The following is a 57,671-nucleotide window of genomic DNA, read 5'->3' on the forward strand; positions in this document are numbered from 1 at the left end:
CGATCGGCTGGGCGCTTCGCGAATATTCGAAGACGGACGAGGACGCCGTGCGCCGCTTCGTGGAGCGGACGCCGCTCTCGCCGCTCAGCGCCAAAGAAGCGCTTAAGCACGTATCCCGCTAACGCCGCAGAAGCGCGCCGATCGACTGTCCAATTCGCTAATCCGCCTAACCGCCGCTCCTGACGAACGCGACCTTGAGTCCGTTTGCCAGGGGCGATTTTTTTTGCGCGAGCGACGGAGCAATCGGACCGAATGAGGATAAACGGATTTTTTCTATTGCACTAAGTGTATTAAGTGATATAATACACTCATAACATTTTCGGAGGAGGAAGTCGCTTGGAGGAAGTGCGGGTCGGCGGAATGCGTTTCGCGCTGGATCTCAGCCAGCCTCTATACGAACAGGTGCTGGACCAGGTCCGCAGCTCCATTGCGAAAGGCGAGATCGCCTTGGGCGACAAAATCCCTTCCGTCAGGGAGCTGGCGCAGGCTTTGAAGATCAATCCCAATACGGTGATGAGGGCGTACCAGGAGCTGGAGCGGGATCGGCTTACGGAAACCCGGCGCGGACAAGGCACGTACATCACGGCGGATATGGCCGTTGTCGAAGACATTCGCAGCCGGATCGCCGAGCGGGCGATCGACGAATTTCTGGCGAAAATGAGCAGCCTGGGCTTCGATGACGAAGACATCGATCGACTGCTGCGGAAGAAAAGAGGCATGGACGATGAACATAACGGCTAATCCGGCGATCGAGGCGGATCGTCTGAACAAGAGCTACGGAAAGAAACAAGCGGTTAAGCGGCTGAGCGCGGTTGTTCCGCAGCATTCGATAACGGCCGTTCTCGGCCCGAATGGCGCGGGCAAATCCACCTTCATGCGGATGATTGCCGGGCAGGCGGCGCCTGACGACGGCCGATTGACCGTGCTCGGACGCACGGCCGGCCAGGATGTAAGCCGCAAGGTAGCGTACTTGCCGGACCGCGCGCGCTGGTATGCGCACCATACGGTCGAGCAGGCCGCGCAGTGGTGCGAAAGACTGCAGACGGGCTTCGACCGGGAGCGGGCCCGGGAGCTGTTCGATTCGTTCGGCCTGGACGCCGGGATGAAGGTGTCGGGGATGTCGAAGGGGCAGGAAGCCCGGCTGATGCTCGCCCTCTGCCTTGCGCGCGAGGCGCCGCTGCTCGTGCTGGACGAACCGTTCTCGGGCATCGATATGATCTCCAGGGAAAAGATTGTCGGGGCGTTGATCGACGCGTTCGGGGAACGGATGCAGACGGTTCTGATCAGCACCCACGAGATCGCCGAGACGGAGAGCTTGTTCGACCGCGCGATTTTTATGGACCAGGGAACGGTCGTGCTGGAGGGGGAGGCGGAGCGGCTTCGCGCCGAACGGGGCTCGCTGCAGCAAGTATATCGGCAATTATTCGGTTAGGAGGATGAAGGATGCCTCGAGGAACTTTTTTCTTCCTGGTCAAGCATGAGCTTGCTTCGAAGGGCGGCAAGCTTCGATTGGGCAAGTGGCTATGGATATACGGCGGACTGCTTCTGCTGCTTGCCGGCGCGGCGGTTGCCATCTGGGGGCGGCAGGCCGATTACGATCCGTCTTACTTTATGTTCACGGCGTACATTTTTCCGTTTATGGCCTTCGGGCTTGCGGTGGAATCGCTGAAGCGGGAATGGAGCGGAGGGACGATCGGCTGGTGGCTGTCGCTGCCTCATTCGCGGGCACGGCTGTTGGGCGCCAAGGCGGCGGCCGTCTGGATTCGTTTTGCGGGCTACGTCCTGATTTATTTCGCGGTTGTGCTGCTGTTGGACGCCTACTCGGTGGCCATGTTCGGCGATCGGATCACCTCCATTAAAGGGATGCTGGTGCTGGAGGCTCAGCTATTCGGCATTCTGCTCGGCATTTCTCCGGCAATGCTGGCGCTTGGCCTGCTGCTCGTCTCCGTCAGAAGGTCCGGGCTGAAGCCGCTGCTTCCTCTGCTGTGGCTGTTGATGGGGATCGGAGGCAACCTGCTCGGCTGGATGACGGGGGGAGGCCAACTGACGATGGGCGGAGCGGACGACGATCTGTTCGCGCTCGTCTATCCGTCCTGGATCTGGCTGTCGATGATTCCGATCTGGGCGGTTGCCGCGCTGCTGTTCGCGGGGGCCGTTAAAGTGTGCGACAAGCATCTGGAGCTGTAAAAAAAGACGACAAAGGAGAGGGAGCCGGATGAAAGCCGCAATCGCAGTAAACGAATTGGTGAAGCAGTACGGCAGCAAGACGGCGTTGGACGGAATTACCTTTAACGTATCGGCCGGCGGCTGCTTCGGACTGCTCGGACCGAACGGGGCGGGCAAGTCGACGACGATGAAAATATTGTCCGGCTTGCTGGAGGCCGATCGGGGGGGCGTCGCCATTTTCGGCAGGGACGCCGGCAAGGAACGGGATTCGATCAAGGAGCTGATCGGATACGTTCCCCAATCCATTACCTTGTACGAGAAGCTGTCGGCGAGGGACAATTTGCGGTTTTTCGGCGAGATGTACAAGGTGCCCAAGCGCGAGCTGGCCTCCCGGATCGGAGAGGTGCTCGAGCAAGTCGGCTTGGCCGACAGGGCGAAGGACGCGGTATCGACGTTCTCGGGCGGCATGAAGCGGCGGGTCAACATCGCGGCCGCGCTGCTGCACCGGCCCCGGCTGATCATTATGGACGAGCCGACCGTCGGCATCGATCCGCAGTCTCGCAACCATATTTTCGAAATGATCCGCTCGCTTAAGCAGGGCGGGGTGACGGTGCTGTATTCCACGCATTATATGGAAGAAGTGGAGGCCCTCTGCGACGATCTGGCGATCGTGGATCACGGTCGGATCATCGCCGGCGGCTCTCTGGACGACGTGCTCGAAAGGCACGGCACGCAGGCGGTGTATCTGGAGCTGCAGGACGGCTCGCGGCCGCCGATACCGGGCGGCGTCGGCGTTCCCGCCGCCAAAGGGCGGGGCTGGACGATCGAAACCCCGTCTCCATTGGACGCGCTGGCGAAGTGGGCGCAGGCTTGCCGCGCCGCCTCGCTTGGCGTCAAGCAGCTCGAGATCGTCCGGCCTTCGCTGGAGGCCGTGTTCCTGAACTTGACGGGAACGACGCTCAGAGACAATTAAACCGCGCATGCGTCCGCTGCAGAGACAAAGGGGGATTCGACGATGGTGTGGAAGATCGCAAGAAACGAATGGAAGCTGCTGCTGAAAGCGAAAGGGACTTTTTTCTGGCTGCTCGGCATGCCGGTGTTGTTCATCGTGCTGTTCGGTTCGGTGCTGGGCAGCGTGGGCCAGACGGAAGTCACGATTCCCTACGTGGACAACGACCGGTCCGAGGTTTCAAGGGCGTTCCTGGCTACGCTGGAGGAAAAAAGCGGATACGCGCTGGAGGAGAAGCAGCCTGCCGACATGGAGGAGCAGCTCGATCAAATCCGCGACGGCAAAGGCACCGGCTTGCTGGTCGTGCCTCGCGGCTTTGGCCAAAGCCTGGGCGGCGCGGGGGGCGAGACGTCCGCCGTCGAGCTGTATCGCGAAGCGACGAACGAATCGGTCGTTGCGCCGCTGCGCGCCGTGCTGGAGAATCTGGCCAACGGATACCGGGAGACGAAAATCGATTCCGCGCTTGCGGCAGCAGGCATGTCCGACGCGGAACGCCGCAGCGCGCTCGCCGTGCCGTTCTCGATCGAGGATCGGCTGGAGAACGGCACCGGATATAACGTAATCACCCAGATCGTTCCGGGTTACACGGTGATGTTCGTTTTCTTCGTCATTACTTCGATGCTTAAACGGTTTTTGGGCGACAAGGAGGCCGGCATGACAGCCCGGCTGCGCAGCACCCGGATGAGCCCGTTAAGCTACCTGCTCGGCATGTGGCTGGCTTTTCTGGTCGTGGCGCTCGTCCAATGCTCCGCGCTGCTCGCCTTCGGGCATTTCGTTTACGGCCTCCAGGTCGGCGATCCGCTTGCCGTCGCCGCGCTTGTCGTGCTCCTCTGCGCCTGCGGCACGGGCATCGGTCTCGCGCTCTGCATGATCGCGAAAAGCGAAAACCAAGGCATGGCGTTCACGCAGCTGCTCGCGATGGGAGGCGCCGTCCTCGGCGGCCTGTGGTTCCCGATCGATCTGATGCCCGCAGCCGTCCAGACGATCAGCCGCTTTACTCCCCAATACTGGGCTCAGCAAGGCTTCCAGGATATTATGCTGCGCGGCGCGCACGTGGACGGGATCGGTTATTCGCTGCTTGTGCTCGCCGCGGTGGCCTGCGCGGGATTGGGCGTTGCGATGCTGCGTTACCGGCGGTTTATTCGCACGGCGCTCGGATAACGCATGAAGGTAAGATTCGCTTGAAATGCTAAAGATGGCCCTGCGGCCGTCTTTTCGCATTTTCGCCGCGCGGCGTGAAAGTTGTGTTTCGTTCACATTCAGTTCATAATGTCGTCATATGATTACTTTTACATATTGTTTGTACTTTCATTCTGAGACTCCGGAGTTGATGGCAAGTGTTAAAGCTGTTTCGTTATTTAAAGCCTTTCCGCTGGGCGGTCGCGGGGGTAATGGCGATGGTCCTGCTGCAATCCTTGAGCGAGCTGTATTTGCCGACGCTGATGGCGGACATCGTGAACGACGGCGTCGTAAAAGGAGACATTCCTTATATATGGAAGATCGGGGGCTTCATGCTGGCGGTAACCGCGGTAGGAACGCTCGTATCGGTCGCGGCCAGCTATTTGTCGGCGCGGATCGCCGCGGGCTTCGGCAGGGACGTTCGCAGCCGGACGTTCCGGAAGGTGGAGAGCTTCTCGCTGCTGGAGTTCGATAAAATCGGCACGGCTTCGCTCATTACCCGCACGACCAACGATATTACGCAGGTGCAGTCGGTGCTGATCATGATGATGCGGATGATGGTCATGGCTCCGATGATGTGCATCGGCGGCCTGATTATGGCGATCTCCAAGGACGCCCATCTGTCGCTCGTCTTTGTCGGCGCCCTTCCCGTGCTGGCGCTGACCATTTTTTTGATCGCGAGCAAGGGCATTCCTTATTTTAAAGCGATGCAGAAAAAAATCGACAAGCTGAACCTGGTGCTGCGCGAAGGGCTGACGGGCATTCGCGTCATCCGCTCGTTCAATCGTTCGGAGCACGAGAGCAAGCGGTTCGACGAAGCGAACGGCGACTTGACGCAGACCGCGATCAAAGTCAATCAGATTATGGCGTTTATGATGCCGATGATGATGCTGATTCTGAACTTCTCGTCGCTGGCGATTATTTGGTTCGGCGGACTGAGGGTAAGCGGCGGGCATATGCAGGTCGGGGATTTGATGGCGTTCCTGCAGTACGCGATGCAGATCATGTTTTCCTTGCTGATGGTCTCGATGATGTTCGTCATGGTTCCCCGGGCTTCGGCTTCGGCGGTGCGGATCAACGAGGTATTGGAGCTGCAGACATCGGGAACGGAGCAAAGCGCAAAGGCTTCGGCGCAGCAAGAGAAGCGTCTGGATATGAGGAAGGGTCCCCGCGGCGAAGTGGAGTTCGAGCAGGTGTCGTTCCGCTACCCCGGAGCGGAAAATCCGGCGATATCGGGCATCAGCTTCCGCAGCTCGCCGGGTGAAATTACCGCGATTATCGGCGGCACCGGCTCCGGCAAGTCGACGCTGATCAGCATGATTCCGCGGTTCTACGACGCCGAGGAAGGTTCGGTGCGCATCGACGGAGTCGATGTGAAGAAGATGTCCGTCGAAGAATTGCGGTCGATGATCGGTCTTGTGCCGCAGAAGGCCCAGCTGTTCACCGGGTCGGTGTCCGACAATATCCGGTACGGCAACGATGAGGCGTCCGACGAAGAGGTGCGCCATGCGGCCGCGATCGCCCAAGCCGGCGACTTCATCGAGAATTTGCCGGAAGGGTATTCGGCGCCGGTCGCGCAGGGCGGGTCAAACCTGTCCGGCGGACAGAAACAGCGCTTGTCCATCGCCCGCGCGCTGGTCCGGAAGCCGGCGATTTATGTGTTCGACGACAGCTTCTCCGCGCTCGACTTCAAGACCGACGCCAAGCTCAGAGCCGCTCTGCGAGGCGAGACGACCGAGGCGACGGTCATTATCGTCGCGCAGCGCGTCAGCACGGTCATGGACGCGGATCGGATCGTCGTGCTGGAAGAAGGGCAGATTGCCGGAATCGGCAATCATAAAGAACTGATGGCGGGCTGCGAAGTGTATCGGGAGATCGTCTCGTCGCAGCTTTCGGAGGAGGAGATCGCATGAGCGAATCACGCGGCAAAATGCCGGGCAGAGGGCCCGGCGGACCGGGCATGGGCCCGGGAATGGGCGGCATGGGCATGCCGGTGCAGAAGGCGAAAAATTTCAAGGGCACCTTGCGCCGGCTGATGGGATATTTGCGGCCGCAGCGCGCCAAGCTGCTCGCGGTGCTGTTCACGGCGATTCTGAGCACCGCGTTCGCGATCTACAGTCCGAAGGTGCTCGGCGAAGCGACGACCAAGCTGTTCGCAGGCATGATGGGCAAAATCCAGGGCGATCCGAACGCGACGTTCGACCTGCCGGGCATCTGGCAGATCGTCTTGTTCCTGGCCGCGCTGTACCTGATCAGCGCTCTGTTCAGCTATATACAGCAGTTTCTGATGGCCGGCGTGGCGCAGAAGACGGTATACGGCCTGCGCAACGAAGTGAACGACAAGCTGGCCAAGCTGCCGCTGAAATATTTCGACGGCCGGACGCACGGGGAAATTTTGAGCCGCGCGGTGAACGACGTCGACAACATCAGCAATACGCTGCAGCAGAGCTTGACTCAACTGATCACCTCGTTGATCACGATTATCGGCGTTATCATCATGATGCTGACGATCAGCCCTTGGCTGACCTTGATTTTGCTGCTGACGCTCCCGCTGTCGTTGATCGTCATTCGCGGGGCGGCGAGCCGGTCGCAGAAATATTTTAAGACGCAGCAGATGGAATTGGGCCAATTAAACGGGCACGTGGAAGAGATGTATTCCGGCCACAAGATCGTCAAGGCGTACGGACAAGAGGAAAATTCGGTCGCCAAGTTCGACGGGATCAACGAGCGCTTGTACGAGTCGGGCTGGAAGGCGCAGTTTGTGTCCGGGAATATTATGCCGCTCATGAACATGGTCAGCAACGTCGGTTATGTGTTCATCAGCGTTGTCGGCGGCATCATGGTGGCGCGAGGCTCGATCACGATCGGGAACATCCAGGCGTTCATCCAATACGCCCGGCAGTTCTCGATGCCGCTCGTGCAGACGGCGAACATCGCCAACGTCATTCAATCGACGATCGCATCGGCGGAGCGGGTGTTCGAGCTGCTGGACGAAGCGGAGGAAATTCCCGAAGCGTCGGCGGATCGGGCGGTCTCTCTGACGTCTCCGCGCGGCGACGTGGCCATGCACGGCGTAGATTTCGGCTACAAGGAAGACGCGATGCTGATCGAGAAGATGGATATCGACGTCCGCAGCGGGCAGACGGTCGCGATCGTCGGACCGACCGGCGCTGGGAAGACGACGCTTGTCAACCTGCTCATGCGCTTCTACGAGGTGAACGGCGGCAGCATTACGATCGACGGAACGGACATCACCCGGATGAAGCGCGGGCATCTGCGGAGCCTGTTCGGGATGGTGCTGCAGGATACATGGCTGTTCAACGGGACGATCCGCGACAACATCGCGTACGGCCGTATCGGAGCGACCGAGGAAGAGATCGTGGAGGCGGCGAAGGCCGCGCACGCGGACCATTTTATCCGTACGCTGCCCGACGGCTACGACACGGTGCTTAATGAAGAAGCATCCAACCTGTCGCAGGGGCAAAAGCAGCTGCTGACGATCGCGCGGGCCATTCTCGCCGATCCGGCGATCCTGATCCTCGACGAGGCGACGAGCAGCGTCGACACGCGGACGGAGATTCACATCCAGAAGGCGATGAACGAGCTGATGAAGGGCAGAACGAGCTTTGTCATCGCGCACCGGCTGTCCACGATTCGGGACGCCGATCTTATCCTCGTCATGAACCACGGCAGCATTATCGAGAAGGGCACGCATGCCGAGCTGCTGTCCCAGGACGGTTTCTACGCCGACCTGTATTACAGCCAGTTCACCGGCGGCAGCGTCAAAGCAAGCGTGGGATGAGACGGGGCCCTGGAACAGGATAGGGCGTTCCGAAGAAAGAAACGAGGCTGTCCCATAAGTCGAGGCAACTAAAATGATCACAAAAGAATGGGGATATATCTCCTGTAGAGCGAAGCGCCTGCCTCATACGGTCATGAAATTACCCTGTTACGGGTTAATCAAATCCAAATTTCATGACCGTATCAGCAGCGGAAGGAGATATATCCCCATAGTAATAAACGGATCATTTTATAGGTTGCCCCTCTATAACTTATGGGATAGCCTCGTTTCGTGTGATTACAGCTTTCTGGCGGACGACCGAAACATCAGGAACAGAAAATACGGTGCGCCGATCAACGTAATCAACAGGCCGGACGGGATTTCGATCGGGGCGAGTATCGTTCGGCCGATGGCGTCGGCCAATACGAGAAGCAGTGCCCCGAGCAAGCTGGATAACACGATGGATTGCCGCGTATTGTGTCCGATCAGGCTTCGTATCATATGAGGAACGATCAGGCCGAGGAAGCCTACGGTTCCTACAGCGGCGACTGCGCCGGCGGAGAGCAGGACGCCTACGGCCATGGCGGAGAATCGCGTTTTGCGCACCGGCAGACCCAGTCCCGTCGAGCTGTCGTCGGAGAACGCGAGCAGATCGAACCTGCGGCCGAGCCACCAGGCCAAGGGAAGAAGCACGGCCAGGAATAGGCAGATGATGAGAAATTGATCCCACGTGCGGCCGTAAGTCGATCCGGTCAGCCAGATGTAGCCTGTGCTTCCCCATAAGGGCCCGAGTACGATTAAAGCCTGAATGCCCGCGGAGCCGATCGCGGAAACCGCGATCCCCAGCAGAATCAGCACCGAAGGATTAAGCGACTTACGCCAGGCGAACAGGAAGATGACGGCTGCGGCAAGTACGGCCCCGCCCATGGCGGCGATCGGCAGGAAGACGATCGAGACCTGCGGCCAGGCGATAAGCACAAGCAGCGCGCCGAATCCGGCTCCCGAGGTCACCCCCAGAATGGAGGCATCGGCCAACGGATTGCGGACGGAAGCCTGAATAAGAACGCCGCTTACGCTAAGCGCTATTCCCGCGCCCGCGGCGACCAAGGTGCGAGGCAATCGCAAATTCAAGAGCACGGAATACGATGCCGCTTCGTCGGCCCCCGTTAAACTCGCGAATAACTGACTTAGCGGGATACGCGTGCCGCCCATTGTCATGCTCACGAGGATGAATGAGACAGTCAAGAGCAGCATGATCAGCGCGACAGGCATGAACCTCATCTTGACGCGAATACCGCCAATCGACATGGACGTCGTTGAGAGGGAACCCGAGATCCCCTTCATTTTCCTAAGGATGAGCCAGATAAGCCAGGGCGCCCCGATGATCGCCATCATCGCCCCTACGGGCATCTCGCCCATGCTGCTGCGAACGATTCGGGCAAGAACGTCGGCCGCGGTAAGCAGGACGGCTCCCCACAGGGCGGTGGCGGGAATAAGCCAATGATGCTTGCGCAGACCGCTTAGACGCACCAGATGCGGAGCGACGAGACCGACAAAGCCGATCGGACCGGCTACGCTGACTACGACCGAGGCCGCAAGCACTGCAAGCGCCAAGCCGGCAAAACGGGTGAGGCTGACCTTCTGGCCCAACGACGTGGCGGTGGACTGATCCAGGTTCAATACATCGAATTGCTTGCCCATCATAAAAGCGACGACAATAACGACGCCGACTCCGGGCCAGGCGTACGCCACGCCTTTCCAGTCCAACTGGGCGAGCGAGCCCGAACCCCATAAAAATAACGACTGCGTTTCCGTGGCGTGGAAAATATGCAGAGCGCTTGTGAACGAACCGATCACCATGGCTACGATCATCCCGGCCAGAGCGAGCCGAATCGGACTTGCGGCTCGGCCGCCTCCGAGAACGTAAGCGAACATCGCCGCCAAGCCCCCGCCGACGGCGGCAAAGAGAAACGGCGACTGGTGGAGCAGGCCGGGAAAATAAATCGTTCCCGCAACAACCATAAAATAGGCGCCGGCATTAATGCCAAGCGTGTCCGTGGAAGCCAGCGGGTTTTTGGTAACGGTCTGCAGCAGGCCTCCCGCTACCGCAAGCCCCGCTCCGGAGAGCAAGCCCAGCAGCGCGCGCGGCATGCGCATATCCCAGATTACATTATGTAAAAGAGTGTCCTCGCGATGAAATAAAGCTTCAAAGACGGTTGCGAAAGGAATTTGCGCTTCTCCGAAGCACAGGCTGGCGATCGACAGCAGGAAAAGGGCGGCCAAGCCGCCCCCGAACAAGCCGACGTTTCTCATTTCGTGAGAGCAGTCACAACGCGGTCTACCAACACTTTGGAGGAGAGAGGACCGCCGAACGTCCAGGTATCTCCGTCTATGCCGTAAGTCCGGTTTTCTTTGACGAAATTCAACCCGTTCCAAACCGTATTGTCCTTCACGGCATCGCCGAAGACGTTATCGTCTTCCTGGACAATATAGATGAAGCTGGAGTCGCTCACGGCCGGCAGCGCTTCGAAGGTGGCGTCCGTAAAGCCGTATTTCTCGAATTTGTCCGATTTCCAGTCGCTGATTAGCCCGATGCGATCGAGCGTCTGCACGACTGTCGACGTATCCGTAAACATTCTTAACGTCGCCGAGTTCTGGCTGCTGAACGCTTGGGTAATGACATAATTGAAATTGTCCTTGCCGGCTGCCGCAAGCTTTTCCTTGGCCTCCGCATAATGCGCGTCAAGGTCCGCAAGCACTTGGTCGGCCTCCTGCGATTTGCCTACCGCCGAAGCGATGGTTTTAAAGTCGTTGACCATTCCCGTATAGGCGTCGCCTTCGTCCGGATACGGATCGAATTCAATCGTAGGGGCAATCGCGTTAAGCTGATTGTAGATCGCATCGTTATTGTCCGTATTCGAGATAATCAGATCGGGCTGCAAGGACGCGATCGTCTCCAGGTTGGGCTCCCAACGCAAGCCGACGTCCGTAACGCTGTCCGCCAGCGCCGCTTCGTCCGTCACCCAAATTTTGTATTCCTTGTTGTCCGCGTTGCCGACAGGCTGAATGCCCAGCGCGACCAATTCCTCCGAATAGATCCATTCCAGAGCGACGACTCGCGCTGCAGGCTTGTCGAGCGTAGTCTCGCCCTTGTTATGCTTAATAAGGATTGGCCCCTCGGCGCCGGCGCCGTTCGAGGCGGCGCTGCCGGCGTTATTTGCATTTTTGGCGCCGCAAGCCGCAGTGATCATAAGAATGGCTAGCAGAACAAGACTAATCTGGAATTGCTTTTTCATCATCTTTCCTCCGATATAATCGCTTTAATACATGCAAATAATAATGAGAATCAATATCATCCGCAATAATGCGAGCCTACCATTGCCTCATGGGATTGTCAATATCTTCTAAGCTTGGCTTTCTCGCCAGGCGGCAAATATGTTATGATCGGGGAAGATTACCGGATATCCGGGGTTCGAGGGGAGAAGGTAAGAGGATATGGCAAGTTTCGAAGAGGTTGTGCGCGGCAGACGCAGCATTGGCAAAGTAAAAGAGGATCCCGTACCGCGCGAACTGGTGGAAAAGCTGATCGAGGCGGCCATATGGGCGCCCAACCATCATAGGACGGAGCCTTGGCGGTTTATTGCGATGACCGGTGAAGGCAGGAAAACGCTCGGCGAAGCTTATGCGGATATCGCGTCCGCAGGATGGGGAGAGCTGACGGAGGAAGAGCGCGCGAAGCGTCACGGAGCGGAAGTGGGGAAGGCGCTGCGCGCCCCCGTCGTTATCGCCGCCGTATGCTCGCCTTCCGACGACCCGCGCGTCATTCCGCAGGAGGAGCTGGCCGCGGCCCACGCGGCGGTGCAGAACCTGCTGCTCGCGGCTCACGATAACGGACTGGGCGCGGTGTGGCGCACGGGCGCCCCGGCCTACCATCCGAAGATGAAGACGGCGTTCGGGCTCGGAGAGCGGGAAGAGCTCGTCGGCTTCGTCTATGTCGGCTATCCGGACATGCCTCAGCCGGCCGCATCAAGGATTTCCGGCGCGGAGAAGACGACCTGGCTGGAAGGGTAAACAGGCGTTTGAGATAAAAAATCATAAATTTGCCGCTTCGGCAAAATGATGTCCCCTTTGGCGTCGCTGCGAAGAAACGCGCAGCGACTCTCCGAAGGGGATTTTTATGGACAAAAGCTGTAAATCTCGATGGAGTCCGAGGCGGGCCGCCATTACTACGCTTGTGTGGACAAGGGGTCGCCTTCAATATAGAAAGTCAAAACATAGTTGCTGAAAAATTCACAAACTTCCGGTGTGTATGTTAGAATCAGAGAAAAATTTCGACGAACTCGACAGGGAGAATTCGGATGAATGACACGGGGGTATTTTGGAAGCAGTCCATTTTCACGAGGCTGATCGTCACGTTTCTCGTCAGCATGGTGCCGATCTTCGTGCTCGGCATTTGGATTTACAAGTGGAGCAGCCAACAGCTATCCGAAGAGATCTTCAATTCGATGAAGCAGCAGGCGGCGAACTATATGGACAATCTCGACCAAGACATCGCGCGTATCCAGAAGCTGCAATACAACATGACCCAGGACGAGGATCTAAACCAAATCGCCAATGCTTCGCAGTATTTAGACAATTTCGAGAAAACGAAAGCGATACTCCGCATCCATCAACGACTGTCCTCCATCAAGAACAGCAGCGGCTATATCCAGGATGCCAGAGTGCTGATCCCCGCCTTAAAATGGTCCATCAACGCGGACGGATATCCCCGGGGCGTCTATAGCGACATGATGCTTGGCGAGTTCGATGAATTGCAAGAGCTTCAGAGCGATTCCGCCTCGCAAATCGTCCACTGGAAGGACAGGCTGCTCATGCTGGCCGGATTCCCGAATTACGTGCAAGGAGGCAAGCCGCCGCTGTTCCTGATCGAGATCGAATTGTCCAAACCGGCGCTGACGACGGCGCTTCTCCAATTGGACGGCTACAAAGATAGCGGATTTCTGATGCGAAAGCCATCGATGAACTTCCAATTGGAAAACATCTACGACGCGGACTCGTTGACACGGCTCTCCGAACGTTTGGACACGGCCTTGGAAGAGAGCAAGAGCGGTTCGATTTCCGTCGGGTTGCACGGCAAGCCTTACGTGGTCGTTTACAAGATGTCGGATTATACGGGCATTACGCTTTCCTACTTTGTGCCGAAGGAAGGTATCCTGACGTCGTTAAAGAAGCTCGTGACGTGGAACTGGATTTTTTTCCTGATCGCCATCCTGATCACCGCGGCGTATTCGTATTCCTTGTATTTGTTAATCCGGAGGCCGCTTGCCAAGCTGATCCAATCGTTCCGGATGGTGGAGAGCGGCAATTTGCAAATCCGTATCGATTACGCGCATCGCGACGAGTTCGGCTACTTATACCGGCGCTACAACGCGATGGTTGAAAATTTGCAAAACTTGATCGAGCAAGTGTACGAGCAAAAAATATTGAGCCAAAAAGCCGAATTGAAGCAGCTGCAGACCCAGATTAATCCGCACTTTCTGTATAATAGCTACTTCTTGCTTCACCGCATTATCAAGAAGGAGGATTACGAGAACGCGCTGCGGTTCTCGAAGGAAATCGGCCGATACTTTCAGTTCGTGACAAGAAACGCGTCCGAGACCGTCTCGTTGGACAGGGAAGTCGAGCATGCCAGGATTTATGCGGAAATCCAGGCGATGCGGTTTGCGGGAAGAATCCGCGTCGAGTTCGCGGATTTCCCGTCGGTTCACGGACACCGAACGGTACCGCGCCTCATTTTGCAGCCGATCATTGAGAACGCCTTCGAGCACGGGCTCGAGAACAAGCCGGATCGAGGCCTGCTGTCCGTCCGGTTCGAGTCGCTGCCCCAAGGCATTGCCATCGTCATCGAGGACAACGGAGAAGAACTGACGGACGGAGAACTGGAAAGCTTGGAGAAGGGCTTCCGCAGGGACAATGACTACGGGGAAGTCACCGGGCTTGCGAACATCGACCGTCGCCTCAGATTGTTCTGCGAAGAGGGGAGCGGCCTGATCTTTTCGCGTTCGGAATACGGCGGCTTGAAAGTCCGTCTTGCCATCCTATCCAAGGAAGCGGAGGAAATCGAACGTGCACAGACTGATGATTGTGGATGACGAGCGGCATATCGTAGATTGGCTATTCGAGCTGTTTCTAGATTCGATGCCGGATTTGGACATCGTGAAAGCTTATTCGGCCCAGGAGGCTTTGCAGAGGCTGGAAGCATCGAAAATCGACGTTGTGCTGTCGGACATCCGCATGCCGGGGATGAGCGGGTTGGAGCTAATGGAGCGGATCAAAGACAACTGGCCGGCATGCCGGATCGTGTTCCTGACAGGCTATAGCGAATTCGAATACATCTATGCCGCGAAGAAGCAATCAGGCGTGAACTATTTGCTGAAGACGGAGGACGACGACGTGATCGTCGAAGCCGTCGGCGAGGCGATCACCGAGATCGAACGGGAGCTCGGCAACCGGCAATGGCAAAGCCGCGCGCTGGAAAGGGAAGAGCTTGTTACCCACCTGATGCGGAAGGAATTGCTGCTCGACGTCGCGGATGGCAAAGTGCGGCTGGCGGACGCGAACAGAGTTTGGCTGGACAAGTTGTCCATCCCGTTCGACGAGAGCCGTCCGGCGCTTCTGTTGTTGGGGCGCTGGCACGACGCGATCGAATTTCCCGACTATTCGGATAAATTCCTGGTGTTGAGCGGACTTTCTGCTTTGTCCGAACGGTATTTCTCGTCTTTCGCGTCCCATGTGCTGCTCGACGTCGACAAATACGACCTGCTTTGGATCTTGCAGCCCGCGATCTCGGAAGAGGACGCCGACGTATCGGATAACAGGGAGCGGAGAGGGCGGAGAGCGGTGTTCTATGTCAGAGAAATGCTCGAGACGCTGCAAGCCGCGAGTGAAGAAGTGCTAAAGACGAAAATTTCGTTCCTGTTGTACGAGCAGCCCGTGCCGTGGACGTCGGTCCGCGAAAAATGGGATTTGATGAAAGCGATGGCCGACGTTCGCCTTTCTTCTCCCAGGGGCATGCCCGTCGTGTGCGCGATCGACGCGGACGAGGCGTCATCGTTCGACGCGGCCAACAAGGCCGCTTTCGAAGGAGGGGCGTACGCCAGAAAAACGGAAGCGCTTCAGGAGTGTCTGGAGCAAGGGCTGCGCAACGAATTTTTCGAGAGACTGGACGAGCTGAACGAAGGCTTGCACCGCGCTTCCCGCATGCGAGACCTCGCCGTTGCCCAAGTGTACTGCGCGATTTCGCTTTTATTTCTAACCTACATCAACCGAAACGGTTTGGCCGAAAAGCTCGCTGACCGCGTCTCTTTGGGCAGGCTGATTCCTTCGAGCGGGTTCGAATCGTGGAACGATTCGTTCGATTATTTGCGCGAATTGGGTCAAGCCGTATTCGCCTTGAAGGAGGACGAGCGGTCTCACCGCGAGGACGAATTGATCGAGAGGATCAAAGCATTCGTCAGAAGCAACCTTCACGGCGAATTGACGCTTGCCCGCATATCGCAGAAGGTAAACTACAACGCTTCTTACGTCTCCAGATTTTTCAAGCAGTCTACGGGGACGAATCTGTTCGAGTTCATCCATAAAGCTCGCATAAGCAAGGCGAAGGAGCTTTTGGAAGACGGGTCCCGTACGATTCAGGAAATCGCCAAGGCGACGGGTTTCGATTCTCCCCAATATTTCGCGACGGCTTTCAAAAAAACGACGGGGTTGACCCCGAACGAATACCGGAGCCAACGTTCCTAAACTGCTCTGCAGAACGGGTAAACGAATTGAACAAATGTAAATGGATTAAACTATAAAATAATGATGACGACGCTTACAATAAGTTGTAGGGGCCCCTCCCAAGAGATCGTTACGAACCACATACATTCAAGGAGGGTTTGGGTTGAAACAGAAGAAGATGAAAGCTCGAGCAACGGCGATCGCGATATTTTGCCTGGCGATTATGCTCGTTGTATCGGCTTGCAGCAAGAACGAAAACGCAGGATCGTCGCCGAGCGAAAGCGCGGCATCGCCAGCCGCGGAATCCGCAGGCGCTTCTCCGTCGACAAGCGCCGCGAACGAAGACGGGCCGTGGACGAAATACGAGCAGCCTCTCAAAGTGACGACGGCGCTGTCGACCAATACCGGCATTACGCAGCTTGGCAGCGATACTTACGACGATAACCTGTGGACGCGCGAGATCGAAAGCACTTTTAATATTCAAATGCAAAATCTTTGGACCGCCGACGCGACACAGTTCAAGACCAAGCTGAATGTCAGCATCGCATCGGGCGAATTGCCCGACGTCTTCACGGTCGACAACGTCCAATTCGCTCAAGTTAACGCCTCCGGGCTCGTCGCCGATTTGACGGAAGCCTACGAGAAGTTCGCTTCTCCGGAGCTGAAAAGGATTATGGAATCTGACACAGCAGGCTTTGAATCCGGCAGGGTCGACGGGAAGTTGATGGGTATCTCCGCCCAGCATTTCGGGATGATCAGCATTCCGAGCGTCGTCTGGATTCGGGACGATTGGATGAAAAAATTTAATCTCGCTCCTCCGACAACGATGGACGAGCTTCTCCACATGGCGGAAGTGTTCACGACGCAGGACCCGGACGGCAACGGCAAGAACGATTCTTACGGCATCGCCATCAATAAAAATCTTTACGACACTTCGCTCGCCGCTACGGGAGTGGCGCTCGCCGACGGCATCTTGAATGCGTATCACGCCTACCCGGCCGCATGGATCAAGGATGCATCCGGCAAAATCGTCTACGGCTCGGTTCAGCCGGAAATGAAAGCGGGCTTGGCCGTTCTGCAGGACATGTACAAAAAAGGCTTGATCAGCAAGGAGTTTGGCTTGAAGGATACGGCCAAAATCGCCGAGGATCTCACAAACAATAAAGTCGGCATTGAGATCGGCTCGAATTGGAATGGTTTTTACCCGGGACCGGACATCATTAAGAAAAACGGCGTCGAAGCCATTTTGATGCCTTACGCGATTCCATCCGCCGACGGTAAGCCCGTCATGCAGCCGGGAAGTTGGCCGGTAGGCGCATATGTCGTCGCGAACAAGAAGTTCGCGAATCCCGAAGCGGTTATCAAGCTCATTAACCTGTACGTTAAACTCAACCTGACCAACGACGGGGAGCAGTATACAAACTTTAATGCGGGCGGCAGAGCATGGCTTAGTCCGGTCAGCGTCAACGATCCGGAGCAGAGCACGCGGGAGTATACGCAAATATCGGAAGCTTTGAAAACGAAGGATACTTCGAAGCTGACCGCTTCTTCCGTAGGCAAATACGAGCAAGCTCTTATGTGGGAGCAGTCGAAGGATCCGGACGGCGTCGGCGGATGGCTGCAAAATTCTTCGGTCGGCTCGTTCTCGGTTCTGCAAAAGCTATTCGACGAAGGCAGAGTGCTGCCTACGGAATATCGCGGAATAGACACGCCGACTATGGCCGAGAAAAAAGCGACCTTGGAGAAGCTGGAAAAAGAAACGATTACGAAAATCATCATGGGCGCCTCGTTGGACGAATTCGACAAAATGGTCGACAGCTGGAATAAGCTCGGCGGCGAAGCCATTACGAAAGAAATGAACGAACTGTACAACAAATAGGATAAAGAGGGGCGAACGGGGCAATCTTCGGGATTTCCTCGTTTGCCTTCGCTTTTCGGAAGGAGATAGAGATGCCGAAATTCGGAAAGAGTCGGGAAAATCCATTGCACCTCATGCTGCTTCCTTCGGTAGTGCTCGTATTGATTTACAGCTACCTGCCGATGGTCGGATTGTTCATTGCTTTTCAGAAATTCAATCCCGCGCATTTGTTCGACTCGCCTTGGATAGGCTTGGATAATTTTCAATACGTGTATTACCTGCCGGGCTCGATGCAAATCTTATGGAACACGCTCACGATTTCTTTATTCAAGATTATCGGTCTGATCGTCGTGCCGGTTACGTTCGCACTGTTATTGAACGAAGTCGGAAAATCCCTATTCAAGCGAACGTTCCAGACGCTCATCTATTTGCCTAACTTTCTGTCGTGGATCATCATGGCGGGCGTTCTGATCGATATTTTGTCTCCATCGGAAGGCATCGTGAATAACGCGCTCGGGTTACTCGGAATAGAACCGATCTTTTTCCTTGGCGATCCTGGCTGGTTTCCGGTTACGATGGTCGTCTCCGATGTATGGAAGGGCTTCGGGTTCGGTACGGTGATTTACTTGGCCGCGTTGACGAGCATCGATCCTGCGTTGTACGAATCGGCGCGCGTCGACGGAGCCGGACGGTGGAAGCAGACGCTGCATATTACGTTGCCCGGCATTACGCCTATCATTGTGCTCATGTCGGTTTTGAGTCTCGGTAACGTGCTGAACGCGGGTTTCGATCAAATTTTCAACTTATATAGCCCGCAAGTATACGAAACCGGCGATATCATCGACACCTTCGTCTATCGGCTCGGCATCGAGCAGACACAATTTTCTCCCGCTACGGCGGTAGGATTGTTTAAGTCGGTCATCTCCTTCAGTCTGATCGCGCTCTCCTATTATTTAGCGTCCAAATTTGCGGATTATCGCATCTTTTAAGAAAGGAAAGGTTTGATGATAAAACGCGACGATACTTTAGGAGGCCGGCTGTTTGTCCTCTTCAACTATTCTTTCCTGACCGTAGTCGGACTTATCTGTCTGTTGCCGTTTATTAATTTGCTGGCGACGTCGTTTAGCGGCAGCACTGCCGTCGCGTCGGGGGAAGTGAAGTTTTGGCCGGTCGATTTCACATGGGCGTCCTACGAATTCGTCATGAGATCCAAACAATTTTCCCAATCGATGCTCGTGTCCGTAGAGAGAGTCGGGCTCGGCGTCGTTGTCAACATGCTTTTGACGATTCTTGCCGGTTATGCTTTGTCCAAGGAAAAAGGGAGCTTTAAGTGGCGTAACGTCTACACTTGGTTTTTCGTCGTGACGATCTTGTTCAGCGGCGGCCTGATTCCGTGGTACGTCGTGATTAGCAAAACCGGTTTGATCGATTCCATCTGGGCATTAATCTTGCCGAGCGCTCTTCCCGTATTTAATGTCATCGTGCTGCTTAACTTTTTCCGCGGGCTGCCCAAAGAACTGGAGGAAGCCGCATTTATGGACGGGGCCAGCCATTGGACGGTGTTATGGAAAATCATCGTGCCGCTATCGAAGCCCGCTTTGGCCACTTTGACTTTGTTTTGCATCGTTAACCATTGGAATTCGTGGTTCGACGGGCTCATTCTCATGAATCGCACGGAAAACTATCCGCTGCAAAGTTATTTGCAAACCGTTATTATTAATCCCGAAAACATCATTAACATGGCGCGCGGCGATTATGCCGACCTGCTCAACCTTGTCAACGCGAGAACGTCCCGGGCGGCCCAGCTCTTCGTCGGAACGCTGCCGATTCTCCTCGTTTATCCTTTCCTGCAAAAGTATTTCACGACGGGCCTCGTGCTCGGCAGCGTTAAAGGATGACTTTAGGAATTCAGGACGCCATTCGCGTGGAAAACTCTTCTTCGGAAGAGTTTTTTATATATGTGCAGCAACGCTATTATTAGCTCGGTTAAATTGACCATAATGAGTATGGAGTGCTACGATAAAAATGCAGTTGATAAAGGGAGCGGTATAATCTGTTCAGAAAGGGATCGGTGATTCGCGATGGAATTCGAAGCGGTAATGCAGCGGCTCGAAGCTCTCGGCAAGGAACGGATGAAGAAGATGTACATGTCCAACGGCGCTCGCGAACCGTTATTCGGCGTCGCTACGGGCGAGATGAAGCCGATGTCCAAAATCATCAAGAAAAATCAACCGTTGGCCGAGCAGCTTTACGCAACGGGCAATTACGACGCGATGTATTTTGCCGGCGTTATCGCCGATCCGAATGCGATGACCGAAGCGGATTTCGAGCGCTGGATGGAGACGGCCTATTTCTATATGCTGTCGGACTTCGTCGTCGCGGTGACGCTGTCGGAAACGGATATCGCGCAGGAGGTGGCCGACAAATGGATCGCCAGCGGAGACGAACTGAAAATGTCGGCGGGCTGGAGCTGCTATTGCTGGCTGCTCGGCAACCGTCCGGATCACGAATTTTCCGAGGACAAGCTTGGAGGCATGCTGGAGCAGGTGAAAAGCGCGATCCACGATAGTCCCGAACGAACCAAATATGCAATGAGCAATTTTATATACACGGTTGGCGTATCCTACTTGCCGCTCCATGACGAAGCGGTCGCAACCGCCAAGGCGGTCGGCCAGGTCGAGGTCAAGAAGAAATTCCTGAACGCCTTGGGGAATATCGAAAAGGCGACGGCTAAGGGGCAGATTGGATTCAAGCGTAAGCATGTGCGGTGTTAAGGGACCGGTTCGGGTGCCCGGTTACCGTGCAGGGACATGAACTAAACCTCCGGGGCCCGAAGCATGCGCTTGGGTCCTTTTTATTTATCGAATTCCAAGACCAGAGGAGGAAAGCCAGATGAACGATACGATCCGTTTGCTGCAAAACCACCGCTCCATTCGCAAGTTTCTGACGACTCCCGTCGAACGGGATAAGCTCGACGCGATTCTCCAATCCGGACAAATGGCGTCTACTTCGAGCAATATGCAGGCCTATAGCATTATCGGGATTGAAGATGCGGAGCTTAGAAAGCAGCTTGCTTCCTTGTGCGGCAACCAGATTTATGTCGAGCAATGTCCTGTTTTTCTTGTGTGGTGCGCCGATCTGCATCGGCTGAGCGCCGTGGCCGCCCTGCACGGAACCGAAGCCCAGGCGGACACGACGGAGTATTTTGTCATCGCGACCGTCGATACCGCTCTGGCCGCTCAGAACGCCGCGATAGCCGCCGAATCGTTGGGTCTGGGCGTCGTCTATATCGGCGGAATTCGCAATCGCATCTCGGAGGTCGCCGACCTGCTGCAGCTGCCCGAGCGCGTCTATCCGGTATTCGGCATGTGCCTCGGCTATCCCGATCAAGCGCCGGTCCTTCGCCCGCGCTTGCCGCTCGCTGCCGTTTACCACCAAGATGCCTATCGGATCGATAGCGAGCTTCCGGCGGTTGCCGAATACGACGAAACCACGCGCGAGTACATGACGGCCAGATCCCAAGGCAGGACGAGCCGTTCCTGGTCGGAGCAAATGGCGGAAAAAATGGGGAATCCTTCTCGTCTGCACATGCAGTCTTTTTTAACGAAGAAGGGCTTTCTGAAAAGATAGCTAGAGCAGCCTGCCGTCAGGCGAACGGCCGGCCTCGGCACTGCAACCCGACGTTTTGAACAGGCACTTTTAATATTTTCTTTAGGTTTTTCCGGCCTTATTTTTAAAAACTCTCCTTTATTCTGTAGCAAGATAAGGGAGGCTTCGCGTTATGAAAAAACTGTTGTTGGCGGCCGCGATTGCGCTTCTGCTCGGCTATGGGTGGAACGAGCTGAAGCCGGCGGTTTCGGGGGAAAATAAAATCGTCGTCTTGGAAGGGGAAGCGGCGGGATGGGAAGAGCCGGAGCCCGCGGGGAAGAAGCTGAATATCGCCCCGGACGAGGTTTACAAGGGAGATTTGCTGCTCGTCAACTCTCGCCACTCCGTACCGAAAGGGGCAAAGCTGCCCCGTGTCGTCAATCTGTTCGAGCAGCCGGAATTGGCGGAAGGAATCGGCGTTCTGGACAACGGCGTCGAGCTGCCTCCGGAGCTGCTGCATCGCTTCGCCGAGATGGTCGATGCGGCCAGAGCGGACGGCGTCGATCATTTTCTGATTACGAGCGGTTACCGGAACGAGGAGAAACAAGCCGAGCTGTACGAGAAGATGGGCGCGGATTACGCCAACCCGCCGGGCTACAGCGAGCATAATCTGGGGCTGTCGCTCGACGTCGGGTCCTCGCTCGGGATGATGAAGGACGCGCCGGAGGGCAAATGGCTGGAGAAGAACGCCTGGAGGCACGGCTTCGTGCTGCGTTATCCGGAGGACAAGACGGACATTACCGGCGTTCAGCATGAGCCGTGGCATTTTCGCTACGTCGGGCTGCCCCACAGCGCAATCATGCAGAAGCAGGGCATGGTGCTGGAAGAGTACTTAGACTACTTGCAGGAAGCAGGACGGATTCAGGCCGAAGTGAATGGAACGGCGTATACGGTAACCTATTATTCGATGAAGGACAAGAAGCCGCTTTCGATTCCGATCGAGGGCAGCTATACGCTCTCGGGGGATAATATGGACGGCGTTATCGTCACGACCTGGGACGCCGGCTCGCCGGTCGCGAAGGAGGCGGGCCCTTCGTGAAGCCGCGAATCGTTATGCTGCAAGCGATCCTGGTCGCCTATTTGTATCTTTTAATCAAAATTATTCTGTTCAAAGGCCATTTTGCGAGTGTCGCTTTTTTGACGGAGCAACTCAAGATCAGCCTTCGGGACCCGGCGCGTATTCTGGCGAGGATCAAGCAGGGCAATCTGATTCCGCTGCATGAAATAACGAGCGCGCTGAACGCCGGTACGGGACACAGCTCGTTGAACCTTTACGGCAATCTCGTCATTTTCGTGCCGTTCGGACTGCTGGCGGCAGCGCTCGGAGCCGGCAGGGGAGCAAGGGCGGCGTACGTCTTGGCGAGCTCGTTCTTCCTCAGTTTAGCGCTGGAAACGTCCCAGGCGATCTTCTCCATAGGCAGCTTCGACGTGGACGATCTGATTTTGAATACGGCGGGAGGGATGGTCGGATGGGGGCTGTACGCTCTGTTCGCCAAAGCAGGGAGGAAAAAAACGCGTGAAACGGATTACGATTCTGATCGCGGACGACGACACGGAAATCGCCGATCTGGTCGAGCTGCATCTGGCCCGCGAGGGGTATCTTTGCATCAAGGCGAGGAACGGGCAGGAGGCAGTGGAGGCGATATCGAACCATACGATCGACCTGGCCGTTCTCGATATTATGATGCCGAAGCTGGACGGGTACGAAGCGACCCGGCAGATCCGCGACAAGCACCGTATGCCGATCATCTTTTTGAGCGCGAAGAGCTCCGACCTCGATAAAATCACCGGTCTCATTCAAGGGGCCGACGACTATATGACCAAGCCTTTTAATCCGATGGAACTGGTCGCGCGAGTGAACGCCCAACTGAGGCGTTCCTTGCAGTTCAACCGTCCCGCCGGGGAGGGCAGACAGACGATCGAGGCCGGAGGCCTCGTTATTCATCCGGGGGAGCGGACGGTGCTCGTCGACGGACAGCCTGTGAATCTGACCCCCAAGGAATTCGATATTTTGCAGCTGCTCGCCGCTCATCCGAAGAAGGTGTTCGGCACGGAGCATATTTTTCGGCAGGTATGGGGCGAAACGTATTACGCGGGCAACAATACGGTAATGGTGCACATTCGCACGCTGCGCAAGAAGCTTGGCGACGATCTGAACAAAAACAAACGGATCAAAACCGTATGGGGGGTCGGCTATTCCTTCCATGGCTAACGCAATCCGCAGCTTCCGCTTCAAAATGATCGCGCTGCTTGGCCTTAGTCTGCTGCTGGCCGCGGCGATTACGTTCGGCATATACAAAATCGCCCAATCTTACTACTATACGACCAAGATGGAGGACCCGTCGACGCAGGTTCGCCAATTCATCCGGCAGATCGGGGACATCAACTTCTTTCTGATCTTCTTTATCCCGCTGGCCGTCTGGTTCTTTTTCCTGCTTACGAAGCGGTATGCGGGGTATTTTCGCGATATTTCGGACGGGATTAACCAGCTTGCCTCCGGCAACTTCGACGCGAGGATCGATATAACGTCAGGGGACGAATTCGAAGACATTGCCCGGGACATCAATCTGGCCGGCGAGAAGCTGCGTCAGGCGCTGGCCAGGGGCGATTTTGCCGAGAGCAGCAAGGAGCGGCTGATGCTGAATCTGGCGCACGATCTTCGCACGCCGCTGACCTCAGTGATCGGTTATTTGGATTATATTCTGAAGAACGATCCGCTGCCCGCGGAGCAGGCCAGGCATTATACGACGATTGCCTATACGAAGTCGCAGCGCCTGGAACGGCTGATCGACGAATTGTTCGAGGTGGCCCGCATGAATTACGGCAAGCTGAAAATCGATCCCGATCCGGTCGATCTCGGCGAGCTGCTGCTTCAATTAAGCGAAGAGCTGTATCCGATGCTCGAGGCCCGGAATCTGTCCTCCCGGATGCATGTAACTCCGGCGGTAGCGATCCGGGGAGACGGGGAGCAATTGGCCCGCGTGTTCGAAAATTTGCTCGGCAACGCGGCGCGTTACGGCAGCGACGGCGAGTTTATCGATGTCCACTGCCTGCCCGAAGGGGACGAGGCCGTCGTGCGGATCGTCAATTACGGGGACCGCATTCCTCCCGAGGATTTTCCGCATATTTTCGATATGTTCTACACCGGCGACAAAGCCCGTTCCTATCACGAAGGCGGCACGGGACTGGGACTGTACATCGCCAAAAATATCGTAGAGCAGCACCAAGGCTCCATCTCCGCCTAAAGCGACGTCGTGCGTACCGTCTTCGAGGTTCGTCTGCCTCGGGAACAACCGCCGGGGTCGGCAGAATCCGTCGGGGCCGACAACACCGTTCAAAGTCCTTAAAAAAGGGCACTCGACGCTAAAAAAACCGCATTCCAATTTGGCATCGTATGGTCTAGAATAGAACACACTTATCGCATAGATGAAACAGGGGCACGAGACTATTCGCGTCCCTGTTTCGGCGTTACGGACGGGACGATCCGGGGAAAGGGGCGCGACCGCATGAAAATAACCGTAGTGCTCGCCGACGACGAGCCGCTTATTTTGAAAGGGCTCGGCAAGCTCATTCCGTGGGAAGAATACGGGATGGAAATCGTCGGCCTCGCTTATGACGGGAAGGAACTGCTGGAGACAATCGAAGCGCTGAAGCCCGACATCGTCATCAGCGACATCAGCATGCCTCACTACAGCGGCATCGACATTATCAAAGAAATCAAACGGCGCGAGCTGCCGATCAAAACCGTGTTTATCAGCGCCTATCAGGAATTTTCCTATGCGCGCGATGCTGTCGCCTACGGAGCCGTAGACTACCTGGTCAAGCCGGTCAAGAAGACGGAGCTCGAGGCGGTCATTGCCAAGACGTTGTCCCTGATCCGCGAGGAAAATGAGGAGGATCGCCGCAGGCGCAAACTGGACCAACTCGAGCGGAAAAATCGGGACGGAGAGCTGGGCGTGTGGCTGGAGCAACTGGTGGAAGGGACGCTGTCCGAGCGGGCGGAAGGCTATTCGCATCTCGTCGACAAGCTTGAAGGTCCGCTCCATGCGGTCGGCATCGTCCAGGTCGATCCGGAGGGCAACGATAATGAGCGTTGGCCCGCGCCCACGCAGAAGCTGGTCCAGTTCGCCGTCCGCAATATCGTACAGGAGAGCGTCGAAGCTTTCGGCAGAGGATATTCGTTCGTGCGTGCGGGGAAACATGTTTTCGTGCTGAGCTGCGAGGAGCCGGGCATACCGCTGGAGCTGGCGTCGGCGATCAGGGACAACGTCCTTAATTTCCTCAAGTTGAAGGTTTCCATCGGAGTCGGCGATCCGGTCCGCGTTCTGTCCGAGCTGCGCGTCTCGCGCGAACAAGCGGAGCAGGCGCTGGAAATGACTTATTTTACCGGACTGAATCGGGCAATCGGTTATCGCGTTCTCGAACGGCGCAAAGACAGCGAGAACGAATGGTTCACGCTCCAATCCGAAATTATTAAAGGACTGACCGAAGGCGAATGGGACGATGCGCTGTCCAGGATGAAGGCGCTGCTCCAGGTCATCAAGGCCGCGACGGTCGGCAATCGCCAGCTGGCCGTGTCCACCTGCTTCTCGTCGCTTCTGTACATCGTCCAGGAAGTGAACAAGTCCGACGTGCCGATGTCCGATTGGGGCTTCGACATTCAGCATCTGCAAAGCCGGCTCGGGCAGTACGAGACGTACGGGGCGATGTGCGACGGCATTGTCGACATGCTTGAGGAGCTGTACGACCGGATCGGGGACAAGCCGGCCGGCAGGGAGCAAACGTTGGTTGCGCGGATCGTTCGGTATATCGAAGCTCATTATGCGGAAGACATTTCGCTGGAATCGGTCGCCGCGATCGCTTTTATGAACCCGTATTATTTCAGCAGCTTCTTCAAGAAGCACACGAAGCGCAATTTCAAGCAGTACGTCACCGAATTGCGGATGCAGCAGGCCGTCCTGCTGCTTAAGACGACCGACCTGATGGTGTACGAGATCGCGGAGCGGGTCGGCTACAACAACGCCAGGCATTTCAGCGACATGTTCAAGAAGCATACGGGCAAGCTGCCGCAGGAGTTCAAGCAAGCGCTCAAGGACTGAGCGAGAGGGATAGCGGAACGTCCGCTTGCCATCCAGATTGCCGGAGGGAACGTCATGTCTTTCGTTCGAAAATGGTGGAACAGCGTATTCGTCAAATTTTCGGCCGCGTTTTTGCTCGTTGGCCTGATTCCGCTCATCGCGCTGAGCGTCTTTTCTTTGCAAGCGTTCACAGGCCATGTCCAGCAGTTTACGGTCAACAATTTGCGGCAGATGTCGCTTTACTTGAGCTACAACGTCAACAACTTCTTTTCCGACTACGACGAAATCACCCGCCTGATGTATACGGGAAGATACGAGGGCTATTCGCATACGATCTCCGTCAACCAGACCGCCAACGTGAACGAGTACGAGCAGATCAACAGCATTCCGATCGCCGCTTTTTTAAGAACGGTGCTCTACAGCGACAAGCACATCCGCAGCGTCTATTTCGTTCGATCGATGGACGGCAAGCTGTACTTTCAGACGAGGCAGAGCAAGCCGCTGCAGGCGGAGCAGCTCCCCGTCGCCGACTGGCTGAAGCCGCTGGCGGAGGAGCCGAACTACTTGTCGATCTACCCGACCCACGGCGAAGACTATTACAATTCCGCCGACCGGCACGTCATTACGTTCGGACGCAACTTGATCGACATCTCCGGCACATTGACGGCGGAGCCGAAGGTGGTGGGCAGCCTGTTTATCGACGTCGACGCGGGGGTGCTGGACAGCTTTTTCCAGGAGATGAATCTGAACAAGGATGACGAGCTGTACGTGCTGGACGGAGCCGATCGGATTTACTACAGCAACCGGACCGGGGAAAAAGCGAACGCGGAGCCGACCGAGGCGGTGTTCGACCGCTTCGACGACGAAGGTTATCTCGTGTTCAGCGACGAGATTCCCTACTTGTCGGGGCGCGTGCTCATGCGCGTATCCGAGCGAAATCTATTCGCCCAACTAACCTCCACGCAATCGGCCGTCTATCTCGCCATCGTCGTTTGTACGATCGCGCTGCTGGCGATGGGCACGCTGCTGTCCAGGCGGCTGGCTTCCCCGATCCGGGACGTGCTGCAGCATATGAACAAAGTCGAGATGGGCAATCTGGATACACAGATTCAATCCTACGGCAAGGACGAGCTGGGCCGTCTGGCGTTCGGCTTTAACCGGATGGTGGAACGGCTCAAAATCTTCATCAACGACGCTTACGTCGCGGAAATCAAACAGAAGCAAGCGGAGCTGAACGCGCTGAAAAGCCAGATCCGCCCGCATTATTTGTACAACACGCTGGAAGCGATCCGCATGAACGCGGTCTACAACGACGACGGCGAAGTGGCCGACATGATCCTTGCCTTGTCCAATCAGTTGAAGTACGTCATCGATTACGGCGAGGACTGGGTGTCCATTCGGGAGGAACTCGACCATCTGAACGATTATTTTCATATTATCCGCGTCCGCTACGAGAATCGGATCGACCTGCGGCTGAACGTCGCCGACGACGTGAGCATGGATTTCCCGATCTTGAAGCTGTCGCTGCAGCCGATCGTGGAGAACGCGATCCAGCACGGCATCCGGCCCAAAGGCGGCAAAGGCACCGTGCTCGTCTCGATCGAGCGGGCCGGCGGCACGTTGTCCGCCACCGTATACGACGACGGCGTCGGCATGAGCGAAATTCAGCTGCAGCGGTTAAAGGACCAGCTCGCGGAGCCGAAAGCTCCGACCAAAAACGTCGGCCTGAAAAACGTGTACGACCGGATCAAAACGGTATGCGGCAACGATTACGGACTGGAGCTCAGCAGTATGGAGCATGTCGGCACGTCCGTCCGGCTGAGCTTTCCGATCGTCGGCAAACCTCTTAAATAACCGCATATGCGGCTTAAAAAACTTCATTCATCGCGAGAGGGAGCGATGTTAACCTTGTATCAAGGACAACGAACATCCTTGCGCAAGCGCAGCATACCTAATAGGGAGGTTAACAAACAGATGACTCCAAAATCGCTATTCAAGCTCTCCTCCGCCGTATTGGCGGCGTCGCTGGTCTTAACGGCCTGCGGCGGCAACAACGGCAATTCCGGTTCCGCGAGCGGCGCTCCGTCCGGCTCTCCGGCAGGCTCCGCATCGGCGGGCGACAAGCCGGCTCCGGTCACGATTTCGGTCGCTTACGCAACCGGGGACCCGGCGACGAAGCAGGCGATCGAAACGACGATCGACGCCTTCACGCAAGCCTACCCGCACATTACGATCAAAAACATCAGCGAAACGACAAGCGATTCCTATCTCGATTGGTTGAAAACGAAGGACGCCGTCGGCGAATTCCCGGATCTGGTGGAAATGCGCGACACGAAGGTGTTCGCGGATGCGGGCAAGCTGGCCGAGCTTCCGGCGGAGCTGCACGACCTGTTCACGTTCCTGCCGGAGTACGAAGGCAAAGTGTACAACGCTCCGATGACGGGCAACGCGCCCAACGGCATCATGTACAGCAAAAAAGCTTACGCGGACGCGGGCGTCAACGAGCTGCCGAAGACGTACGACGAATTTATCGCGATCCAGGAGAAGCTGCTCGCAAGCGGCATCTCGCCGATTGTAGTCGGCGGCAAGGACTTGTTCCACATGGGCTTCTGGGTGAACTACTTCCTGATCAACAACGTGTACAAGGACGATCCGGACTGGAACTCGAAGCGTACGGCGCAAACGGCCAGCTTCACGGATGCCGGCATGGTGCAGGCGATTGCGGATTACAAGGAGCTGTTCTCGAAATACGTGGACAAAGGCTGGCTGAGCACGGCGGACAATCAGACGGCGTCGATGCTCGTCACGGGCAAGGCGGCGCAGCTCTACTCCGGCCCATGGATGTTCGGCCAGATTACCGAAGCCGATCCGGGCTTCGAATACGGCTTCTACGCGCTTCCGGGCCGCGACGGCTCGATCGTCGTCAACGGTTTGCCGACCTTGGCCGGCTGGTCTCTGTCGGCGGAAGCGGCCAAAGATCCGAACAAGGTGGAAGCGGTTAAGGCGTTCGTAAAGTTCTTCTTCGATCCGGCCCAATACAGCCCTTATCTGGCGACGGTCAACGGCATTCCGACGACCAAGGCCGATGCGACCTACGAGACGAACGACCAGATGAAGGAAGTGCTCCGTCTGATGGCCGATTCCTCGATCCGGAAGTCGATGATGATCAACAACTGGTACGGCGACAACGCGATTCCGCCGCAGTTCCGCAACTGGTTCTACAAGCTTCTGCAAGAACTCGTCGTGAACGACGGAGACGTAACCGACTACATGAAGCAATCCGATACCGAGTACGACAACAACGTAAAGGCGAACCAGCAGTAAGGCAGGCCGTCAGGACGGGGCTGTCCCGTAAGCCGGGGCAACCAAAATGATCGCAAAAGGAATGGGCTTGTCCCGTAAGCCGGGGCAACCAAAATGATCGCAAAAAGAATGGGGATATATCTCCTGTAGAGCGGAGCGCCTGCCTCATACGGTCATGAAATTACCCTGTCACGGGTTAAACAAATCCAAATTTCATGACCGTATCAGCAGCGGAAGGAGATATATCCCCATGGTAATAAACGGATCATTTTATTTATTGCCCCTTTAAAGACTTACGGCACAGCCTCACATTCACGAATCGATCATTTTATAGTTGGCCCATTAACGACTTACGGAACAGCCCCATCTTGCATCAGAGGGCAGGAGGTACGAACATGAACGCCACGGCAACGCAAAGAAAAAAGAAATCAGGGTGGCGGAGTTATGCGATTTGGTTTATTTTGCCGGCATTTCTGCTGTACAGCCTGTTTGTCATGACGCCCACGCTGAGCAGCATTTACCTCAGCTTCACCTCGTGGGACGGCATCAGCGAAAATATCCGCTATATCGGTTGGGACAATTTCAAGGAAATCGGAGAGAGCCCCAGGGTTCATAACGCCTTGAAAAATACGATTCTGGTGGCGATCGCGCTCGTGCTGCTGGAGAACGTCGTCGCGCTGGCGCTGGCGATCCTGGTCGACCAGGTGCGCTGGTTCCGCAACCTGTTTCGCAGCATCTTTTATTTTCCGGTGCTGATGAGCGGTATCATTATGGGTTTTATTTGGATGATTATTTTGAACTACAATTTCGGGGTCGTTAATCAATTGCTCGATGCCGTCGGTTTAAGCTCCCTGAAGACGGATTGGCTTGGCAACCCGGATTTTGCGCTGCTATCGATTATATTGTCAACGGTTTGGAAGTCGGCGGGCTACTATATGATTATTTATCTGGCCGGGCTGCAGGGGATTCCGCAGGAGCTGCTGGAGGCGGCAAGCATCGACGGGGCCGGAAAATGGAAGCAATTCCGTCACGTGACGTTCCCGCTGCTGGCCGGCGCGACGACCGTATGCGTCATGCTGTCGATGATCAATTCCTTGAAGCTGTTCGACCAGATCGCCGTCATGACCAACGGAGGACCGGGCTTTGCGACCGAAACGTTGACTTACATCATATACAGGGTAGCGTTCGGCGAAGGCCGGCAGGGCTTCGGAACCGCGCTCGCGATGGTGCTGTTCGCGCTGATCCTGATCATCTCGCTCGTGCAGATTCGTTTGCTTCGCAAGAGGGAGGTGCAGATGTAAGATGGGCAAAACCGCCAAAAAGCCGGTTACGGCCGGCCATGCGATCCTGTTCGTGCTCACGCTGGTCATCGCGCTCGTATTCGTCTTTCCGATCGCCTTCAATATCATGTCCGCCTTCAAGTCCAACTCGGAAATATTGCGCGACGCGATTGCGCTGCCAAGCGGCTTCTATACGGAGAGCTTTAAGTATTTGCTGACGAAAACCGATTATCCGAAGGCGATGCTCAACAGCGGCATTCTGACCGTCGGCTCGATCGCCGCGATGGTTATCGTCATCCCGATGGCGGCGTACGCGATCGAACGGACGAACCGGAAATGGACAAACGCGATCTACATTTATTTCCTGTTCGGAATGATGGTGCCGTTCCAGGTATACATGATCCCGCTGTTCAAGCAGCTTAATATGATGGGCTTGTTCGGAAACTTGCTTGGGCCGATCATGATTTACATTGCCGGATCGGTAGGCTTCGGCGTCCTGCTGTACACGAGTTTTCTGAAGGGCGTGCCGCGCGAGATCGAGGAATCGGCGGAGACCGACGGCTGCAGCCGGCTGAGAATGTTTTGGACGATCGTCTTTCCGCTGCTCGGGCCGGTGACGGCCAGCATGGTCGTGCTGCAGGGGCTTGGCATCTGGAACGACTTTCTGATGCCGATGCTCGTGCTGCCGTCGGGGGAGACGAAGACGATGATCGTCGAGCTGTTCTACTACGTCGGCGAATTCTCGTCGCGGTGGGACATGATTTTCGCGGGCACGACGATGTCGCTGGTGCCGGTGCTGATCGCGTTCCTGTCGCTGCAAAAGTATTTCGTCAAAGGCGTGTCGTCGGGTGCGATCAAAGGCTGATGCGCTAGGCGAAGAGGCCGGTTTAGCGAATAGAGAGGCCGATTCAATAAGCGGAGAGGCCGGTATAGCATACGGAAAGAGGGTTTATTTATGGCGTTGGTGACGGGAGAGGACAAGGTTTGGCTTGATGGCCTAATCGGAAAAATCACGCGAAAAATGGATGGGGTCAGCGAAAAAACGCGGCACAAAATCCCTTATACGACGGTCGACGGCACCTACGACGACCGGTCCGCCGGCAACCCGACCGGCGACGCCGCGGACGGCATCTGCTGGTGGACGAACGGCTTCTGGGGCGGCATGATGAGGCTGATGCATCACGAGACCGGCAACGAGAAGTACAATGAAATCGCCCAGATCTCCGAGGCCAAGCTGGATCGAGGCTTTCAGGAATTTTACGGCCTGCATCACGACGTGGGCTTCATGTGGCTGCCGACAAGCGTGGCCAACTACCGGGTCACGAAAAATCCGGAATCGCGCAAGCGCGCGCTGCATGCCGCCAACCTGCTGGCCGGCCGCTTTAATCTGGCCGGGGGCTTCATCCGCGCCTGGAACGACCTGGAGGACAAGGATACGCGGGGCTGGGCGATCATCGACTGTATGCTTAACATTCCGCTTCTGTACTGGGCTTCAGAGGAGACGGGCGATCCGCGCTTTAAGCAAATCGCCATGAAGCACGCCGATACGTCGATGGAGGCTTTCGTACGTCCGGACGGATCGGTCAACCATATCGTCGAGTTCGATCCGCATCAAGGCGGCGTGGTGAAAACGTACGGCGGACAAGGCTACGAGGAGGGCTCGTCCTGGACGAGAGGACAGACGTGGGCGCTGTACGGCTTCATGATGAGCTACATTCATACCGGCAAAGCGGACTACCTGCATACGGCGAAGCGGATCGCGCATTATTTTATCGCCAACATTCCGGACAGCGGCGTCATTCCGGTCGATTTCCGGCAGCCGGCCGAGCCGCGGCGCGAGGACGATACGGCCGCCGCGATCGCCGCTTGCGGCCTGATCGAAATCGCCAAAGCCGTCGGCCCTTACGAGAAGAACGTTTATCTGAATGCGGCGCTTAAGCTGCTGCGAACGCTGGACGAGTCCCGCAGCGATTGGTCGGAGCGCTCCGACGCCATCCTGCAGAACGGCTCCGGGGCCTATCACGCCCCCGCGCATCATCATGCCATCATTTACGGCGATTATTACTTCATGGAAGCCGTCTTCAAATTAAAGGGCAACGATTTGTATCTGTGGTAGGCGGGAACAGGTGGGGCGGCTAAAGCCGCTCCGTCTTTGCTTTCCCCGATCGTTCCCGTCAAGCGCGGTTAGCCGGGCTCAGCTCCCTTCGGTCTCTGGCCGGGGGCTTGCCGTACATTCGGGCGTATTCCCGGCTGAATTGGGACGGGCTTTCGTAGCCGACCCGGAAGGCGGCGTCGGAGGCGGGGACGGCTTCCGACAGCATCAGTCTTCTGGCTTCCTGGAGGCGCACCGTTTTCTGGTACTGCAGCGGACTCATCGCCGTGATGCGCTTGAAGTGCTTGTGGAAGGCAGAGGCGCTCATATTCGCCGATCTGGCCAGCTGCTCCACCGGCAGCGGACGGTCGAACTGCCGGTTGATCAGGCGGATCGCCTGCGCGATGCCGTGCGCATGGCTGCCGATCGCCGCAAACGGGTACAGAATCGCGCCTTGATCGTCCTGGAAGGTGCGGTAGACGATTTCGCGAAGAATCAGCGGCGCCATAAACGGGATTTCCCCGGGAGCGTCGAGCAGCCGCATCAGTCGAACGAGCGCTTCGAGCAGGTCCGCAGACGTCCGATTAACGGCGATGCCGCTTGTCGGCGAAGCGTCGACCAGGGGCGTGTCGGCATGCTTGGCCACTTCCAGAACGAGGTCGGTCTCGAAGCCGAGCTTCAGGCTTAAATAGGGAACGTCGGGGGAGGCCTCGACGATGCTGCCGAAGACGGGCAGCTCCACGCCCGTCACCAGATAGGTCGAAGGATCGTAGCGATACGTCTCTCCGGCCGCGGTCGCCGTTTTGGTGCCTTGCGCCACGACGCAAATCGAGGGCTTGTAGACGGAGTCCAGCCGCAGTGTCGAATCGATGGCGCGCAGCAGGGAAAGTCCCGGTATGGCGGTCGGATGCGTTCCGTTCGAGGGAGCGTGGCGGTCGATCAGGTCGGCCAGCTGCCGCAAGGCTTTTTCCGTGCGTACAGATTCGTTCAGGATGTCCATCCGGAGAGCCTCCGTTTCCGCAAAAGTAGTTCCATTATAGAGAAAGCGAAGAGGATTAGGCAAGAAGGGGAAAGGATCGAACTAACCGGCCGGCGCGTGCCCGCGTTAAAATAGGACCGTAAGGTTCAAACTAAGGCGGCAAGCCGTAAAGGAGAGAGATTCATGAGCATGGACGGGAAAGTAGCGATCGTCACGGGAGCCTCGCGCGGGATCGGCCGGCAGATCGCCCGGCAATTGGCGGCATCCGGCGTCAAGGTCGCGATTAATTATTCCTCGAATCCGGACAAGGCACACGAGGCGGTACGGACGATCGAGCAAGCCGGAGGTCAGACGACGGCGATTCGCGCCGATATCGGCAGCACCCGGGAGATCGAGAGCTTGTTCGAGGCGACGCTGGAGCGGTTCGGAAAAATCGACATTCTTGTCAACAACGCGGGAATAATGGTGACGGAACCGATCGAGGCGGTGACGGAGGAGACGTTCGACCGCCATTTTGCGATCAACGTCAAAGGAACCTACTTCGCCTGCCAACAAGCGATGAAGCATATGGAGCGGGGAGGCGCCATTATCAACTTCTCGACGTCGGTATCGGGCGCGATGCTGCCGGCTTACAGCGTGTATGCCGCGACGAAGGGGGCGGTCGAGCAGATGACCCGTCAGCTGGCCAAGGAATTCGGTCCTCGGGACATCACGATCAACTGCATCGCGCCCGGGCAGGTGGCCACGGACCTGTTCCTGAACGGCAAGTCTCCGGAACTGGTCGATTCCTTCCGCCGCATGAACGCCTTCGGCCGCCTCGGAGAACCGGAAGACATCGCCGACGCCGTGGAGCTGCTCGTCAGCGGCAAAGCCCGCTGGATTACGGGACAAACGATCCGGGTTAACGGGGGCTTCAACTAGGGCGTGTATGCAAACCCGCTCAGGGGCATCTTTCACCGCCTTTTCGCCCCCTGCTTCGACCCTTTGACGTACCCCCGGTACGCCTTCACAAAAGTTCCTGGCATGGCACGAAAATTCGGCAATATCTGCTTTCCTCGGAGTATGCATACACGCCCTAAGCCAGCTAAATCGTGCTCACCGACCGACGAACGATCATGTCGGCGGGGAGCACGATTTTTTTCCATGGGAGGCCTGTGACGTCGCGCTCCTGGATGCGGTCGATAAGCATTTGCGTGCCGAGGTAGCCGAATTGGTAGGCCTGCTGGGCGATCACGGTCAGGAACGGATCGATCTCGGAGTAAGGGCCGAGATCGTCGAAGCAGACGACCGACACTTCCTCCGGAACGCGGACGCCCCGTGCGTGCAGGGTGCGAATGACCTCGACGGCGAGCACGTTGTTGCCGGCGACGATGGCGGTCGGAGGCGGAGACATGCGATCCAGCCAGCTCTCGATCTCGCTCAGATCGCTTCTGGGCTCGAACGCGGTTTCCAGCACATCGTTCTGATCGAAGGGGATATCGTTCAGCTTCAGCGCCTCGCGGTAGCCCTCCAGCCGCAGCCGCGCGCTCGAAATAAGCGGCGAGCCGTTAATGAGCGCGATCCGCCGGTGTCCGCGCGAGGTCAGATGGTCGACCAGCTTGCGCGCGCCTTCCTTGCTGTCGCCGAGCACGACGTCGCTGTCCATGCCCGGCACCTCGCGGTCGAGCAGCACGAACGGAACGCGATGCAGCCGCAGCGTCTCCAAATGCGGCAGCGACAGATCGCCGGTCGGCGCGAGGAGCACGCCGTCCGCCCGCGTCGCCAGAATCGTGTCGATATAATCCTTTTCCTTCTCGACGCTCTCGTCCGAATTGCCGAACAGCAGACGATAGCCATGCTTCTTGGCGGCATCCTCCGCGCCTCGGGCCAGCGTTGTATAGAAGGGGTTCGTAATGTCCGTTATGAGCAGGAACAGCACGTTGCTCTGCTGGAGCACGAGACTGCGCGCCATCTGATTGGGCACGTAGTTCAACTCCTCCATCACGCGGCGCACCTTGTTCCGGGTTTTATCGCTGATTTTGCCGGTGTTATTGATAACCCTGGAGACGGTCATCGCCGACACTCCGGCTTTGGCGGCGATATCGTAGATCGTAACCATGGAGATAAGCTCCTTGTCGTCATTATGTTCTTTTATCTTACAAAATTAAAGAATTGACAGCAAGCGTTTTCCTTGGTAACTTGAGGTTATCGGTAACATTATTTTATTCCATTGGAGGCTAACCACATGGCAGACCAACAGTTCAGATGGAAAGGCGAATTTCCGAAAATCGGCATTCGTCCGACGATTGACGGCCGGCGCAGAGGCGTCCGCGAGTCTCTGGAAGAACAAACGATGAACATGGCCAAAGGGGTTGCCAAGCTGCTCTCCGACAACCTTCGCTATCCGGACGGCACTCCGGTGCAGTGCGTGATCGCCGATTCGACGATCGGCGGCGTCGCGGAATCCGCGGCCGCGGCGAGCAAGTTCGCCAAGGAAAACGTCGGCGTCTCGATTACGGTTACGCCCTGCTGGTGCTACGGCACGGAGACGATGGACATGGACCCGGCCGTTCCGAAAGCGGTCTGGGGCTTTAACGGCACGGAGCGTCCGGGCGCGGTTTACCTGGCCGCCGTCTTGTCCGCTTACGCGCAGAAAGGACTGCCGGCGTTCGGCATCTATGGCAACGACGTTCAGGACGCGGGCTCGACAGACATTCCCGAGGACGTCAAGGGCAAGCTGCTCGGCTTCGCAAGAGCGGGATTGGCGGTTGCGTTGATGAAGGGCAAATCGTACCTGTCGATGGGCTCGGTCTCGATGGGCATCGCGGGCTCGATCGTCAACGACGCCTTCTTCCAGGAGTACCTCGGTCTGCGTACGGAATACATCGATATGAGCGAGTTCGTTCGCCGCTTCGACGAGCAGATTTACGATCCGGCGGAGTATGAGAAAGCGCTTGCCTGGGTGAAGAAAAACTGCATCGAAGGTCCGGACAACAACGCGGAAGCCATTCAATCCAGCCGCGCCAAGAAGGATCAGGATTGGGAGACGGTCGTCAAGATGACGATTATCGCCCGCGACCTGATGGTCGGCAACCCGCGTCTGGCCGAGCTCGGCTTCGGCGAAGAGGCGCAGGGCCACAACGCGATCGTCGGCGGCTTCCAGGGCCAGCGGCAATGGACCGACCACTTCCCGAACGGCGACTTCATGGAGACGATTCTGAACTCTTCGTTCGACTGGAACGGCATTCGCGCTCCGTACATGGTGGCGACGGAGAACGACAGCCTGAACGGCGCGGTCATGCTGTTCGGCAACCTGCTGACGAATACGGCGCAAATTTTTGCGGACGTTCGCACCTACTGGAGCGCCGATTCCGTTGAGCGCGTGACGGGCCACAAGCTGTCCGGCGCGGCTGCGGGCGGCATTCTGCATCTGATCAACTCCGGCTCGGCGACGATGGACGGCACGGGCGAGCAGACGAAGGACGGACAGCCGGCGATGAAGCCGTTCTGGGAAATCACCGAAGCGGAAGCGCAGAAATGTCTCGACGCCACCTCCTGGCGCCCGGCGAACGTGGAATATTTCCGGGGGGGCGGCTATTCCTCCGACTTCCTGACCCGCGGCGGCATGCCGCTGACGATGTCCCGCTTGAACATGGTCAAAGGCATCGGACCGGTGCTCCAGATCGCGGAAGGGTATTCCGTCGACCTGCCGCCGGAGGTGCACGACGCTCTGGACCAGCGGACCGATCCGACCTGGCCGACGACCTGGTTTGCTCCGATCTTGACGGGCAAGGGCGCGTTCAAGAACGTCTACGACGTTATGGACAACTGGGGGGCCAACCACGGCTCGATCAGCTACGGCCATATCGGCGCCGATCTGATCACCTTGGCTTCGATGCTGCGCATCCCGGTGAGCATGCATAACGTGTCGGAGGAGAAGGTGTTCCGTCCTCGCGCATGGGGACTTTTCGGAACGGACAATCCGGAAAGCGCGGACTTCCGGGCATGCACCAACTTCGGACCGCTGTATAAATAATAAAACCGACAACGCTGTCGCAAGGGCGTGTCTGAATCCTCCGAGGGCGGCAAATTTTGCCGAAAGGCGCCCCTGAGCGGGTGTTCAGACACGCCCTGGTTCCCTGTCTGGACGGGCGGCAGCCGTTTGTTCATAAGAATGGAGTCATGCGACAATGAGCAGCCAGGAAATTCGCCAAGAATTATGCAAATACGCGCAGAAGACGGTCGCCAACAAGCTGGTCGTCGGACCGGGCGGCAACCTCAGCGCGCGTCACGAAGGCAAAATGTATTTGTCCCCGAGCGGCTTCGCGCTGGATGAAATCCAGCCGGAGCAATGGGTGGAGGTCGATATCGAGACAGGCGATATTACCGATATCGGTCTGCGCCCGTCCTCGGAAGTGCTGATGCACCTGTACGCCTACCGCCAAAATTCGAACATCGGGGCAATGGTGCATACGCACCCGCCTTACTGCATCGCTTTTACGCTTGTGGAGAAGGATCTGCCGATCATGTTCCCGGACCAGGCCGCGCTCGTCGGCAAAACGGTGTACGTCGATTACGTGCTGCCGACGACCGACAAGCTGGCCGACGCGGTCGTGGAGAAAATCGCGCACTCGTCGATTCTGCTCGGCAACCACGGGCTGGTGACGACGGGGCGCAACCTGCGCGAGGCGTATTACCGGACGGAGGTCGTCGAGGAAAGCGCGAAAATTTTCCTGATCGCCAAGGCGATCAAGGAGCCTAAAGTGCTGACGAAGGAAGAATTCGAGGAGATCGCTTCGCTCGAAAGCGAGGCATACCGGATCGAACTGCTGCAGAAAATGAAATGACGCCGAGGGAGGAAAAGGCGATGACGAAAGGAGCCGCCGTGCTGGCCTTCGACATGGGCGCCAGCAGCGGCCGCGCGCTTGTCGGCCGGCTGACGGAAGGGGATAGCGGCAGAAGCAGGCTGGAAGTGACGGAAGTTCACCGGTTCCCCAATCACGCGATTCAGGTCGGCCAGCACCTGCATTGGGATACGCTTCGGCTGCTGCACGAGATGAAGAAAAGCATTCGCTTCGCCTTCCAGATGGGCTACGAGCCGGCGACGTTCGGCATCGATACGTGGGGCGTCGATTTCGGGCTGCTTGACGCGAACGGCGAGCTGCTCGGCAATCCGTACCATTACCGTGATTCGCATACGGAAGGGCTGATCGAAGAGGTCAGCTATCTGATCGGCCGGCGCGAGCTGTTCGAGCAGAGCGGCCTGCAGTTTATGCCGTTCAACACGCTGTACCAGCTCTATGCGATGGTGAAAGCCGCTTCCCCGAAGCTGGAGGTCGCCAAGACGCTGCTGCTGACGCCCGACCTGCTGGCGTACCTGCTGACCGGAGTCAAATCGTGCGAATTCACGATGGCGACGACGACGCAGCTGTTCGATCCGGCACGACAGGAGTGGAATACGGAGCTGATGGATAGGCTCGGAATCCCTTCGCATCTCTTCCTCGAACCGGTGCAGCCGGGTACGGTGGTTGGCCCGCTCTCCCCGGAAGTGCAGGAGGAGCTTGGCGTGCCCGCGATCCGGGCGGTGGCGGTCGGCACGCACGACACCGAATCGGCGATCGCCGCCGTCCCGGCCGGCGACGAGCCGTTCGCCTTCCTCGTGTGCGGGACTTGGTCGCTGCTTGGAACGGAGATGGCGGGACCGCTGCTTAGCCCCGAGACGATGGAGCTGGAATTTTCCAACGAAGGCGGCGTGGGCGGCACGTACCAGCTGCTGAAAAACATCATGGGCCTGTGGCTGCTGCAGGAATGCAAGCGGGAGTGGGACGAGCAGGGCAAGGAGATCGGCTTTCCGGAATTGGTCCGTCTGGCGGAGCAAGCCGCGCCGTTCCGCAGCCTTGTTCATCCCGACGATCCGCGGTTTTTCTCGCCCGGCGGCATGGCCGACAAGATCCGCTTGTTCTGCGCGGAGACGAAGCAGCCGATCCCGCAGAGCGAAGGCGAGATCGTCCGCTGCATCCTCGAGAGCTTGGCGCTGCGTTACCGTCAGGCGCTGGAGCAGGCGGAGAAGCTGACCGGGCGCGTCTACGGCGGCCTTCACATGGTCGGGGGCGGCATCCAGAACGAGCTGCTGTGCGGGTTTACCGCTAACGCGATCGGCAAGCCGGTATGGGCCGGACCGGTCGAGGCGAGCGCGATCGGCAACATGCTGATGCAGCTTGTCGCGCTCGGCGAGTGCAAGGACTTGCAGGAGGCGCGCGGGCTTGTCGCTGCGTCGTTCCCGGTGGACGTCTACGAACCGCAAGCGGATGCCGGGTGGGCGGAAGCTTACGAGACGTTCCTTGGCTTTGGCCGGGTATGATCCGGGCAGCGGGAATGCGCTCCGGATGGGACGGGTATGATCCCGTTATGATCGAGTCGAGAGGGAGTGGCTTCGGATGTTAAAAGGAATATCGAGCCTGATTTCGCCGGAATTGCTGAAAGTTTTGATGGAGATGGGCCACAGCGACGAGATCGTGCTGGCGGACGGCAACTTCCCGGCCGCCAGCCATGCGCAGCGTCTCGTTCGCGCCGACGGGCACGGCGCGCCGGAGCTGCTGGACGCGATTCTGCAGCTGTTTCCGCTGGACCAATATGTAGACAAGCCGGTCGCGCTCATGCAGGTGATGCCGGGAGATACGGTCGAGACGCCGATCTGGAACGCATACGGGGAAATTATCGAGGCCCGGACCGGTCTGGCCGCGCCTTTCGAGGAAGTCGAGCGCTTCGCCTTCTACGAGCGCGCCAAGAAGGCGTACGCGATTGTAGCCACGGGGGAGAACGCGCTGTACGCCAACCTGATTCTGAAAAAGGGCGTTATCGCGGAATAAACGGCAAGAGGTCCGAAGCGGCGAAGCCGCACGGAAACGCTCCGAAGAGGCGCGAGAGGGCCGGACGACAGTTCGACGATACCCAGTACAAGCGCTCGGAGAGCTCGCGTCGATGGCCGGGAAGCAAGTTCCGCTTGCAATCCCGGCTTTTTTTCGTTAAGATACTGAATAAACGTTCAGTGAAATTGGCGGTGAGGCATTCCTATGAACAAGAAGAAGCTGCAAAGCGAGCAGACGAAGAAGAAGGTAGCCGACGCGGCGAAAGCCCTTTTCGTCCAGAAGGGCTACAAGGCGACCTCCATCGAGGATATCGTGAACGCGACCGGAAGCAGCGCCGGCAATATTTATTACCACTTCAAGAGCAAGGAAGGCTTGTTTCTGTATTTGCTCCAGGAGTGGGATCGCGAGTGGGAGAGCCGTTGGGCGGAGAAGGAACGGCTTTACTCGACGACGACGGAGAAGCTCTTCGGAATGGCGGAGCAGCTTGTGCTCGAAAATTTGAATCATCCGCTGACGAAAGCCGCGGACGAATTTTACAACAATTCGGAAAAAGCGGGCGACGTCGAGGAGCGAATGGCCGAGATGATCGCGGGGTATGTCAGCTTTAACCGCAAGCTGCTTCAAGAGGGGATCGACAACGGGGAGTTTCCGCCCTTCGAAGCCGACAGATCGGCCGTTATTTTGGATAGTCTGATCTACGGACTGAGTCAGCATTCGCGAAAAATGGACCGACAGCAAGCGCTCTTGCTGTATCGTTCGGCGGTAGAGACGTTTCTGTACGGGATCGTTCGACGCGAAGGTGAAGGGTGAAGCTTGCGGAGCCGCCCTTTTTTTGGCCACGAATATAGAATGAACATTCAGTATAATTGTTGGGGGAAATCATCATGGAACTGCTTCTTAGAAGAAGAGGGGCGATTCTGCTCCTGATGTTGAATCTTTTTCTTATCTTTATGGGGATCGGACTCGTTATTCCGATCATGCCGAAATATATGACGCTGCTGGATATCAGCGGCAGCATCGTCGGCTTGCTGGTCGGGGCGTTCTCGCTGGTCCAGCTTCTTTTCTCCCCGATGGCGGGCCGGATGACCGATTCGCTCGGCCGCAAGAAGATTATCGTCGCGGGCATGCTGGTGTTCGCCTTGTCCGAATGGCTGTTCGGCATCGCGAATTCGACGGCGCTGCTGTTCGGAGCGAGAATGCTGGGCGGCTTCGGAGCGGCGCTGATTATGCCCGCGGTAATGGCGTACGCGGCGGACATGACGACCAACGAGGAACGCGGGCGCGGCATGGGACTTATTAACGCGGCGATTACGACCGGCTTTATTATCGGCCCGGGGATCGGAGGCTACCTGGCGGAGTACGGCATTCGCGTGCCGTTCTACGCGGCGGCCGTCGCGGGACTTGCGGCGGCGGCCGTGACCGCGCTGCTGCTGCCGGAGTCGCTGTCCACAGCCCGCATCGGGCGCAAGCCGGTCGTCCGCGAGAAGCGGGAAAGCCTGTGGACGATGCTGCGTACCTCCTATCGCGAGCCTTATTTTCTCAGCCTGATTCTCGTGTTCGTCATGTCGTTCGGGCTGGCCAATTACGAGACGGTGTTCGGCCTGTTCGTCGACCACAAATTCGGTTTTACGCCGAAGGATATCGCGTTTATTTTAACGTTCGGTTCGATTGCGGGCGCCGTCGTTCAGCTTACGGTGTTCGGGCGGATTCTGAACCGGTTCGGGGAGAGGAACGTCATTACGTTCTGTCTGCTGGCGTGCGGATTGTTTATTCTGCTCACGATTTTCGTCGACGGCTTCTGGATCGTGTTCGCGGTTACTTTTATCGTGTTTCTGTCCATGGATATTTTGCGTCCCGCGATCGGCACGCAGATGTCGAAAATGGCCGAGGAACGGCAGGGCTACGTCGCGGGGCTGAACTCGGCCTTCACGAGCCTCGGCAATATCGCCGGTCCGATCATCGCCGGCGCGCTGTTTGACGTAGACGTCAATTATCCGTACGTGCTGGCCGCCGTCATTCTGGGGATCAGCTTCCTGCTTGCCGCCAGATCGGGCGGAAGAGAGGCCAAGACCGCCGCGAGCGGATGATCGCCCGGAGCGCCTCGACCTGTTAAGATAGGGGGAGAGGGCCATGCGGCCGGGAATGGAGAGGGAATATCGTGAAGCTGGACCGACTGCTGTCCATCGTGATTTTATTGGCGAATCGGAAAATCGTACAAGCCAAGGAGCTGTCCGAGCTGTTCGAGGTGTCGGTGCGGACGATCTATCGGGATATCGACGCCATTAACCAGGCCGGCATTCCGGTCGTGTCCTATCAGGGGGCGGGCGGAGGGATCGGCTTGTCCGAAGGCTATCGGCTCGATCGCAGCGTGCTGACGGAAGCGGAGCTGGCCGATATCGTCAACGCGCTGCAGAGCGTCTCGACGATCTACCCGGACCGGGACCGCAAGCTGCTGCTGGAGAAAATGAAAAGCGTCGTGCCCGCGGCCGAAGCCGAACGATTCCAATTTCGGACGCGGCAGCTTGTCGTCGACCTGTCCCCTTGGGGCGGCAGCGGCCATCTGGAGGAAAAGGTGGCGCTGTTGAAAAAGGCCGCGGAGGAGGAACGGTCGGTCGAATTCGCCTACTGCGACGCGCAGGGCAACGAATCGGCGCGCGACGTCGAGCCGTATACGCTTGTGCTCAAGCGGCAATCCTGGTATTTGTACGGCTATTGCCGGGGAAGGCGGCAGTTCCGTTTGTTCAAGCTGTTCCGGATGAAGGGCTTGACAATCGGAGAGCGATTCGACGTCCGCAGACCGGTCGAGCTGGAGCGCCTGCCTTGGAACGAGGCGTGGCATGCGTCCGGCAAGACGACCCGGCTCAAGCTGCGATTCAGCCGCAGAGCCAGGCATCTTGCCGAGGAATGGTTCGGCGTCGAGGCGGTCGTTGCGGAAGCGGCCGGCGAGGACGGGGAAGAGCGTTACATCGTCGCGGCCGAATTGCCGGAGGACCGCTGGCTGTACGGCTTTATCCTCAGCTTCGGCCCGGACGCGGAAGTGCTGGAGCCGCAATCGATCCGCGAAGAGATCCGGCGGCAGGCGCAAGGAATTATCGGTCATTATGCCGCGAAAACCTGACAGACAGTTGTCAGGTTTTCTTTTGTATAGTAGAGACATGGAGAGGAAGGAGGGGATGACGCTGAGCGGCAAAGTGGATTACAGAAAAGATTTCAAGGCTTTTTACCTCCCGAAAACGTCGCCGGAAATCATCGAGGTGCCGAAAATGCCGTTTTTGATGGTGGACGGCTCCGGAGACCCGAACGGCGGGGCGTTCATGAAGGAGACCGAGGCGTTGTACAGCTTGAGCTATGCGGTAAAAATGTCTTACAGGAGCGACGACGTGCCGGCGGACTACTACGAATATACGGTTTTCCCGCTTGAGGGCGTATGGGACCTGCTTGATCGTTCCAAACCCGCGACGGACAAAAGCAATTTGAAGTACACGATCATGATTCGTCAGCCCGATTTTCTGACCGAGCAAAGCTTCGAGCGATTTCTGGAGCAGACGAAGAGGAAGAAGACGAATCCGTTCCTGGAAAAAGTCAGGTTCGAGCATGCGTCGGACGGGTTATGCTGCCAGATGATGCATATCGGCAGCTTTGACGAAGAGCCGGCAAGCTTCGCACGGATGGAAGCGTTCTGCAAGGAGCAAGGGTTGGTCCGAGCCAGCCTCCTCCATCGGGAAATCTACTTGTCGGATCCCCGCAGGACGGAGCAGGCGAAGCTGAAGACGGCGCTTCGATTCCCCGTGAACAAAGCCGGTTCGACCGATCGCGTCGATTGGCCCGAGAGCGGAATCGGCCAAGAAGCATAAAAAACATAAAACAAGGAGCGATGGAGAAATGCAGCAAACGACGATACCCTGCCAAAGCTGCGGAATGCCGCTGACGGGGCCGGATGTCCAAGGAACGGACGAATCCGGCGGCCTTACTGAGGAATATTGCATTTATTGTTACGAGAACGGCGCGTTTACCCAGCCCGATTTTAAGATGGAGGATATGATCGGATTTTGCGTTCCTTTCCTCGTCGAGCAGGGCTTGGAGGAGAAAGCGGCCCGAGAGCTTCTCGCCGGGTCGCTTCCGGGATTGAAACGCTGGGCGTCCGAAGCGGACGTATAAGGGAACTTCGAGCTCTGCGACGAGCGCAGCGCCGATCCGCAGGACGCTATAGTCGACAGCGATATCGCCGTGAAGGGGCGGGTCCGTTATTTTTCGAATGAATGGTTGTTAGGTAGGTATTTCCACCCGGACGTCGAATTAACAGGATGAACCTATCCTCAGGGAGGAAATACGATGGACAACCAACCGATCTACAAGGACAACAATTTCACGATCACGAGAGAGCTGTTCATTAGCGGCAACACCCGGTTTGCCATCCAGCATCTATGCTCGATCAAGCTGGTCAAGTCGCGGCGGCAGATTCCGTATACGCTGCTCGTCCTTGAGCTGCTCTTAATCGCAACCGGCATCCTATGGGATTTCCGCTTCCATGAACTCGTATCGCTGCTCGGGGGCGCGGGATTGATCGCCAACGTTCTGGTCTACATTTTGGTAAAACCCGTCCATAAGCTGACGCTCGTGTTTTCCTCGGGAGAGAGGGAAGTGATCGGCGTCACCGACTATATGTATTTGGAAGGGCTTGCGAACGCGTTCAGCCGCTCGATCGTGGAGACCCGGCACAAAAGCTTGATGGTCGGCTAGAGCGGCGGTTCCAACGTCAAAAAAAAGACCTCCGGCTTCCTCTTTTGAAGGAGACCGGAGGTCTTGTTGTTCTTGTCTTTCTTGTCGTCTTGACGATTACTTCGATTCGCCCTGCAAGTAGTTGTAGAACGGTCCGTCGACCCAGAAGTCGTAGTTGACGATGTCCGCGGACGGATCGATTTTTTTGAAGCCCTCGGTTACGGGAGCGGATTGCTCCTTGAGCGAGAAGGATTGCGCGTAATAATGGCCTGCGGAAATTTTATTGTTGGAAATTTCCTTGTAATTGTCCAGCTCGGTAAGAGAATAGTAGAGCGGCTGCCACCAGGAACCGTAGATCAGTCCGGGCTCGTTGTCCTCGTCCTTCTTCGCGTACGACAGAATGATCCGGTCGAAGCGGTCTTTGTCGTACTCCGAGTCGAACTCGAAGGCGAGATCGTATTCCTTGGCGTACTCGATATAGTTGCCGTTCTCGATCTGGACGACCTCGTACAGATCGGACTCTCCCGGCTCTCCCCATTCCTTCAGATAAATAAAGGCGGACGTCTTCGGCTCGAACTGGACTTTCGCCTGGATCTTCTCGCTGCGGAGCAGGCCGACGAGCTGGAGCGCGTGCTTGAAATCAGAATGGCCGTACACGACCGACAACGAATCGAGGAAATTGGCGTCGTAGCGGCTGTCCTTCAAGTTGTAGCCGGTGACAAGGTCCTGCTTCAGCGCTTGGTCGACGACTTCGCGCAGATCGGGAGCCTGGATGATATCCGAAGTCCGATAGGCGTCGCCCAGCTTGACGAGAATGTCGGCGTCCGTGGTGTAGCCGAGATAACGCTTGTACAAGCCTTTGGCTTCCAGCACTTTGCCGAGCAGAACCGCCGCCAGGGAAGGGGACGCGATCTCGTCATTACGGATTTCCGGATAATAGCTGGAGACGAGCAGGCCGGTGCTGACGGCTGCGGCGAGAATTTTGGCCTGGTCCGAAGCGTACTGCTCGGACGTCCAGCCCAGCTTGACCCACGCCAGGGCGGATTTGGCCTTGCTGGCCGGGTACGTATACGCAAGCTCTCCCAGATCGGCCGCTTGCAGGGCAAGCGATACGGCTTCGATCGCCCTGAGCGGCTCGGAAGCGCTGCCGTCCAGCTCGATGGCCTTGTCCGTTACGATGGCGTTAAGAGCTTCCGCGAATTGCCCGCGGGTCCAGGAATCTCCGACGGCGACGCCGTACTTCTCCTGCAGATAAGCGCCGTATTCTTGCGCCTGCGGCGACAATACGGAATTTATTGCCGCTGCTGTTACGGGAGCCGCCGCCGACGCATGATGCGGCAGTACGACAGCCGGTGCGGTCCATGCTAAAGCCGCGGCGAGAGATAAGGCGACAATCGGTTTCGAACGATATTTCATAAAATAAAAAACCTCCTATGTAGATCGGAATACAAAGAATGATAGATTCGATCATATCACCGTGTTTCGATGCTGTCAATCCATTCATTTATGTGCTTCGGACGGGATATCCAAACCGATCGAATCGCATCAAAATAGGTATCGGAGCAAACCGGGGGGATCCCAACAGCCCGGCCTACTACCCTCATTAACCGGAAAAAAGCGGCTTGAATCACGAATTTAGATTTTTTTCTCTGACTGACCCATTCGAGCGGCTGACCACCTCCGGCAGACTGCTATCCGGACGATTCCATCGGCGATCGGGTCTTTAGTGGTCTGCCAGACCGCTATTCGGCGATTCCGCCGCTGATCGGGCCTTTAACGGTCAGGCAGACCGTTAATCGGCGATTCCATCGGCGAACGGGCTTTTAACGGTCCGGCAGACCGCTAATCGGCGATTCCATCGGCGATCGGGCCTTTTAACGGTCCGGCAGACCGCTATTCGGCGATTCCGCCGACGATCGGGCTTTTAACGGTCTGACAGACCGCTATTCGGCGATTCCATCGGCGAACGGGCTTTTAACGGTCCGGCAGACCGCTATCCCGCCGAATCCGCCGACGAACGGGCTTTTAACGGTCAGGCAGACCGCTATTCGGCGATTCCGCCGACGAACGGGCTTTTAACGGTCTGGCAGACCGCTATCTGGCGATTCCATCGGCGATCGGGCCTTTTAACGGTCTGGCAGACCGCTATTCGGCGATTCCATCGGCGAACGGGCTTTTAACGGTCCGGCAGACCGCTATTCGGCGATTCCATCGGCGAACGGGTCTTTAGCGGTCTGGCAGACCGCTATCCCGCCGACTCCGCCGACGATCGACGCAGCGCCGATCGCGCGGAGCGCCGCCGCTTAGCGCTGAAGCTCGCGGCCGACTTCGGCGATAATTTCGTAGGAACGCAGCCGCGCATCGTGATCGTAGATTTGCGAGGCGACGATCAGCTCGTCGGCTCCGGTGGACTCGATCACGCCTTGGAGCCGAGCACGGACCTGCTCCTTGTCGCCGACGATGGCGAAGCCGAACTGCCGGTTCAGCGCCGCTTCCTCGTAAGGCGTCCAGAGGCCGTCCATGCTGTCGACCGGAGGAGGAAGCTGGCCGAACCGCCCGCGAATCATATTCAGGAAGGCCTGCTGCTGCGAAGTGGCGAGCCTTCTCGCTTCCTGCTCGGTGTCGGCGGCGGTTACGCTGACACCGACCATCGCGTAAGGCTTGTCGAGCGCGGCGGATGGCTTGAAGTTCGAGCGATACAGCTCGAGCGCAGGCATCAGGTAGTCCGGCGCGAAATGGCTGGCGAACGAGAACGGGAGGCCGAGCCGGGCGGCAAGCTCCGCGCTGAAGCCGCTGGAGCCGAGCAGCCAGATCGGCACGTTCAGCCCCTCGCCGGGGACGGCGCGTACGATGCCGTTAACCGGAGCGGCTTCCGGCTGGAAGTAGGCCCGCAGCTCCGCGAGCAGCTCGGGGAAATCCTCCCCGCCTGCGCCCAATCCCCGCCGCAGCACGCGCGATACGGCCTGGTCGGAGCCCGGCGCGCGGCCGAGCCCGAGATCGATCCGGCCCGGATAGAGCGATTCGAGCGTGCCGAATTGCTCGGCGATGACGAGCGGGGCGTGGTTGGGCAGCATGATGCCGCCCGAGCCTACGCGAATCGTGGACGTGCCTCCGGCGACGTGGCCGATGAGCACGGAAGTGGCCGAGCTGGCGATGCCGGGCATGCCGTGATGCTCGGCCAGCCAGAAGCGGCGATATCCCCATTGCTCGGCGCGCTGCGCCAGATCGAGCGTATGGCGGAAGGAAAGGGCGGCAGAGCTGCCCTGAGTGATCGATGCGAGATCGAGGACGGAGATAGGCAAGGTGTTCGATTGAGTCATTGGCGAGTTGCCTCCTTGACGACGGAAATCAACCGTCGTTCATATGGTCGATCAGCCGCTGCAAACAGCGGTTTAACGAAGATAAATCTTCCGTGCACAGATGCTTGAGGGTCGTGGCCTGGCCGAAGGCGTCGAACGAGTCGAGCCGGGCCAGCACCTGCCTGCCCTTGTCGGTCAGCCGAACCCTCGTAACGCGGCGGTCCTCCGGGTCCTCGCAAGTTGCGACAAGCCCCCCCTGCTTCAGCCGTTCGATCATCCCCGTCATGTTCTGCTTGGTGACATGGGCGTTTAATCCCAGCTGCTTCAGCGACAGTTCGCCGTCCGCCAACGCGGACAAAATAAACCACTGATGCACGCTCGTCAAACCAGCCTCGGCGGCAAGCTTGCGGCCGAGACGTTCGAGCAGATTGGAGCAGCGGAAAAGGTTAACGACGATGTTGCCGTGCAGCTGTTCGTCTTGTTTCAAGGCGGACGCTCCATTAGTCAATTTATTGACTATATCCTAATGTATACGAAATCCGTTGTCAAACCGGCGGCCGCGGAACTGTTCGGGACTCATGCCGACGATTTTCTTGAACACGGAGCTGAAATAGCTGGGACTGTCGAAGCCGACGCGATGCGCCACTTCCCGGAGCTTGAGCTGCGGCTCGTTCAGCATCAGCTCCTTGCTGCGGTTGATCCGTTCCCGATTGACGTATTCCATCGGACGCAGCTGGAAGACGCGCTTGAACAGATGACACAAATATTGGGCGCTGACGCCGATCCGGGCCGCCATCTCGTCGATCGACAGCACGCGGTGGCAGTTGTCTTCGATGAAGCGGATGACCGGCTGCAGCTTCTGGTCGTGGCGAGGAGAGGAGGACGAGCCCGTCTTCGCGTTCCGGGACAAGTCCAGAAGCAGCGCGTACAGCAGCTTGGAGCATTCCGCTCCGAGAAAGGGGCGGCCGGTCAGCGACATCGCGTAAATCGCCTTCATCTGCGCGATCAGGCTGTCGGGATCGGACAACGCGTACACGCCGGAGCGGCGAATGCCCGAGTGGTTCATCCACGAAGGCATCAGGCTGCCGTTAAAGGCGATCCAATGGAGCCCCCAAGGCTCGGAAGTCGGATAATAAACGTGCGTCTCGTTCGGAAGCAGGAAGAAGCCCTGGCCGGGCTTGACCTGGCGGCGCGTCCCGTCCACCTCCAGCTCGCCCGTGCCCGAAATCGCCTGCAGCCATTGATAGTCCGGAAAACCGCCGGGCCTTCTCGTGCGCTCCTGATACTCCCAGTGGCCGATGCTCGTCAGATAGAGCGGAAGGCGGGAATCGGATTCGGTCACGATCGGAAACGAGGGCTGCACCATGCGGAAAACCTTCTTTCATATTTTGATAACAATACGAAAATATTAAAATAGGAATGGGGAGAGAACGGAATTATAATACGAATATAGTTATATTATAAGCGATAAGACCGAACGGCGGAACGCCGAAAACAAAGGAGACAAGCAGCATGGGAATCCGCTATCGCGAAGCAGAACGAGCCTTTCATCTGCAAGGGCCCAACACGAGCTACATCATTCAATTAAACGACCGGGGCGTTCCGGTGCACGCGTACTGGGGAAGGAAAATCCGCGAGGAGAACCTGAAGGGGATGCTCGTCTGCACGGAGCGTTCATCGTTCTCCCCCAACCCGTACCCGGAAGACCGGAGCGTATCCTTCGATACACTGCCGCAGGAGTACCCCGCTTATGGAGGCAGCGATTTTCGCCATCCGGCCTATCAGGTGCAGCTGGACAACGGTTCGACCGTAACGGAGTTCGCCTGTACGGCCCACCGCATTTTCTCCGGCAAGCCGGGACTCGAAGGGCTCCCGTCCACCTATGCGGAGCGGGAAGAGGAAGCGCAGACGCTCGAGCTGACGCTGAAGGACGAGCTGTCCGGCCTGGAAGCGGTGCTGAGCTACACGGTATTCGCCGACCACGACGCGATCGCGCGCTCCGTCAGACTGACGAACGGCGGAAATGCGCCGCTTCGCCTGCTCAGGGCGATGAGCGCAAGCGTCGATTTTAACCGCGACTCGTTCCGCATGCTCCAGCTGTCCGGATCGTGGGCCAGGGAAAGGGATCTGTACGGAAGGGAGCTCGTTCCCGGCATGCAGTCCGTCGAGAGCCGCAGAGGCTCCAGCAGCCACCAGCACAATCCGTTCGTCGCGCTGGTGTCGCCGGACGCCGGCGAAGATCGGGGCGAGGTGTACGGGTTCAGCCTGGTCTACAGCGGCAGCTTCGTCGCCCAGGCGGAGGTCGATCAATTCAAGACGACGCGGGTGTCGGTCGGCATTAATCCGTTTGACTTCGAGTGGCTCCTGGAGCCGGGAGAAAGCTTCCAGACTCCCGAAGCGGTGCTGGTCTACTCGGCGGAAGGGCTCGGCGCCATGTCGAGAACCTACCACCGGCTCTACCGGAGCCGTCTGTGCCGCGGCGCGCATCGCGACCGGACGCGGCCGGTGCTCGTGAACAACTGGGAAGCGACGTATTTCCAATTCAACGCCGACAAGATCGAGAGCATTGCCCGGGTCGGACGGGAGCTCGGCATCGAGCTGTTCGTGCTGGACGACGGCTGGTTCGGCCGCCGGGACAGCGACAACTGCTCGCTGGGCGATTGGAAGGTCGACTTGCGCAAGCTGCCCGGAGGACTCGAGGATCTGGCCGCTCGCGTCAATCGGCTGGATATGCAATTCGGGCTCTGGTTCGAGCCGGAGATGGTGTCGCCGGACAGCGATCTGTACCGCGCGCACCCGGACTGGTGCCTTCACGTTCCCGGACGCCGCAGGACGGAGGGACGCCAGCAGCTGATTCTCGACTTGTCGCGCCGGGACGTGTGCGACTATTTGATCGAAGCGGTCGGAGCCGTGCTTCGCTCGGCGCCGATCTCCTACGTCAAATGGGACATGAACCGGAACATGACGGAGATCGGCTCGGCGCTGCTCCCGCCGCAGCGGCAGCGCGAAACCGCCCACCGCTACATGCTCGGCCTGTACCGGGTCATGGAGACGATCACGTCGCAGTTTCCCGATATTTTGTTCGAGAGTTGCTCGGGCGGCGGCGGGCGCTTCGATCCCGGCATGCTCTATTACATGCCGCAGACGTGGACGAGCGACAACACGGACGCCGTTCACCGCCTGCGCATCCAATACGGAACGAGCCTTGTCTATCCGGTGAGCGCGATGGGCGCCCACGTGTCCGCCGTGCCGAATCACCAGACCGGACGGATCACGTCGCTCAAGACGCGCGGAGACGTCGCCATGTCGGGCAACTTCGGCTACGAGCTGGATCTGACCCAGATGACCGACGAGGAAAAAGCGGAAGTGAAGGAGCAGGTTGAGCGGTACAAGCAAATTCGCCATGTGGTGCAGTTCGGGGAATTTTACCGCCTGCGCAGCCCGTTCGAGGGCAGCGACGCCGCCTGGATGGCCGTGGCGGAGGACGGGGCGGAAGCGTTCGCCGTGCATGTCGGCGTGCTGGCCGAGCCCAACGCTCCGCTGGACTGGCTGCGGCTCAAGGGGCTCGATCCGGACGCTCGTTACCGCGTCGAGGGCAGCGGCGAGGTATACGGCGGCGACCAATTGATGTACGCCGGCCTGCCGATCCCCCGGGCGAGCGGCGACTACGAAAGCCACGTATGGAGACTCGTTCGTCTATAGGCCTGCCGCAAGCCGACGGAGCTTGCATAATTTTTCCACGCTTCGCGAAGACTATCTGGCGGAGGTGGTTTCTCATGGAACAGCAAGGCGGAAAACCGCACGTTACGGCCGTCCGTAAAAACGGAGACGGGGACATTGTGGAACTGCAGCTTTCGTCCGGACAAGTCGTCGGTTACAAGGAAGCGCAGCAGATGGCCAAAAACGATCAAATCGCCAACGTCAACGTGTTCAAGGGGCGCGACGGGGACGAGCATCTTCGTTCCGATCCCGACGGCCGCGAGGACAACAATCTGGACAATCTGCCGACGTTCTAAGCTCGGCGGCAGGCGCTCGGGCGCATCTTCTTCCTGATTACAGGAAGAAGGTGCGCTTTTTCGCGTGTCGCGGCGGCTGCGAAACATCGGGTGCAAGTGGTGCAAGAAAGTCCAAAGCGCCGCGGCGCGGCCGCAAGAAAGTAAAATAGCCGGCAAACCGGCCCGGACTTATAATGGAGCGCGTGACGACCCCCATTTACATTCGAACGGGAGGGATTGGCAATGGATTTGCGGCAATTTGAACGGCCGGGCGCGGACTACCGGGTTCATCCGTTCTGGTTTTGGAACGGCGCCATGGAGGAGGACGAAATCCGGCGGCAGATCGCCGAGATGCACCGGCAGGGAGTAGGCGGCTTTTTTATTTGCGCGCGCCAGGGGCTGACCGTTCCTTATTTGTCCCGGCAATGGTTCGACAAGGTGCGCCTGGCTGTGGAAGAGGCGGCGGAACGCGGCATGGGGGCGTGGCTCTACGACGAATATCCGTATCCGAGCGGCATGGCCGGCGGCGAGGTCGTGCTGGAGCATCCCGACGCCAGGCAGACGACGCTGGAGCATCGCCTCGTTCGCGCCCGCGGCGGCGAGAAGCTGGAGGTCGAGCTGCCCTGGGGCCGGATCGTATACGCGAAAGCGGCGCCGGTCGGCCCGGACGGGGTCGTGCTGTGGGACAGGGCGATCGACGTCCGGGATCGCATCGGGAACGCCCAGGCGGACCCGGTGTTTCAGAAAACCGGTCTGACCGCGTATACGCAGAAGCGTTTTTTCACGTATCGTACCGTCTACCGCCTGACGTGGGAAGTGCCCGAGGGAGAGTGGACGGTCGTTTTGTTTCAGGAGCTGGAACTGGAGGATTTCAAGTATTACGGCACTTACGTCGACCCGTGCAACCGCGAGGCGATGGCCGCCTTTATCCGTTTGACGCACGAGAAATACGCGGCGGCCGTCGGCGATTTTTTCGGCGGCGCGGTAAAAGGCATGTTCACCGACGAGATCGGACTGCTCGGCAGAATGCCCTGGTCGAAGCGGCTTGCCGGGGAGTTCCGCCGCAGATGCGGGTATGCGCTCGAGGAGCGGCTTCCCGCTTTCGTGGACCGCTTCGCCCCGGATGCGGCCAAGGTCCGTTACGACTATTATCAGACGCTGCATCGGCTGCTGCGCGAGGCTTATCACAAGCAGGCGAGCGACTGGTGCGTGAGTCGCGGGCTGATCTACGCCGCCGAGGTGCCCGTCGTGCGCATGGCGACGCAGACGCACAGCGGCATGCCGGGCGGCGATTCGGCGCATGAGAAGCTCGGCCGTTCGCTGGAATGGATTTTGCGCCGTTATTTCGCCAACCTGCGCGAAAATCCGAAAATGATCGGCTCGCTCGCCCGGCAGCTCGGCCGCGAACGCGCGCTTATCGAATGCTTTCACAGCGTCGGCTGGTCGATGACGCTGCAGGACGCCCGCTGGATGCTCGATCGGCTGGCGGCGATGGGGATCAACTTCTACAACTTTCATGCCTTCTACTACACGATGGACGCCTTGGCCAAGCACGACGCTCCGCCGTCGCAATTTTTGCAAAATCCGTACTGGGAGCATTTTCTCCTGCTGGCCGATTATGCCGGGCGTCTCGGCTACGCGATGAGCCGGGGGGAAGCCGACATTCGCTTCGCCTACCTCGATCCGACCACGACGCTCTGGACGCATATGGGCAATCCGTTCCAGGCGTTTCGATACGGGGGCGTCGATTCCGAAGAGGAGGAGCGGCTGGGCAAGCTGCGCGAAGACTGGACGGAGATCGGGGTGCGGCTGCTGCGCGCCCGGTTCGATTACGATCATCTCGATCCCGAGCTGCTGGGCGAGGCGGAGGCGGTCGACGGTTCGCTGCGGCTCGGACGGGCCGAATACAAGGCGATCGTTCTGCCTCCTCTGGTCAATCTGGAGGGCGGCGCCTGGGAGAAGTTGAAGGCGTTCAAGGAAAGCGGAGGCGTCTTGATCGCGCTGGGGCTGCTGCCGTACGAACGCATCGACGGGGACGGCCCGTCGGAGGAGGAGGCGATGCGTCTGTTCGGCGCATCGCATTCCCCGCGCGCCGTCTATTGGGGCGAATCGCAGGGGAAGACTGAAGATTTGCCTCCGTCCGCGGACGGAGGAGCCGTCTTCCTGCCGTTCGAAGCGGGGAAAGCCGCGCGGCAGTGGGACAATTTGAGGCGGCTGCTGCGGGACAAAGCGCCTTCGGCCGCGGAGTTCGAGCCGGCGAACGCTCCCGATACGGGGGCGATACTGATGCAGAGTCGGAGGTACTCCGAGCGCGAAGCGGCGGTGTTCCTCGCCAATCAGGAGGGACAGCGCCTCGAAGGGACGCTCCGCCTCCGTCCGGAGTTTCTGCCCACAGCGCTGGCGTCCGCGGTGGAAGCCGAAGCGGTCGAGCTAGATCTGGAAACCGGGGAAGGCCGGCGACTGGCCGCCTGGAGCCTGGCCGCAGGGCGTTGGGAGCTGCCGCTGACGATGGAGCCTTATGAAAGCCGATTGATCCTCATACGCCGCACAGCGCCGGAGAGCGGCGCGAATTCGGGGGAGCGGCCGGCGGAAAAGCTGCGATTGGACGCCTCCGGGGAGTGGAACGTCCAGGCGCTTGGCGGCAACTCGCTTCGCCTGGGGGATTTCGGGCTGCAAATCCGTAAAGGAGAGGCTCTCTCGGCGATCGGGCGCGTGTCCGCGAAGACGTTCGTCGATCAACTGGCGGATCTGGCGGAGCGCGAAGCCGTTCCCGCCGTCTTCCGCCAGACGTTCGGAACGCCGATGCGGATGGAGCCGGCTTACCCGATCGCGTGCGCGTATACGGCGCGCTTCGAGATCGCGGAGCTGCCGTCCGTCTGCGAGCTGGCGATGGACGAGGGCGCGGTTTGCGGCGAGAGCCGGATTCTGCTCAACGGACGCGAGATCGCTCCGGGGGCGCTGGAACGGCGCGAGACGCACGATCGCCGCCAGGTCGCCTGCGACGTAACGGCGTTGTTGCAGAAAGGGGCCAACGAGCTGAGGGTGGAAGCGACGGTGCGGCACGATTGGGAGGGCGTCGTCGATCCGCTTTACCTGCAAGGAGACTTCGGAGCGTTCTTCGACGAGACCGGCGGGCCGGTCCTCGCCCGCCGTCCGTCCGCCGTCTCCGGCATAGCCTCGGGCCCTGTTCCGGGTTTTCCTTATTACGCGGGAGTTCTGTCCTACAGCCGCCCGTTTGTGCTGGTCGAGCTGCCGCAGACGGACTGCTTCGAGCTGGAATTCGACCGCTGGGACCCGCATTTCCACGATTGCGCCGAGGTCCGCGTCAACGGGATTTCGCTGGGCGTGCGTCCGTGGACGCCTTACCGCTGGAGCGGGGAGACGCAGTGGCTGCGGGAAGGCGCGAACGAGGTGGAAGTCCGCGTTACCGGAACGCTGGTTTCTTTCCTCGACGGGGACTATTTCGATTACGCCGCACACAAGCTGCGGCCCGTTGCGGACCGCCCCGCCCCGCAATAAGGCGGCCGCTGCCGAACGGCGGCGCTCGGGATAAAGCCTGCAAAAAAGTGCAAAAGCGGCGGGCAAGGAGCGAAGAGCCCGCTGCAAAAGAGTCCAATTGCCGGTTAACCGAACATGAAATAAGGTGGGAATCGACCGGTCCAATTCGAACGAAAGGAGGCGTTGCCGATGGCGAGCGCGGACGGCGGCCTCGGCGCGGCGAGCGCGGGGAAACCCGCAAAGGCCGCATCGAGGCTCGGAGCGGAGCTGAACCGGAACAAATACTTGTACCTGCTCGCTCTGCCCGGACTGATTTTTTTTCTTCTGTTCAAGTACGTACCGATGTGGGGGATCGTCATTTCCTTCCAGAATTTCTCCCCTTACAAAGGCTTGCTGAACAGCGAGTGGGTCGGCTTGAGCCATTTTGCCGATTTTTTCGCCCATCCCGATTTTTGGCTGCTGTTCCGCAACACGATGGCGATCAACCTGATGAGCCTGTTTCTGTTCTTCCCGCTGCCGATCGCGCTGTCGCTGCTGTTGAACGAGGTCAGGTCGGTCGCCTACAAACGGATCGTACAGTCCGTCGTGTACATGCCGCATTTTCTGTCCTGGGTCGTCATCGCGGGGCTGACCTTCCTGCTGTTCGCCAAGGGCGAGGGGCTCGTGAACAAGCTGCTGGAGGCCGCCGGTCTGGAGCGGGTCGGCATATTGACCAATCCGAACGGCTTCTGGCTCATGCTGACCGCCCAGACGATCTGGAAGGAAGCGGGATGGGGGACGATTCTGTTTCTCGCGGCGATCGCCGGCACCGATCCCCAATTGTACGAGGCGGCGCGCATGGACGGAGCGGGTCGGCTGCGCCAAATGTGGCACGTCACCCTGCCGGCGATCCGCACCGTCATCGTCATTCTGCTCATTTTGCGTCTGGGGCAGATGATGGACGTCGGCTTCGAGCAGGTGTTCCTCATGTACAACGGCGCGGTGTCCGAGGTGGCGGAGGTGTTCGACACGTACGTCTACCGGGTCGGCATCCAGCAGGGGCAATTCAGCTTCAGCACGGCCGTCGGCCTGTTCAAGTCGGTTGTCGGATTGGCGCTGGTCGTGCTGTCCAACCGGCTGGCCAAGCGGTTCGGGGAAGACGGAATCTATTGAAAGAGAAT

At 58.1% G+C, this 57,671-nt stretch carries 48 protein-coding genes and 1 pseudogene (1 of these 49 cut by a window edge); 41 read left to right on the top strand and 8 right to left on the bottom strand.

From position 1 onward, the window contains the following. The 8 genes from ACFFT4_RS22760 to ACFFT4_RS22795 form a co-directional block, all read left to right on the top strand. Window positions 1-122, top strand: the 3' end of a protein-coding gene (locus ACFFT4_RS22760) for a DNA alkylation repair protein (RefSeq protein WP_378051155.1). 565 nt of this gene lie to the left of the window's left edge; the window shows 122 of its 687 coding nt (coding positions 566-687); its start codon lies beyond the left edge, outside the window; its stop codon occupies window positions 120-122. 214 nt (window positions 123-336) lie between these two features. After that, the gene (locus ACFFT4_RS22765) at window positions 337-741 is read left to right on the top strand and encodes a GntR family transcriptional regulator (protein ID WP_378051156.1); all 405 of its coding nucleotides are present in this window, start codon (window positions 337-339) and stop codon (window positions 739-741) included. Beyond that, window positions 725-1,432 (top strand): ABC transporter ATP-binding protein, encoded by a 708-nt coding sequence (locus ACFFT4_RS22770; RefSeq protein ID WP_378051157.1) that lies wholly within the window; start codon window positions 725-727, stop codon window positions 1,430-1,432. Before ACFFT4_RS22765 ends, ACFFT4_RS22770 begins: the two co-directional genes overlap by 17 nt. 11 nt (window positions 1,433-1,443) lie before the next feature. Further along, window positions 1,444-2,187 (top strand): ABC transporter permease subunit, encoded by a 744-nt coding sequence (locus tag ACFFT4_RS22775; RefSeq protein WP_378051158.1) that lies wholly within the window; start codon window positions 1,444-1,446, stop codon window positions 2,185-2,187. A 28-nt stretch (window positions 2,188-2,215) separates the two neighbouring features. After that, window positions 2,216-3,139 carry an ABC transporter ATP-binding protein gene (locus tag ACFFT4_RS22780; protein ID WP_378051159.1) on the top strand — a complete coding sequence of 308 codons (924 nt, stop codon included), beginning with the start codon at window positions 2,216-2,218 and terminating at the stop codon, window positions 3,137-3,139. A 42-nt stretch (window positions 3,140-3,181) separates the two neighbouring features. After that, window positions 3,182-4,336 carry an ABC transporter permease gene (locus ACFFT4_RS22785; RefSeq protein WP_378051160.1) on the top strand — a complete coding sequence of 385 codons (1,155 nt, stop codon included), beginning with the start codon at window positions 3,182-3,184 and terminating at the stop codon, window positions 4,334-4,336. A gap of 176 nt (window positions 4,337-4,512) precedes the next feature. Beyond that, the gene (locus tag ACFFT4_RS22790; RefSeq protein ID WP_378051162.1) at window positions 4,513-6,267 is read left to right on the top strand and encodes an ABC transporter ATP-binding protein; all 1,755 of its coding nucleotides are present in this window, start codon (window positions 4,513-4,515) and stop codon (window positions 6,265-6,267) included. Next, a complete protein-coding gene (locus ACFFT4_RS22795; RefSeq protein WP_378051163.1) occupies window positions 6,264-8,156 on the top strand; it encodes an ABC transporter ATP-binding protein in 1,893 nt (630 codons plus the stop codon). The genes ACFFT4_RS22790 and ACFFT4_RS22795 overlap by 4 nt, the downstream gene beginning before the upstream one ends. A 276-nt stretch (window positions 8,157-8,432) precedes the next feature. Here the strand turns inward: ACFFT4_RS22795 and ACFFT4_RS22800 are convergent, their stop codons facing one another. Both ACFFT4_RS22800 and ACFFT4_RS22805 read right to left on the bottom strand, forming a co-directional pair. Then, window positions 8,433-10,448, bottom strand: coding sequence for an iron ABC transporter permease (locus ACFFT4_RS22800; protein ID WP_378051165.1), 2,016 nt, complete (start codon window positions 10,446-10,448; stop codon window positions 8,433-8,435). Continuing rightward, the gene (locus ACFFT4_RS22805) at window positions 10,445-11,431 is read right to left on the bottom strand and encodes an ABC transporter substrate-binding protein (protein ID WP_378051166.1); all 987 of its coding nucleotides are present in this window, start codon (window positions 11,429-11,431) and stop codon (window positions 10,445-10,447) included. Before ACFFT4_RS22805 ends, ACFFT4_RS22800 begins: the two co-directional genes overlap by 4 nt. A 199-nt stretch (window positions 11,432-11,630) precedes the next feature. Between ACFFT4_RS22805 and ACFFT4_RS22810 the strand changes: the two genes are divergently transcribed. The 18 genes and pseudogenes from ACFFT4_RS22810 to ACFFT4_RS22895 all read left to right on the top strand — a co-directional run bounded on the left by ACFFT4_RS22810 (window position 11,631) and on the right by ACFFT4_RS22895 (window position 33,197). Next, window positions 11,631-12,206, top strand: coding sequence for a nitroreductase family protein (locus ACFFT4_RS22810; protein WP_378051168.1), 576 nt, complete (start codon window positions 11,631-11,633; stop codon window positions 12,204-12,206). 287 nt (window positions 12,207-12,493) lie between these two features. After that, a complete protein-coding gene (locus tag ACFFT4_RS22815; RefSeq protein WP_378051169.1) occupies window positions 12,494-14,287 on the top strand; it encodes a sensor histidine kinase in 1,794 nt (597 codons plus the stop codon). Beyond that, window positions 14,262-15,935: a response regulator gene (locus tag ACFFT4_RS22820; RefSeq protein ID WP_378051171.1), complete on the top strand. Its 1,674-nt coding sequence runs from the start codon at window positions 14,262-14,264 to the stop codon at window positions 15,933-15,935. The genes ACFFT4_RS22815 and ACFFT4_RS22820 overlap by 26 nt, the downstream gene beginning before the upstream one ends. Window positions 15,936-16,077: 142 nt before the next feature. Then, complete coding sequence (locus ACFFT4_RS22825) at window positions 16,078-17,793, top strand: extracellular solute-binding protein (RefSeq protein WP_378051172.1); 1,716 nt, start codon at window positions 16,078-16,080, stop codon at window positions 17,791-17,793. Window positions 17,794-17,864: 71 nt separating this feature from the next. Beyond that, window positions 17,865-18,761, top strand: a complete 897-nt coding sequence (locus tag ACFFT4_RS22830) for an ABC transporter permease (protein WP_378051173.1) — start codon at window positions 17,865-17,867, stop codon at window positions 18,759-18,761. A 15-nt stretch (window positions 18,762-18,776) separates the two neighbouring features. Beyond that, entirely contained in the window at window positions 18,777-19,670 is an 894-nt protein-coding gene (locus tag ACFFT4_RS22835; RefSeq protein ID WP_378051174.1) for a carbohydrate ABC transporter permease, read from the top strand. Window positions 19,671-19,853: 183 nt separating this feature from the next. After that, on the top strand, window positions 19,854-20,546 hold the full coding sequence (locus ACFFT4_RS22840) for a DNA alkylation repair protein (protein WP_378051175.1): 693 nt from the start codon (window positions 19,854-19,856) through the stop codon (window positions 20,544-20,546). A 118-nt stretch (window positions 20,547-20,664) separates the two neighbouring features. After that, window positions 20,665-21,402 (top strand): oxygen-insensitive NADPH nitroreductase, encoded by a 738-nt coding sequence (nfsA, locus tag ACFFT4_RS22845; protein ID WP_378051176.1) that lies wholly within the window; start codon window positions 20,665-20,667, stop codon window positions 21,400-21,402. Window positions 21,403-21,553: 151 nt separating this feature from the next. Further along, complete coding sequence (locus tag ACFFT4_RS22850; RefSeq protein WP_378051177.1) at window positions 21,554-22,459, top strand: M15 family metallopeptidase; 906 nt, start codon at window positions 21,554-21,556, stop codon at window positions 22,457-22,459. 14 nt (window positions 22,460-22,473) lie between these two features. Next, window positions 22,474-22,851: pseudogene (locus tag ACFFT4_RS22855) on the top strand (VanZ family protein); the annotation flags it as partial. A gap of 85 nt (window positions 22,852-22,936) precedes the next feature. After that, window positions 22,937-23,632, top strand: coding sequence for a response regulator transcription factor (locus ACFFT4_RS22860; RefSeq protein WP_378051178.1), 696 nt, complete (start codon window positions 22,937-22,939; stop codon window positions 23,630-23,632). After that, window positions 23,625-24,665, top strand: a complete 1,041-nt coding sequence (locus tag ACFFT4_RS22865) for a sensor histidine kinase (RefSeq protein WP_378051179.1) — start codon at window positions 23,625-23,627, stop codon at window positions 24,663-24,665. The genes ACFFT4_RS22860 and ACFFT4_RS22865 overlap by 8 nt, the downstream gene beginning before the upstream one ends. A gap of 261 nt (window positions 24,666-24,926) precedes the next feature. Then, window positions 24,927-26,519, top strand: a complete 1,593-nt coding sequence (locus tag ACFFT4_RS22870) for a response regulator (protein ID WP_378051180.1) — start codon at window positions 24,927-24,929, stop codon at window positions 26,517-26,519. 54 nt (window positions 26,520-26,573) lie between these two features. Next, window positions 26,574-28,352, top strand: a complete 1,779-nt coding sequence (locus tag ACFFT4_RS22875) for a cache domain-containing sensor histidine kinase (protein ID WP_378051181.1) — start codon at window positions 26,574-26,576, stop codon at window positions 28,350-28,352. A gap of 120 nt (window positions 28,353-28,472) precedes the next feature. Beyond that, window positions 28,473-29,822, top strand: a complete 1,350-nt coding sequence (locus ACFFT4_RS22880) for an ABC transporter substrate-binding protein (protein WP_378051182.1) — start codon at window positions 28,473-28,475, stop codon at window positions 29,820-29,822. 374 nt (window positions 29,823-30,196) lie between these two features. Further along, window positions 30,197-31,102 carry a carbohydrate ABC transporter permease gene (locus tag ACFFT4_RS22885; protein ID WP_378051183.1) on the top strand — a complete coding sequence of 302 codons (906 nt, stop codon included), beginning with the start codon at window positions 30,197-30,199 and terminating at the stop codon, window positions 31,100-31,102. A gap of 1 nt (window position 31,103) precedes the next feature. Further along, window positions 31,104-31,946: a carbohydrate ABC transporter permease gene (locus ACFFT4_RS22890; protein WP_378051185.1), complete on the top strand. Its 843-nt coding sequence runs from the start codon at window positions 31,104-31,106 to the stop codon at window positions 31,944-31,946. A 90-nt stretch (window positions 31,947-32,036) separates the two neighbouring features. Then, on the top strand, window positions 32,037-33,197 hold the full coding sequence (locus tag ACFFT4_RS22895; RefSeq protein WP_378051186.1) for a glycoside hydrolase family 88 protein: 1,161 nt from the start codon (window positions 32,037-32,039) through the stop codon (window positions 33,195-33,197). A 58-nt stretch (window positions 33,198-33,255) separates the two neighbouring features. Here ACFFT4_RS22895 and ACFFT4_RS22900 read toward each other — a convergent pair whose 3' ends face one another. Next, window positions 33,256-34,173 (bottom strand): AraC family transcriptional regulator, encoded by a 918-nt coding sequence (locus ACFFT4_RS22900; protein ID WP_378051187.1) that lies wholly within the window; start codon window positions 34,171-34,173, stop codon window positions 33,256-33,258. 162 nt (window positions 34,174-34,335) lie between these two features. On the opposite strand from ACFFT4_RS22900, the gene ACFFT4_RS22905 reads away from it, so the two are divergent. After that, window positions 34,336-35,073 (top strand): SDR family oxidoreductase, encoded by a 738-nt coding sequence (locus ACFFT4_RS22905; protein WP_378051189.1) that lies wholly within the window; start codon window positions 34,336-34,338, stop codon window positions 35,071-35,073. Between the two features lie 163 nt (window positions 35,074-35,236). On the opposite strand, the gene ACFFT4_RS22910 is transcribed toward ACFFT4_RS22905, so the two are convergent. Then, window positions 35,237-36,250 carry a LacI family DNA-binding transcriptional regulator gene (locus ACFFT4_RS22910; protein ID WP_378051190.1) on the bottom strand — a complete coding sequence of 338 codons (1,014 nt, stop codon included), beginning with the start codon at window positions 36,248-36,250 and terminating at the stop codon, window positions 35,237-35,239. A gap of 126 nt (window positions 36,251-36,376) precedes the next feature. Here ACFFT4_RS22910 and ACFFT4_RS22915 point away from each other — a divergent pair, with 126 nt between their 5' ends. The 10 genes from ACFFT4_RS22915 to ACFFT4_RS22960 all read left to right on the top strand — a co-directional run bounded on the left by ACFFT4_RS22915 (window position 36,377) and on the right by ACFFT4_RS22960 (window position 45,740). Next, complete coding sequence (locus tag ACFFT4_RS22915; protein ID WP_378051191.1) at window positions 36,377-38,167, top strand: L-fucose isomerase; 1,791 nt, start codon at window positions 36,377-36,379, stop codon at window positions 38,165-38,167. Between the two features lie 154 nt (window positions 38,168-38,321). Beyond that, window positions 38,322-38,978 (top strand): class II aldolase/adducin family protein, encoded by a 657-nt coding sequence (locus tag ACFFT4_RS22920; protein ID WP_378051192.1) that lies wholly within the window; start codon window positions 38,322-38,324, stop codon window positions 38,976-38,978. 20 nt (window positions 38,979-38,998) lie between these two features. Next, the gene (locus ACFFT4_RS22925) at window positions 38,999-40,492 is read left to right on the top strand and encodes a rhamnulokinase (RefSeq protein WP_378051193.1); all 1,494 of its coding nucleotides are present in this window, start codon (window positions 38,999-39,001) and stop codon (window positions 40,490-40,492) included. 76 nt (window positions 40,493-40,568) lie between these two features. After that, window positions 40,569-41,000 (top strand): L-fucose mutarotase, encoded by a 432-nt coding sequence (gene fucU / locus ACFFT4_RS22930; protein WP_378051194.1) that lies wholly within the window; start codon window positions 40,569-40,571, stop codon window positions 40,998-41,000. Between the two features lie 204 nt (window positions 41,001-41,204). Next, a complete protein-coding gene (locus ACFFT4_RS22935) occupies window positions 41,205-41,810 on the top strand; it encodes a TetR/AcrR family transcriptional regulator (RefSeq protein WP_378051196.1) in 606 nt (201 codons plus the stop codon). A 74-nt stretch (window positions 41,811-41,884) separates the two neighbouring features. Continuing rightward, complete coding sequence (locus ACFFT4_RS22940) at window positions 41,885-43,087, top strand: MFS transporter (RefSeq protein WP_378051197.1); 1,203 nt, start codon at window positions 41,885-41,887, stop codon at window positions 43,085-43,087. Between the two features lie 71 nt (window positions 43,088-43,158). Next, complete coding sequence (locus ACFFT4_RS22945) at window positions 43,159-44,118, top strand: helix-turn-helix transcriptional regulator (RefSeq protein WP_378051198.1); 960 nt, start codon at window positions 43,159-43,161, stop codon at window positions 44,116-44,118. 55 nt (window positions 44,119-44,173) lie between these two features. Continuing rightward, the gene (locus ACFFT4_RS22950; RefSeq protein ID WP_378051199.1) at window positions 44,174-44,854 is read left to right on the top strand and encodes a GyrI-like domain-containing protein; all 681 of its coding nucleotides are present in this window, start codon (window positions 44,174-44,176) and stop codon (window positions 44,852-44,854) included. Between the two features lie 28 nt (window positions 44,855-44,882). Beyond that, window positions 44,883-45,158 (top strand): zinc ribbon domain-containing protein, encoded by a 276-nt coding sequence (locus ACFFT4_RS22955; protein WP_378051201.1) that lies wholly within the window; start codon window positions 44,883-44,885, stop codon window positions 45,156-45,158. A 174-nt stretch (window positions 45,159-45,332) separates the two neighbouring features. Continuing rightward, on the top strand, window positions 45,333-45,740 hold the full coding sequence (locus ACFFT4_RS22960) for a DUF6232 family protein (protein WP_378051202.1): 408 nt from the start codon (window positions 45,333-45,335) through the stop codon (window positions 45,738-45,740). 96 nt (window positions 45,741-45,836) lie between these two features. Here the strand turns inward: ACFFT4_RS22960 and ACFFT4_RS22965 are convergent, their stop codons facing one another. The 4 genes from ACFFT4_RS22965 to ACFFT4_RS22980 form a co-directional block, all read right to left on the bottom strand. Further along, the gene (locus ACFFT4_RS22965) at window positions 45,837-47,135 is read right to left on the bottom strand and encodes a hypothetical protein (protein WP_378051203.1); all 1,299 of its coding nucleotides are present in this window, start codon (window positions 47,133-47,135) and stop codon (window positions 45,837-45,839) included. Window positions 47,136-48,022: 887 nt separating this feature from the next. Next, window positions 48,023-49,039: an LLM class flavin-dependent oxidoreductase gene (locus tag ACFFT4_RS22970; protein ID WP_378051204.1), complete on the bottom strand. Its 1,017-nt coding sequence runs from the start codon at window positions 49,037-49,039 to the stop codon at window positions 48,023-48,025. A gap of 28 nt (window positions 49,040-49,067) precedes the next feature. After that, window positions 49,068-49,505, bottom strand: a complete 438-nt coding sequence (locus ACFFT4_RS22975) for a MarR family winged helix-turn-helix transcriptional regulator (protein ID WP_378051205.1) — start codon at window positions 49,503-49,505, stop codon at window positions 49,068-49,070. Between the two features lie 36 nt (window positions 49,506-49,541). Then, window positions 49,542-50,384 (bottom strand): AraC family transcriptional regulator, encoded by an 843-nt coding sequence (locus ACFFT4_RS22980; protein WP_378051206.1) that lies wholly within the window; start codon window positions 50,382-50,384, stop codon window positions 49,542-49,544. Window positions 50,385-50,530: 146 nt separating this feature from the next. On the opposite strand from ACFFT4_RS22980, the gene ACFFT4_RS22985 reads away from it, so the two are divergent. The 4 genes from ACFFT4_RS22985 (at window position 50,531) to ACFFT4_RS23000 (ending at window position 57,663) form a co-directional block, all read left to right on the top strand. Further along, window positions 50,531-52,720 (top strand): alpha-galactosidase, encoded by a 2,190-nt coding sequence (locus tag ACFFT4_RS22985; RefSeq protein ID WP_378051208.1) that lies wholly within the window; start codon window positions 50,531-50,533, stop codon window positions 52,718-52,720. Window positions 52,721-52,794: 74 nt separating this feature from the next. Further along, entirely contained in the window at window positions 52,795-53,034 is a 240-nt protein-coding gene (locus tag ACFFT4_RS22990; protein ID WP_378051209.1) for a DUF3892 domain-containing protein, read from the top strand. Window positions 53,035-53,256: 222 nt separating this feature from the next. Next, window positions 53,257-56,532 (top strand): glycosyl hydrolase, encoded by a 3,276-nt coding sequence (locus tag ACFFT4_RS22995; protein ID WP_378051210.1) that lies wholly within the window; start codon window positions 53,257-53,259, stop codon window positions 56,530-56,532. Between the two features lie 168 nt (window positions 56,533-56,700). Next, a complete protein-coding gene (locus tag ACFFT4_RS23000) occupies window positions 56,701-57,663 on the top strand; it encodes an ABC transporter permease (RefSeq protein ID WP_378051211.1) in 963 nt (320 codons plus the stop codon). Window positions 57,664-57,671 lie beyond the last annotated feature (8 nt).

The sequence above is a fragment of the Cohnella cellulosilytica genome (assembly GCF_042431195.1).
Classification (GTDB): Bacteria; Bacillota; Bacilli; order Paenibacillales; family Paenibacillaceae; genus Cohnella; species Cohnella cellulosilytica.

Excerpts from the sequence above, each read along its gene's own strand:
- ACFFT4_RS22770 (WP_378051157.1), top strand. The coding sequence starts at position 725 with ATGAACATAACGGCTAATCCGGCGATCGAGGCGGATCGTCTGAACAAG.
- ACFFT4_RS22775 (WP_378051158.1), top strand. The coding sequence starts at position 1,444 with ATGCCTCGAGGAACTTTTTTCTTCCTGGTCAAGCATGAGCTTGCTTCG.
- ACFFT4_RS22780 (WP_378051159.1), top strand. The coding sequence starts at position 2,216 with ATGAAAGCCGCAATCGCAGTAAACGAATTGGTGAAGCAGTACGGCAGC.
- ACFFT4_RS22785 (WP_378051160.1), top strand. The coding sequence starts at position 3,182 with ATGGTGTGGAAGATCGCAAGAAACGAATGGAAGCTGCTGCTGAAAGCG.
- ACFFT4_RS22795 (WP_378051163.1), top strand. The coding sequence starts at position 6,264 with ATGAGCGAATCACGCGGCAAAATGCCGGGCAGAGGGCCCGGCGGACCG.
- ACFFT4_RS22800 (WP_378051165.1), bottom strand. The coding sequence starts at position 10,448 with ATGAGAAACGTCGGCTTGTTCGGGGGCGGCTTGGCCGCCCTTTTCCTG.
- ACFFT4_RS22805 (WP_378051166.1), bottom strand. The coding sequence starts at position 11,431 with ATGAAAAAGCAATTCCAGATTAGTCTTGTTCTGCTAGCCATTCTTATG.
- ACFFT4_RS22810 (WP_378051168.1), top strand. The coding sequence starts at position 11,631 with ATGGCAAGTTTCGAAGAGGTTGTGCGCGGCAGACGCAGCATTGGCAAA.
- ACFFT4_RS22815 (WP_378051169.1), top strand. The coding sequence starts at position 12,494 with ATGAATGACACGGGGGTATTTTGGAAGCAGTCCATTTTCACGAGGCTG.
- ACFFT4_RS22830 (WP_378051173.1), top strand. The coding sequence starts at position 17,865 with ATGCCGAAATTCGGAAAGAGTCGGGAAAATCCATTGCACCTCATGCTG.
- ACFFT4_RS22835 (WP_378051174.1), top strand. The coding sequence starts at position 18,777 with ATGATAAAACGCGACGATACTTTAGGAGGCCGGCTGTTTGTCCTCTTC.
- ACFFT4_RS22840 (WP_378051175.1), top strand. The coding sequence starts at position 19,854 with ATGGAATTCGAAGCGGTAATGCAGCGGCTCGAAGCTCTCGGCAAGGAA.
- nfsA (WP_378051176.1), top strand. The coding sequence starts at position 20,665 with ATGAACGATACGATCCGTTTGCTGCAAAACCACCGCTCCATTCGCAAG.
- ACFFT4_RS22850 (WP_378051177.1), top strand. The coding sequence starts at position 21,554 with ATGAAAAAACTGTTGTTGGCGGCCGCGATTGCGCTTCTGCTCGGCTAT.
- ACFFT4_RS22865 (WP_378051179.1), top strand. The coding sequence starts at position 23,625 with ATGGCTAACGCAATCCGCAGCTTCCGCTTCAAAATGATCGCGCTGCTT.
- ACFFT4_RS22870 (WP_378051180.1), top strand. The coding sequence starts at position 24,927 with ATGAAAATAACCGTAGTGCTCGCCGACGACGAGCCGCTTATTTTGAAA.
- ACFFT4_RS22875 (WP_378051181.1), top strand. The coding sequence starts at position 26,574 with ATGTCTTTCGTTCGAAAATGGTGGAACAGCGTATTCGTCAAATTTTCG.
- ACFFT4_RS22880 (WP_378051182.1), top strand. The coding sequence starts at position 28,473 with ATGACTCCAAAATCGCTATTCAAGCTCTCCTCCGCCGTATTGGCGGCG.
- ACFFT4_RS22885 (WP_378051183.1), top strand. The coding sequence starts at position 30,197 with ATGAACGCCACGGCAACGCAAAGAAAAAAGAAATCAGGGTGGCGGAGT.
- ACFFT4_RS22890 (WP_378051185.1), top strand. The coding sequence starts at position 31,104 with ATGGGCAAAACCGCCAAAAAGCCGGTTACGGCCGGCCATGCGATCCTG.
- ACFFT4_RS22895 (WP_378051186.1), top strand. The coding sequence starts at position 32,037 with ATGGCGTTGGTGACGGGAGAGGACAAGGTTTGGCTTGATGGCCTAATC.
- ACFFT4_RS22900 (WP_378051187.1), bottom strand. The coding sequence starts at position 34,173 with ATGGACATCCTGAACGAATCTGTACGCACGGAAAAAGCCTTGCGGCAG.
- ACFFT4_RS22905 (WP_378051189.1), top strand. The coding sequence starts at position 34,336 with ATGAGCATGGACGGGAAAGTAGCGATCGTCACGGGAGCCTCGCGCGGG.
- ACFFT4_RS22910 (WP_378051190.1), bottom strand. The coding sequence starts at position 36,250 with ATGGTTACGATCTACGATATCGCCGCCAAAGCCGGAGTGTCGGCGATG.
- ACFFT4_RS22915 (WP_378051191.1), top strand. The coding sequence starts at position 36,377 with ATGGCAGACCAACAGTTCAGATGGAAAGGCGAATTTCCGAAAATCGGC.
- ACFFT4_RS22920 (WP_378051192.1), top strand. The coding sequence starts at position 38,322 with ATGAGCAGCCAGGAAATTCGCCAAGAATTATGCAAATACGCGCAGAAG.
- ACFFT4_RS22925 (WP_378051193.1), top strand. The coding sequence starts at position 38,999 with ATGACGAAAGGAGCCGCCGTGCTGGCCTTCGACATGGGCGCCAGCAGC.
- fucU (WP_378051194.1), top strand. The coding sequence starts at position 40,569 with ATGTTAAAAGGAATATCGAGCCTGATTTCGCCGGAATTGCTGAAAGTT.
- ACFFT4_RS22935 (WP_378051196.1), top strand. The coding sequence starts at position 41,205 with ATGAACAAGAAGAAGCTGCAAAGCGAGCAGACGAAGAAGAAGGTAGCC.
- ACFFT4_RS22940 (WP_378051197.1), top strand. The coding sequence starts at position 41,885 with ATGGAACTGCTTCTTAGAAGAAGAGGGGCGATTCTGCTCCTGATGTTG.
- ACFFT4_RS22950 (WP_378051199.1), top strand. The coding sequence starts at position 44,174 with ATGACGCTGAGCGGCAAAGTGGATTACAGAAAAGATTTCAAGGCTTTT.
- ACFFT4_RS22955 (WP_378051201.1), top strand. The coding sequence starts at position 44,883 with ATGCAGCAAACGACGATACCCTGCCAAAGCTGCGGAATGCCGCTGACG.
- ACFFT4_RS22960 (WP_378051202.1), top strand. The coding sequence starts at position 45,333 with ATGGACAACCAACCGATCTACAAGGACAACAATTTCACGATCACGAGA.
- ACFFT4_RS22965 (WP_378051203.1), bottom strand. The coding sequence starts at position 47,135 with ATGAAATATCGTTCGAAACCGATTGTCGCCTTATCTCTCGCCGCGGCT.
- ACFFT4_RS22970 (WP_378051204.1), bottom strand. The coding sequence starts at position 49,039 with ATGACTCAATCGAACACCTTGCCTATCTCCGTCCTCGATCTCGCATCG.
- ACFFT4_RS22980 (WP_378051206.1), bottom strand. The coding sequence starts at position 50,384 with ATGGTGCAGCCCTCGTTTCCGATCGTGACCGAATCCGATTCCCGCCTT.
- ACFFT4_RS22985 (WP_378051208.1), top strand. The coding sequence starts at position 50,531 with ATGGGAATCCGCTATCGCGAAGCAGAACGAGCCTTTCATCTGCAAGGG.
- ACFFT4_RS22990 (WP_378051209.1), top strand. The coding sequence starts at position 52,795 with ATGGAACAGCAAGGCGGAAAACCGCACGTTACGGCCGTCCGTAAAAAC.
- ACFFT4_RS22995 (WP_378051210.1), top strand. The coding sequence starts at position 53,257 with ATGGATTTGCGGCAATTTGAACGGCCGGGCGCGGACTACCGGGTTCAT.
- ACFFT4_RS23000 (WP_378051211.1), top strand. The coding sequence starts at position 56,701 with ATGGCGAGCGCGGACGGCGGCCTCGGCGCGGCGAGCGCGGGGAAACCC.